This is a genomic window from Sorangium sp. So ce590, assembly GCF_051521365.1.
Taxonomy (GTDB): Bacteria; Myxococcota_A; Polyangia; order Polyangiales; family Polyangiaceae; genus Sorangium.
On sequence record NZ_CP150346.1, the window covers coordinates 4586123 to 4643633 of the forward strand.

Annotated in this window: 48 protein-coding genes and 1 pseudogene (1 of these 49 only partly in view); 17 read left to right on the forward strand and 32 right to left on the reverse strand. The window is 70.5% G+C overall.

Going from position 1 to position 57511, the window contains the following annotated elements:
* Positions 1–46: 46 nt before the first annotated feature.
* The gene (locus tag WMF28_RS17210) at positions 47–1543 is read left to right on the forward strand and encodes a glycoside hydrolase family 44 protein (RefSeq protein WP_437603331.1); all 1497 of its coding nucleotides are present in this window, start codon (positions 47–49) and stop codon (positions 1541–1543) included.
* Positions 1544–1639: 96 nt separating this feature from the next.
* On the opposite strand, the gene WMF28_RS17215 is transcribed toward WMF28_RS17210, so the two are convergent.
* The 6 genes from WMF28_RS17215 to WMF28_RS17240 form a co-directional block, all read right to left on the reverse strand.
* A complete protein-coding gene (locus tag WMF28_RS17215) occupies positions 1640–2347 on the reverse strand; it encodes a glutathione S-transferase N-terminal domain-containing protein (RefSeq protein ID WP_437604270.1) in 708 nt (235 codons plus the stop codon).
* 170 nt (positions 2348–2517) lie between these two features.
* The gene (locus WMF28_RS17220; RefSeq protein WP_437604271.1) at positions 2518–4524 is read right to left on the reverse strand and encodes a sodium-translocating pyrophosphatase; all 2007 of its coding nucleotides are present in this window, start codon (positions 4522–4524) and stop codon (positions 2518–2520) included.
* Positions 4525–4838: 314 nt separating this feature from the next.
* The gene (locus tag WMF28_RS17225; RefSeq protein ID WP_437603332.1) at positions 4839–6002 is read right to left on the reverse strand and encodes a pyridoxal phosphate-dependent aminotransferase; all 1164 of its coding nucleotides are present in this window, start codon (positions 6000–6002) and stop codon (positions 4839–4841) included.
* A 205-nt stretch (positions 6003–6207) separates the two neighbouring features.
* Entirely contained in the window at positions 6208–7344 is a 1137-nt protein-coding gene (locus WMF28_RS17230) for an endo-1,4-beta-xylanase (protein WP_437603333.1), read from the reverse strand.
* A gap of 344 nt (positions 7345–7688) precedes the next feature.
* Positions 7689–8519, reverse strand: coding sequence for a class I SAM-dependent methyltransferase (locus WMF28_RS17235; RefSeq protein WP_437603334.1), 831 nt, complete (start codon positions 8517–8519; stop codon positions 7689–7691).
* Between the two features lie 102 nt (positions 8520–8621).
* Complete coding sequence (locus WMF28_RS17240; protein WP_437603335.1) at positions 8622–10721, reverse strand: SIR2 family protein; 2100 nt, start codon at positions 10719–10721, stop codon at positions 8622–8624.
* Between the two features lie 83 nt (positions 10722–10804).
* Here WMF28_RS17240 and WMF28_RS17245 point away from each other — a divergent pair, with 83 nt between their 5' ends.
* Positions 10805–11704 carry a DNA-formamidopyrimidine glycosylase family protein gene (locus WMF28_RS17245; RefSeq protein WP_437603336.1) on the forward strand — a complete coding sequence of 300 codons (900 nt, stop codon included), beginning with the start codon at positions 10805–10807 and terminating at the stop codon, positions 11702–11704.
* A 415-nt stretch (positions 11705–12119) separates the two neighbouring features.
* Positions 12120–12587: a hypothetical protein gene (locus WMF28_RS17250; RefSeq protein ID WP_437603337.1), complete on the forward strand. Its 468-nt coding sequence runs from the start codon at positions 12120–12122 to the stop codon at positions 12585–12587.
* A gap of 171 nt (positions 12588–12758) precedes the next feature.
* Here WMF28_RS17250 and WMF28_RS17255 read toward each other — a convergent pair whose 3' ends face one another.
* The 5 genes from WMF28_RS17255 to WMF28_RS17275 all read right to left on the reverse strand — a co-directional run bounded on the left by WMF28_RS17255 (position 12759) and on the right by WMF28_RS17275 (position 18201).
* Positions 12759–13859 (reverse strand): AI-2E family transporter, encoded by a 1101-nt coding sequence (locus tag WMF28_RS17255; protein ID WP_437603338.1) that lies wholly within the window; start codon positions 13857–13859, stop codon positions 12759–12761.
* Between the two features lie 438 nt (positions 13860–14297).
* Positions 14298–14828, reverse strand: coding sequence for a pyridoxamine 5'-phosphate oxidase family protein (locus WMF28_RS17260; RefSeq protein WP_437603339.1), 531 nt, complete (start codon positions 14826–14828; stop codon positions 14298–14300).
* A 205-nt stretch (positions 14829–15033) separates the two neighbouring features.
* The gene (locus WMF28_RS17265; RefSeq protein WP_437603340.1) at positions 15034–16038 is read right to left on the reverse strand and encodes a zinc ribbon domain-containing protein; all 1005 of its coding nucleotides are present in this window, start codon (positions 16036–16038) and stop codon (positions 15034–15036) included.
* Positions 16035–17096, reverse strand: coding sequence for a hypothetical protein (locus WMF28_RS17270; protein ID WP_437603341.1), 1062 nt, complete (start codon positions 17094–17096; stop codon positions 16035–16037). Before WMF28_RS17270 ends, WMF28_RS17265 begins: the two co-directional genes overlap by 4 nt.
* A gap of 40 nt (positions 17097–17136) precedes the next feature.
* Positions 17137–18201 carry an alpha/beta fold hydrolase gene (locus tag WMF28_RS17275; protein ID WP_437603342.1) on the reverse strand — a complete coding sequence of 355 codons (1065 nt, stop codon included), beginning with the start codon at positions 18199–18201 and terminating at the stop codon, positions 17137–17139.
* A 352-nt stretch (positions 18202–18553) separates the two neighbouring features.
* Between WMF28_RS17275 and WMF28_RS17280 the strand changes: the two genes are divergently transcribed.
* On the forward strand, positions 18554–20155 hold the full coding sequence (locus WMF28_RS17280; RefSeq protein WP_437603343.1) for a vWA domain-containing protein: 1602 nt from the start codon (positions 18554–18556) through the stop codon (positions 20153–20155).
* Between the two features lie 102 nt (positions 20156–20257).
* On the opposite strand, the gene WMF28_RS17285 is transcribed toward WMF28_RS17280, so the two are convergent.
* The gene (locus WMF28_RS17285; RefSeq protein WP_437603344.1) at positions 20258–21307 is read right to left on the reverse strand and encodes an extensin family protein; all 1050 of its coding nucleotides are present in this window, start codon (positions 21305–21307) and stop codon (positions 20258–20260) included.
* Positions 21308–21540: 233 nt separating this feature from the next.
* Here WMF28_RS17285 and WMF28_RS17290 point away from each other — a divergent pair, with 233 nt between their 5' ends.
* The 3 genes from WMF28_RS17290 to WMF28_RS17300 all read left to right on the forward strand — a co-directional run bounded on the left by WMF28_RS17290 (position 21541) and on the right by WMF28_RS17300 (position 23508).
* Positions 21541–21681, forward strand: a complete 141-nt coding sequence (locus WMF28_RS17290; protein WP_437603345.1) for a hypothetical protein — start codon at positions 21541–21543, stop codon at positions 21679–21681.
* A 260-nt stretch (positions 21682–21941) separates the two neighbouring features.
* Positions 21942–22544 (forward strand): DUF4360 domain-containing protein, encoded by a 603-nt coding sequence (locus tag WMF28_RS17295; RefSeq protein ID WP_437603346.1) that lies wholly within the window; start codon positions 21942–21944, stop codon positions 22542–22544.
* Between the two features lie 94 nt (positions 22545–22638).
* Positions 22639–23508: a hypothetical protein gene (locus WMF28_RS17300; RefSeq protein WP_437603347.1), complete on the forward strand. Its 870-nt coding sequence runs from the start codon at positions 22639–22641 to the stop codon at positions 23506–23508.
* 51 nt (positions 23509–23559) lie between these two features.
* On the opposite strand, the gene WMF28_RS17305 is transcribed toward WMF28_RS17300, so the two are convergent.
* The 6 genes and pseudogenes from WMF28_RS17305 to WMF28_RS17330 form a co-directional block, all read right to left on the reverse strand.
* A complete protein-coding gene (locus tag WMF28_RS17305) occupies positions 23560–23985 on the reverse strand; it encodes a hypothetical protein (protein WP_437603348.1) in 426 nt (141 codons plus the stop codon).
* A gap of 205 nt (positions 23986–24190) precedes the next feature.
* On the reverse strand, positions 24191–24790 hold the full coding sequence (locus WMF28_RS17310; RefSeq protein ID WP_437603349.1) for an RES family NAD+ phosphorylase: 600 nt from the start codon (positions 24788–24790) through the stop codon (positions 24191–24193).
* Between the two features lie 18 nt (positions 24791–24808).
* Positions 24809–25441, reverse strand: coding sequence for a hypothetical protein (locus tag WMF28_RS17315; RefSeq protein ID WP_437603350.1), 633 nt, complete (start codon positions 25439–25441; stop codon positions 24809–24811).
* Between the two features lie 172 nt (positions 25442–25613).
* On the reverse strand, positions 25614–25820 hold the full coding sequence (locus WMF28_RS17320; protein ID WP_437603351.1) for a hypothetical protein: 207 nt from the start codon (positions 25818–25820) through the stop codon (positions 25614–25616).
* Positions 25821–26091: 271 nt separating this feature from the next.
* Positions 26092–26460, reverse strand: a pseudogene (locus tag WMF28_RS17325) (ATP-dependent DNA ligase); the annotation flags it as partial.
* A 79-nt stretch (positions 26461–26539) separates the two neighbouring features.
* Positions 26540–27775 (reverse strand): hypothetical protein, encoded by a 1236-nt coding sequence (locus tag WMF28_RS17330; RefSeq protein ID WP_437604272.1) that lies wholly within the window; start codon positions 27773–27775, stop codon positions 26540–26542.
* Positions 27776–28209: 434 nt separating this feature from the next.
* On the opposite strand from WMF28_RS17330, the gene cysK reads away from it, so the two are divergent.
* Together cysK and WMF28_RS17340 are read left to right on the forward strand one after the other, a co-directional pair.
* The gene (gene cysK / locus WMF28_RS17335; protein ID WP_437603352.1) at positions 28210–29202 is read left to right on the forward strand and encodes a cysteine synthase A; all 993 of its coding nucleotides are present in this window, start codon (positions 28210–28212) and stop codon (positions 29200–29202) included.
* A 7-nt stretch (positions 29203–29209) separates the two neighbouring features.
* Positions 29210–30205, forward strand: coding sequence for a serine O-acetyltransferase (locus tag WMF28_RS17340; RefSeq protein ID WP_437603353.1), 996 nt, complete (start codon positions 29210–29212; stop codon positions 30203–30205).
* A 122-nt stretch (positions 30206–30327) separates the two neighbouring features.
* On the opposite strand, the gene folK is transcribed toward WMF28_RS17340, so the two are convergent.
* From folK to WMF28_RS17390, 10 genes are all read right to left on the reverse strand, one after another.
* Complete coding sequence (gene folK, locus WMF28_RS17345; protein WP_437603354.1) at positions 30328–30864, reverse strand: 2-amino-4-hydroxy-6-hydroxymethyldihydropteridine diphosphokinase; 537 nt, start codon at positions 30862–30864, stop codon at positions 30328–30330.
* Between the two features lie 75 nt (positions 30865–30939).
* Positions 30940–31704 carry a pteridine reductase gene (locus WMF28_RS17350; RefSeq protein ID WP_437603355.1) on the reverse strand — a complete coding sequence of 255 codons (765 nt, stop codon included), beginning with the start codon at positions 31702–31704 and terminating at the stop codon, positions 30940–30942.
* A 29-nt stretch (positions 31705–31733) separates the two neighbouring features.
* Positions 31734–33116: a tetratricopeptide repeat protein gene (locus WMF28_RS17355; RefSeq protein ID WP_437603356.1), complete on the reverse strand. Its 1383-nt coding sequence runs from the start codon at positions 33114–33116 to the stop codon at positions 31734–31736.
* A gap of 89 nt (positions 33117–33205) precedes the next feature.
* Positions 33206–36016, reverse strand: a complete 2811-nt coding sequence (locus WMF28_RS17360) for a condensation domain-containing protein (protein ID WP_437603357.1) — start codon at positions 36014–36016, stop codon at positions 33206–33208.
* Positions 36017–36068: 52 nt separating this feature from the next.
* Positions 36069–38114 (reverse strand): dehydrogenase E1 component subunit alpha/beta, encoded by a 2046-nt coding sequence (locus WMF28_RS17365; RefSeq protein WP_437604273.1) that lies wholly within the window; start codon positions 38112–38114, stop codon positions 36069–36071.
* A 7-nt stretch (positions 38115–38121) separates the two neighbouring features.
* Complete coding sequence (locus tag WMF28_RS17370) at positions 38122–38697, reverse strand: 6-carboxytetrahydropterin synthase (protein ID WP_437603358.1); 576 nt, start codon at positions 38695–38697, stop codon at positions 38122–38124.
* Entirely contained in the window at positions 38694–39389 is a 696-nt protein-coding gene (folE, locus tag WMF28_RS17375) for a GTP cyclohydrolase I (RefSeq protein ID WP_437603359.1), read from the reverse strand. Before folE ends, WMF28_RS17370 begins: the two co-directional genes overlap by 4 nt.
* Before the next feature lie 731 nt (positions 39390–40120).
* On the reverse strand, positions 40121–40411 hold the full coding sequence (locus tag WMF28_RS17380; RefSeq protein WP_437580990.1) for a SelT/SelW/SelH family protein: 291 nt from the start codon (positions 40409–40411) through the stop codon (positions 40121–40123).
* A 39-nt stretch (positions 40412–40450) separates the two neighbouring features.
* Positions 40451–41686, reverse strand: coding sequence for a magnesium transporter (locus tag WMF28_RS17385; RefSeq protein WP_437603360.1), 1236 nt, complete (start codon positions 41684–41686; stop codon positions 40451–40453).
* A 107-nt stretch (positions 41687–41793) separates the two neighbouring features.
* A complete protein-coding gene (locus WMF28_RS17390; RefSeq protein ID WP_437603361.1) occupies positions 41794–42003 on the reverse strand; it encodes a hypothetical protein in 210 nt (69 codons plus the stop codon).
* 166 nt (positions 42004–42169) lie between these two features.
* Here WMF28_RS17390 and WMF28_RS17395 point away from each other — a divergent pair, with 166 nt between their 5' ends.
* Positions 42170–43792, forward strand: coding sequence for an SEL1-like repeat protein (locus WMF28_RS17395; RefSeq protein WP_437603362.1), 1623 nt, complete (start codon positions 42170–42172; stop codon positions 43790–43792).
* Between the two features lie 13 nt (positions 43793–43805).
* Here WMF28_RS17395 and WMF28_RS17400 read toward each other — a convergent pair whose 3' ends face one another.
* Together WMF28_RS17400 and WMF28_RS17405 are read right to left on the reverse strand one after the other, a co-directional pair.
* A complete protein-coding gene (locus tag WMF28_RS17400; RefSeq protein ID WP_437603363.1) occupies positions 43806–47105 on the reverse strand; it encodes a UvrD-helicase domain-containing protein in 3300 nt (1099 codons plus the stop codon).
* Positions 47106–47410: 305 nt separating this feature from the next.
* Positions 47411–48697, reverse strand: a complete 1287-nt coding sequence (locus tag WMF28_RS17405; RefSeq protein WP_437603364.1) for a phosphodiester glycosidase family protein — start codon at positions 48695–48697, stop codon at positions 47411–47413.
* A 436-nt stretch (positions 48698–49133) separates the two neighbouring features.
* On the opposite strand from WMF28_RS17405, the gene WMF28_RS17410 reads away from it, so the two are divergent.
* The 4 genes from WMF28_RS17410 to WMF28_RS17425 all read left to right on the forward strand — a co-directional run bounded on the left by WMF28_RS17410 (position 49134) and on the right by WMF28_RS17425 (position 53123).
* Positions 49134–50525, forward strand: a complete 1392-nt coding sequence (locus WMF28_RS17410) for a DEAD/DEAH box helicase (RefSeq protein ID WP_437603365.1) — start codon at positions 49134–49136, stop codon at positions 50523–50525.
* A 204-nt stretch (positions 50526–50729) separates the two neighbouring features.
* Complete coding sequence (locus tag WMF28_RS17415; RefSeq protein WP_437603366.1) at positions 50730–51743, forward strand: M23 family metallopeptidase; 1014 nt, start codon at positions 50730–50732, stop codon at positions 51741–51743.
* A gap of 439 nt (positions 51744–52182) precedes the next feature.
* Entirely contained in the window at positions 52183–52584 is a 402-nt protein-coding gene (locus WMF28_RS17420; protein WP_437603367.1) for a hypothetical protein, read from the forward strand.
* A 149-nt stretch (positions 52585–52733) separates the two neighbouring features.
* Positions 52734–53123 (forward strand): hypothetical protein, encoded by a 390-nt coding sequence (locus WMF28_RS17425; protein WP_437603368.1) that lies wholly within the window; start codon positions 52734–52736, stop codon positions 53121–53123.
* Here the strand turns inward: WMF28_RS17425 and WMF28_RS17430 are convergent.
* Positions 53041–54294: a dicarboxylate/amino acid:cation symporter gene (locus WMF28_RS17430; RefSeq protein WP_437603369.1), complete on the reverse strand. Its 1254-nt coding sequence runs from the start codon at positions 54292–54294 to the stop codon at positions 53041–53043. The two genes, WMF28_RS17425 and WMF28_RS17430, sit on opposite strands and share 83 nt — an antisense overlap.
* A gap of 214 nt (positions 54295–54508) precedes the next feature.
* Here WMF28_RS17430 and WMF28_RS17435 point away from each other — a divergent pair, with 214 nt between their 5' ends.
* Entirely contained in the window at positions 54509–55003 is a 495-nt protein-coding gene (locus WMF28_RS17435) for a DUF4442 domain-containing protein (RefSeq protein ID WP_437603370.1), read from the forward strand.
* Positions 55004–55065: 62 nt separating this feature from the next.
* On the opposite strand, the gene map is transcribed toward WMF28_RS17435, so the two are convergent.
* Positions 55066–55815, reverse strand: coding sequence for a type I methionyl aminopeptidase (gene map, locus WMF28_RS17440; RefSeq protein ID WP_437603371.1), 750 nt, complete (start codon positions 55813–55815; stop codon positions 55066–55068).
* Positions 55816–55919: 104 nt separating this feature from the next.
* Here map and WMF28_RS17445 point away from each other — a divergent pair, with 104 nt between their 5' ends.
* Together WMF28_RS17445 and WMF28_RS17450 are read left to right on the forward strand one after the other, a co-directional pair.
* Positions 55920–56237 carry a LysR family transcriptional regulator gene (locus tag WMF28_RS17445; protein WP_437603372.1) on the forward strand — a complete coding sequence of 106 codons (318 nt, stop codon included), beginning with the start codon at positions 55920–55922 and terminating at the stop codon, positions 56235–56237.
* Positions 56238–56266: 29 nt separating this feature from the next.
* Positions 56267–57511 carry the 5' portion of an inositol monophosphatase family protein gene (locus WMF28_RS17450; RefSeq protein WP_437603373.1) on the forward strand. The gene runs 654 nt beyond the window's last position, so the window shows 1245 of its 1899 coding nt (coding positions 1–1245); it begins with the start codon at positions 56267–56269; its stop codon lies off the right edge, out of view.

Consider the following 57511-nt stretch of genomic DNA (forward strand, 5'->3'; position numbering starts at 1 on the left):
CCTCGTCGAGCCCGGCGATCCCGGGCCGGGCGATGTCGCCTTCGCGGTGCGCGCCGATCAGGGGGTGCGCCCCATCAGCCCGCTCATTTACGGGGTCAACTGGGCGGAGGACCTGGACGGCGAGCAGCGCGGCACGACCGTCGTGCGCATGGGCGGTAACCGCATGACCGCGTACAACTGGGAGAACAACGCCTCCAACGCAGGCTCGGACTACATGCATCAGAACGATGCCCACCTCGTCGGGAACAGCCAGCGCGGCGATGTGCCTGGCGAGGCGGTGCGCGTGCTGGCCGAGGACGCGCTGGCGCACGGCGCCGCCTTCATCGCGACCGTCCCTGTCTGCGGTCATGTAGCGGCCGACAAGGACGGCGGCGGCGACGTCAACCAGACCCCGGACTACCTCGAGACCCGCTTTCATCCCACGATCGCGCGCAAGGGCGCTCCCTTCTCCTCGTCGCCCGATCTCGACGACAACGCCGTGTACCAGGACGAGTTCGTCGCCTGGATGAAGCAGGCCTTCCCCGACGCCTTCCAGGGCGAGGTCGCGAGCGTCCTGTTCTCGCTCGACAACGAGCCCGACCTCTGGAACCACACCCACGAGCGCATCCACCCGGAGCCGGTGACCTATGCCGAGCTCGTCGACAAGAACATCGAGTTTGCGTCCGCGATCAAGGACGTCGCGCCGAACGCGCTCGTCACCGGCTTCGTCTCGTATGGATACTCCGGCTATGTCAGCTTGCAGGGCGCGCCCGACGCGGACGGCAACTTCATCGAGCATTACCTCGACGCCATGAAGGCCGCCGAGGCGAGCGAGGGGCGCCGGCTTGTCGACGTGCTCGACCTGCACTGGTACACCGAGATCTACGCGAACGGCGAGCGCATCACGGGCGAGGATGCCTCCCCGGCGTCCGTCGAGGCCCGCGTCCAGGCGCCGCGCTCGCTCTGGGATCCCACCTTCGTGGAGGACAGCTGGATCGCGAACGACGTCGTGAACGGCCCGATCCTGCTCATCCCGTGGCTCCGCGGCCTGATCGACGCCCATTACCCGGGCACCGCCCTCGGCTTCACCGAGTACAATTTCGGGGGCGGCAACCACATCTCCGGCGCGATCGCCCAGGCCGACGCCCTCGGCGTCTTCGGCCGAGAGGGCGTGCTCGTCGCGACGATCTGGGACCCCGGCGACGAGGTCGCCATGCTCCGGGCCGGCGTGCGCGCCTTCACGAGCTACGACGGGCAAGGCGCGCGCTTCGGCGACACGTCCATCCACGCCGAGACGAGCGACGTCGCCAGGGCCACCGTGTACGCGAGCATCGACGAGGCCGATCCGAGCCGCATGGTCCTCGTCGCCATCAACAAGACAACGGCCCCGCTCACGGCCGCGGTGACCCTCGCCGCCTACGGGAGCTACACGGCCGTCGACGTGTGGCAGCTGACGGGCGACGAGGCGGAGCTCGTGCCTGCGGATCCGGTCGCCCCGGGCGCCACGAACGCCTTCACGTACGCGATGCCGGCCCACAGCGTCTCGGTGCTGGCGCCCCGGTAGCAGCTCGTCGCTTCGGTCCGTCGCGAGGGTTTGCCGCGCTGCCCGGCCCGGGGCCCACGGACGTACCCGGCCCCGGCGCCTCCCCCAGGCTGGCGGTCAGGCGTTGCTCGCCGGAATGTCCAGCCCGCGCACAACCGCCGGCCGCGCGACGAAGGCGTCGAGCACGCGCTTCACCTCCTTGAAGTCGTCGAACCCCACCAGCTCGCCCGCGCCGTAGAAGCCCACGAGGCTGCGCACCCACGGAAAGATCGCGATGTCGGCAATGGTGTAGTCATCGCCCATCATCCACGCGCGGCCGCGCAGGTGGCCGTCGAGGACGCCCAGCAGCCGCTTCGATTCCGCCACATAACGGTCGCGCGGCCGCTTGTCCTCGTAGTCCTTGCCGGCGAACTTGTGGAAGAAGCCGAGCTGGCCGAACATGGGGCCGATGCCGCCCATCTGGAACATCACCCACTGGATCGTCTCGTAGCGGCGCGCCGCCTCCTGCGGCAGCAGCCGCCCGCTCTTTTCCGCCAGGTACAGCAGGATCGCGCCGGACTCGAACAGCGCGAGCGGCTTGCCGCCCGGGCCCTGCGGGTCGAGGATCGCCGGGATCTTGTTGTTCGGGTTGAGCGAGAGGAACTCGGGCGAGAGCTGGTCGTTTGTGTCGAAGGCGACACGGTGCGCCTCGTAGGGCAGGCCCATCTCCTCGAGCGCGATCGACACCTTCACGCCGTTGGGCGTGGGCAGCGAGTAGAGCTGGATGCGGTCGGGATGCAGCGCGGGCCACTTGCGCGCGACGGGGAAAGAAGACAGATCGGTCATGCGGTCTCTCCTGCTGTTGGAACCGCGAGTGTAAACCACCCCGGGAAGCGCGGGGCGGGGACGCAAGGCGTTCTCACTCCCGGGGGAGCAGGGAATCCAGAGGTTTTGGAGAAAATCGAGAACGCGGCCGGCAGGGGCCGCGTTCTCGGTCGTCGCGACGACGCGCTCGCTCAGGCGATGAGCGGGGCGATGAGGAGCGACACGACGCCCATCACCTTGATGAGGATCGAGATGCCGGGGCCCGACGTGTCCTTGAAGGGATCGCCGACGGTGTCGCCGACGACGGCGGCCTTGTGGGCGTCGGAGCCCTTCGCGTGGCCGTCGAGGCCGCCCTTCTCGATGTGCTTCTTGGCGTTGTCCCAGGCGCCGCCGCCGTTCGCCATCATCAGCGAGAGCACCGCGCCGACGACGAGCGCGCCGGCCAGCGTGCCCGCGAGGACCTCGGGGCCGGCCACGAAGCCGACGACGACCGGCGCGAGCACCGCGATGGCGCCGGGCGCGATCATCTCGCGGATGGCGGCCGTCGTGGCGATGTCGACGATGACCTTCGGCTGCGGCTCGACGCCCGGCTTGCCCTCGAGCAGGCCCGGGATCTCGCGGAACTGACGGCGGATCTCCTCGACGATCGCGCCGGCCGCGCGGCCGACGGCGGTCATCGTGAGCGAGCCGACGAGGCAGGGGAGGAGGGCGCCGAAGAGGAGCCCCATGAGGACCTTCGCGTCGGTCAGGTAGAGAACGAGCTCCGGAAGGCCCTTCGCGCGGCGGACCGCGTCGACCTCCATGTTGAAGGCGGCGAACAGCGCGACGACGGTGAGCACCGCCGAGCCGATCGCGAAGCCCTTGCCGACGGCCGCGGTGGTGTTGCCGACCGCGTCGAGCTCGTCGGTGATCGCGCGGACCTCCTTGCCGAGGCCGGCCATCTCGGAGATGCCGCCGCCGTTGTCGGCGATCGGGCCGTACGCGTCGACGGTCATGACGATCGCGGTGCCCGCGAGCATGCCGACCGCGGCGAGCGCGATGCCGTAGAGGCCGAGGTAGTGGTTCGAGATCCAGCCCACGGCGCAGAGGGTCGCGAGGGGGATGGCGACGCTCTCGAGGCCGACCGCGATGCCGCGGATGACGTTGGTGCCGGGGCCGGTGAGCGAGCTCTGGGCCACCTTGTGGATGGGGCCCATCGACGTGTAGTAGTCGGTCACGAGGCCGACGATGCCGCCGCCCGCCGCGCCGGCCGCGAGGGTGATGACGGCGCCGGAGCTGTAGCCGAGATCCGGGAGGATGACGGCCGCCGCGAGCACGACGAGGAACGGCGGGACGATGAGCGCGAGGCGCAGCACCCGGGCCGGCGGCATGTTCTTGAGCGCGCGCGTGATGAAGATGCCGACGACCGAGACCGCGAGGCCGATCGTCGCGAGGAGCAGCGGCAGCGACACGGCCATCGCGCGGAGCTCCTGCTCGCTCGCCGACGGAGCGAGCTGCTGCAGCCTGGCGATCGGCAGCGTGAGGCCGAGCGCGATCGCGGCGACGACCGCGGCCACGTAGCTCTCGTAGATGTCGGCGCCCATGCCCGCGATGTCGCCGACGTTGTCGCCGACGTTGTCGGCGATGACGCCCGGGTTGCGGGGGTCGTCCTCGGGGATGTTCGCCTCGACCTTGCCGACGATGTCGGCGCCGACGTCGGCGGCCTTCGTGTAGATGCCGCCGCCGATGCGGGCGAACAGCGCGATCGAGCTCGCCCCGACGGCGAACGAGTGGACGACCGTCGCGAGGTGCTCGTCGTTGCGGAACAGGGCGTAGATGCCGCCCAGCCCGATGAGGCCGAGCCCCGCGACGCAGAGGCCCATGACGGCGCCGCCGTCGAGCGCGGTGACGAGCGCGGTGGGCTTGCCGTGCGCGCGAGCGGCCTCGGCCGTGCGCACGTTGGCGTAGGTCGCGGCCTTCATGCCGAAGAAGCCGGCGATGAGCGACAGGAACGCGCCGGCAGCGAAGGCGCCCGCGGCGAGGAGCCCGAGCGTGGCGGCCAGGAGCGCGAAGACGACGGCCGCGTAGACGGCGAGCACCTTGTACTCGCGCGCGAGGAAGGCCATCGCCCCCTCGCGGACGTAGCGCGCGATGCGCGCCATCGTCTCGTTGCCTTCAGGGGCCTTCTTGACACGCACGTAGAAGGTGCGTGCGACCATGAGCGCGACGGCGCCCGTTACGAGCGACTGATAAGACAATGCATCCACGGGTGATGGTCCTCTCGCTCGCCCCCGGCCGGAGCGAGCGCCGGCTCACTTGTCCGTCCATGACGGCGAATCAAGTCGGAAATCGCGGCGCCGCGGTTCTCTGGGCCGTCCTGGGCGAAATCTGGAGCTGGCGTCAGGGGAACATGGCGTCCGCAACGTCGGTCCTGCTGGGTCCCGCGCGTGCCGGCTTCGACCGTGACATTAAAATATTACAGGCAGGGACGACGTGAGCGACGCGTACCGGCTCGATGGTCACCGCGCGTCGGTCACCGCGCGCGCTGCCAGGCGACGATCCGCGTCACCGCCTCGTCGACCTGCTCGACCGGGGCCGCGAAGGACAGCCGGACGTGCCGCGCGCCGCGTTCGCCGTCGAAGTCGGTGCCCGGCGTGAGCGCGACGCCCGTGTCGGCGAGCAGCCGCTCGCACCACGCGACAGAGTCGTCCGTACCGACGTCGGCATACAGGTAGAAGGCGCCGTCGGGCGGGGCGACCTCCCAGCCGAGCTCGGGCAGCCGCCGCAGCAGCAGGTCGCGCGCGGCCGCGTAGCCCTCCACCAGCCGGTCCGCCTCGGCGTACGCCTCCGGGGTCAGGGCCGCGAGCGCCGCGTGCTGCGCCAGGGCGGGCGGGCACAGCGCGAGGTTCCCCGCCAGCGCGTCGACCGGCGGGACGAGCTCCGGCGGCAGCACGAGCCACCCCAGGCGCCAGCCCGTCATGGCCCAGTACTTCGAGAAGCTCGAGACGACGACGGCGCCCGCGTCGCCGTAGCGCGCCGCCGTCGCCTGGCGCCCGGCCCACGCGCCGTACGTGAGGCCGTGATAGATCTCGTCGCTCACCAGCCGGACGTCATGCCCCGCGCACCAGCGCGCGATCGCCTCGAGCTCCGCGGCGTCGACCATCGTGCCCGTCGGGTTCGCCGGGCTCGCCAGGACCAGGCCGTCGAGCTTTCCGCCGTCGTAGGCGGCCATGAGCTGCGACGTGGTCGGCTGGAAGCGGCTCCCCGGGCCGCACGGCAGCTCGACCACCTCCACCCCGAGGGAGCGAAGGATGTTCCGGTACGCCGGGTAGCCCGGGCGAGCGAGCGCCACGCGGTCACCCGGCTCGAACGCCGCGAGGAACGCGAGCAGGAACCCGCCCGACGACCCGGTGGTGAGGGCGACGCGCGACGGGTCGAGGTCCACGTCGTACCAGCGGCCGTAGTGCTCCGCGAGCGCAAGCCGCAGCGCCGGGATGCCCAGCGCCTCGGTGTACCCGAGGTCGCCGTCGGCGAGGAGCGCGGCCGCCCGCGCGCGCACGACGGCGGGCGCCCCTGAACCCGGCTGGCCCGCGCACAGGCTGATGACCGGCTCGCCCGCCGCGCGCCGCGCGTTGGCGGCGGCGAGCACCTCCATGACCGCGAAGGGCGGCACCTGCGAGCGGCGGCTGCTCCTCACCCGGCCATCCTCCCGCCACGCATCAGGTCGAGCCCATGAGGGTGATTGCGGAGAAGCGCTGGGAAGTTCGCATCGAATCTTGTGGTGATGAGGTGAACGCCATCATCCTGAACGGCTCATCGGCCATTTGCAACACCGAAGCTTTGTTGTCGGCAGAGGAAGCTCGACGCCGGTCGCCGCGCCGTCCGGGCCGCGGGGCGAGGGATCACCCGTCGCGATCGAGGAAGTCCATCAGCCAGGCCATGGCCGGCCGCAGGGTGCCGTCCGGGTGCAGGAGGCCCGTGTTGTCCAGCCAGGTGGAGCCGACGACGTAGCCCCACAGGGTGATGCCTTTGACGGCGCTGTGGTCGTAGAACATCGTGAACTGCTCCTCCATCACCTGGCGCTGCGCGTCGTCGTCCGAGAGGCCGATGTCGTACTCGGTGATGTACACGGGCAGGCCCGTCGCGGCGAGCCCGTCGATGTAGCCCTTCACGGTGCTGGTCTCGAACTTGTACGCGTCGTGGGCCTCCGCGCCGAGGGCGTCGATGGGAGCGCCTGCGTCCAGCAGCGTCTTCACGAGCTCGACGAAGCGCTCGTGCTCGCTCTCGTACTCGATGTTGTTGTAGTCATTGAGGATCAAGGTCGAGCCCGGGCAGAGCTCGCGAGCCCACTTGAAGGAGTTGACGATCCAGTCATGGCCGCTCTCGCCGTCGCCCCCGATGGCGTTCTTGAAGACAGGCGTGGTGTGGGGCGGCGGCTCGTTCACGACGATGATGTACTCCGTGTCGGGGTACCGCTCGCAGAACGCCTGCATCCAGTCCCGCACGGCCTGCCGCTGCTCCTCCGCGGTGAGCCTCCCGAGCCAGCTTGGCGGCGTGGCACCCCACACGAAGTTGTACTGCGTGAAGGGGATGTCGTTGTCCTGCGCGTACCTGTAGACCGCGTCGAGCCTGCTCCAGTCGCGAACGCCGCGGGACCTCTCGATGGATGTCCACCTGCCCTCGAGCTCGGGCGTGATCTGGTCCCAGTACTGGATGAAGTCGTCGCGCACGGCGCCGTTCGTCGTGATGTTGCCGACGAACTTGCGGGGGCTCGAGCCGCCCGAACCCCCCGACCCGTCGCCGGAGCCGCCCGCACCGGAGCCCAGCGTACCCGTGCTGTCCGTGCCGGCTCCGCCTGCGCCGGTTGCGCCGGCGCTGCCGCCATGGCCCCCCGCTCCCGTCGCGCCGCCCGCGCTCGACGAGCCGCCCGGGCCAGCGTCCGCCGTGTCCACCCTGCCAGAGCAGCCGGAGAGGGCCGCGATCCCGAGCGCGATCGAGACCGTGCCGTACAGCCATCGAGAAGAAGGGTCCTTGTTCATGCCAACCCCCGCAAGCAGGAAGATCTTGAACTGTGACTCTTGGAGCGGGAAAGCCGAGCGGCATCCGCGCGGTCCGGAGAGCACGCGCCCCGCGCCACGTCGCGCGTCGGGTGGCGCGCTCTCCCTCAGGGAGGAGGCGGGGTGCAGAGGAAGCACCCGCCGCACTCGTGGTGCGGGGTCTTGGTGCCCCACGCGATCGGGTAGCAGGGCCGAACCGACGCATGAAAGCTCCTCGAGCGAAGGAGGCCTGTTCCGGCCTCCGGTTCTCTGCGGGACACCTTAAACCGATTGTCCGGCCAGAGCAAGCGCTCCGGCCGGAGCGCCCTGTGCGGCTATCTGCCAATTCAACCCTTGATGGCCTGCAAGGTGTAACTCGCCGCCAGCCGCTCCGGCTTTTCGCGGAGCCGCCACTCGCCGCGCCCGTCGTCCACCATGGCCGCTCCGAGCGGATTCCAGGGGACCGAATCGTGCTCGGTGAGCTCGGTCAGCCTCAGGTTCGCCGCGAAGAGCGCGGAGATGATCTCGCCGAGGCCGTGATTGAAAGCGATGGTGTCGGGCGCGGCGAGCTCTCCCTCGTGGGACACGTAGGTCTGCTTCTCGTGGAACAGCGTGCCGCCCTCGACCTCGAAGTAAGGATACTCCACGACCACGAGGCCGTCCGGGCGCGGATCGGCGAGCGACCACAGCATCGGATGTCCCTCGCGCATGAACAGGCGCCCCCCCGGCTTCAGCAGCGCCGCCACCGTGGTGGCCCAGCGCTGGATGCTGTCAAGCCAGCACAGCGCGCCGACGCCCGTGTACACAACGTCGAAGCGCTCGGCCCCCAGCGCCGCGACCGCGTCGTAAACATTGCTGCACACGTACTCGATCTCGGCGCCGCAACCCGCGGCCAGCCGCCGCGCCACGGCCAGCGCCGGCTCGGAGAAATCGAGGCCGGTCGTACGCGCTCCGAGGCGAGCGAGCGACAGCGTGTCCGTGCCGATGTGGCACTGCAAATGGACGACGTCGAGGCCGCGCACGTCGCCGAGCCGGGCGCGATCGAAGTCGACAACACCGGAGAGATGCCGCGGGTCCTCGAGGAACCTGTGAAGCTCATAGCCTTTCTCGTGAAACGGAACACGACTGTTCCAGTTCGCGAGGTTGATCGCCACGTAGTCGCGTTCGTGAGAGCTCATGGCGCAAGTATGCCATGGATCGCTCCACGCGGCGCAGCGCGGTCTCGAGGTGCTCGCCCCGCAGGCTGCGGAGCGAAGACGGCTCCCTCGAGCCGTGGGCGTCTAGCGCCGGGGCGAGAGGACGACGATCGACGTCGGCGTCACCAGCAGGTCGTCCGCGCTCGACGGGTCGACCTTGCTCGGCCGGGGGAGGATCTCGGCATTCCATCGCGCCGGGGGGAGCCCGCAGAGCGCCTTGATGTCGCCCACGCGCGTCGGGCCGCGGGCGGTCACCGCGAAGATCTCCGAGCTGCCGCTCGCGTCCCGGATGTCGACCCAGATCTTCATCATGGTGGACGACAGCATCTGCGCGACAGGAACCTTGCCGGCGACCACGGGGAACCAGACCGCCGACGAGAGCACATGGAGCTCGACGAGCTCGATGCCTGTTCCGGGATGCTCGGCAAAGAACCTGCGGAAGCCGGCGAGCGTCTGGACGAACGGGTGGAGCGGGTGCCACAGGCGGTGCTTCCCCGAGGCCACCGGGCCGATATGCACGTGGCGGAACCCCGCCGCGTCCGCGGCGCGCAAGGTCTCGCAGACGGCATCCGCGATGACGCCGAGATCCCGGCTGTCCTCCGGATCCTCGCTACCTCGGTCTCGAGGCACATCCAGCCTCCGGTCGCGGGCGGCGACGCCGAAGATGGGCGCGCCATCGAACCGGTAAGCGGTGGACGGCGCAGCGTCGAGCGGGCGCCAGCGCTCGGGCGCCGTGTCCGCGACGAGCCCTGCTCCCTGCGCCTTGACCAGAAAGCCGTTCGCCTGGGTCCCCGGGATGGCGCGGTTGTCCGAGGGCGTCCGGCCGACGCTGACGAGCACGCACTCGCGGCCGTCCCCGGCGGCGGGCACGGGGAGCGGCGCGTACCGGAGACGGAGCTTCCTCGCCCCGCCGGAGGGGTGCTTCGAGCCATCGGAGAGGCTGAACCCCAGCTCGTCCGGCATCCATGCGACCGGCGGCCGCTCGGCGCCTGACGGCGCAGGCGCCCGGCGCTCCCAGACGGCATCGGTCAGCCGGCCGATCAGCTCCGTCAGCTCCGCGTAGTGCCCGTAGAACACAGGGGCGATGCCCAGCCGCGTCTGCAGGAAGCGGACGTCGAGGGTGTCCCGCTTCTCGCTGGAGAACAGCGCGAAGTGCGGGTGAGGCCCGGGCCCGTGGTGGTGGGCGATCTCTCCGAAGAGGTTGATGAGGTAGTCCTCCAGGATGCCCGAGCCGAGGAACAGCAGCGAGCGCCGGGAGAGCACCTCGGCGAACGCGCGCCGGAAGTGCGGCTGCGCGTTGACGGCGTGCTGGTACTGCTGGTAGCCCGCCACCACCTGGCCCGCGAGCTCGGCGCGGCGCCGCTCGTCGAGGACGAGCTCCTCGACAAGCGCATCGAGCCGCGCGGCCTGCCCGCCCAGAAAGCCCTGCAGCGCCCACAGGAGGGGCCGCGTCGGCGACTCCAGGGAGCGAACGACCTTGTGGCAGTCCTCGATGCTCCGCCCGAGCACCTCGGGGACGTCGGTCTCGTCCCGCTTCGCCTCCCGGGAGGGCTTGCCCGTGCGGCTCACGCCGGCCATCTCGCCGGCGCGCGACTGCCGCATCCGGCTCACGACGTAGAGATCATCGTAGTTGGTGGTCAGCACGAGCGGCCAGTAGCAGCGCGCGAGCGCCGCCGTCTGCGCCGGCACGTCGCACTCGCCCGCGGCCCTGCCGCCCTCGTTGAGGGCCCTGCGGTACGCCTCCGCGCGCGCCTCCACGCCCAGCGCGGCCAGCCCGAGCACCGCCTTGTCGGCGAGGCGGTAGAGCTCCGAGGGGTCCAGCCGGTCCTCGGGCCTCGCCCGCCGGAGAGGCTCGGGGACGTCCACCCCGGCCTCGCCGGCGAGCCTCACCAGCAGATCCAGCCAGCCTGCGCAGGCGGGTCTGCTCATCCCCGAGCCGATGAACGGCGCCAGCACGCCCCGCCGGTACGCGCTGGCGAGGTAGGGCAGGATGTCGTCGAATCCGAGCTCCATCAGGTCCTCCGCCGCCCCCCGGCCGCCTTCGACGCGGCCTTCGTTCCGGCCATGAAAACCGACGGCGCGCCGATCTGCAAACCCCTCGATCGCGCCGGGGTGCGCGGCGAGCTCGGCCCCTGTCTCCGGCGCGGCGACATCGAGCGACGCGCCCACAGCGCGCATGCGCATCCGGCGGTGGAACACCTGACCTTCTCCGCGCTCGTGCCCCTTGCGATCCGGCCGGTCTGCACAAGAGCCTCCGGGAGCCGCTCATGCCTGAAGGCGACACCCTCTTCCGGATCGCCGCTGCCCTGGGCCCCGTGCTGGAGGGCGCGCGCGTCATCGCCCTGGAGCTGCCCCGGAGCGACCGGCGGTGCGACCAGCTCGTCGGCCGCCGGGTCGAGCGCGTGGAGGCGCGCGGCAAGAACCTCTTGATCTTCTTCGACGACGGCACCGTCCTCCACACGCACCTGCGCATGAGCGGCGCCTGGCACCTCTACCGCGAGGGGGAGCGCTGGAGGCGGTCCGAGGCGACGGCCTCGGCCATCCTCGCGGTCCCGGGCTACGTCGCCGTCTGCTTCCGTGCGCCGATCGTGCGCCTGCTCCGCGCGAGCGCCGTGCGCGGCGACCGTCTGCTCGGCGGCCTCGGCCCGGACCTGCTCGGCGACGGCTTCGACGCCGCGGAGGCGCTCCGCCGCCTCCGCGCGCTCGACGACGTGCCCCTCGGGGTCGCGATCATGGACCAGCGCGTCGTCGCCGGCATCGGCAACGTCTACAAGAGCGAGCTCCTCTTCCGGAGGCGGCTCGACCCGTTCGCGCCGGTCCGGGCGTACTCGGACGAGGAGCTCTCCGCGATGCTCGACCTCGGCCGCCGCCTCCTGCAGGCCAACGTCGAGCCGCGGGACGCCTCCGGCGCGTACCGCGGCCCCACCGCGCACTACCTCCACACGCGCACGACGCGCACCGGCTTCGATCGCGGCAGGCGGCCTGTCGGCGTCTACGGCCGCGAGGGGCGCGCCTGTTACGACTGCGGCGCCGCGGTCCAGATGCGCCGGCAGGGCACCATGATGCGATCGACGTACTTCTGTCCCCGTTGTCAGCCGACCCGCGCCGCGGCAGAGCCTGCGGACGGATCTGCGCCGCCGGCCGGATCTGCGCCTCCCGCGCCGTGACCTCCGCCGCCGGAGGACAGCGCCAGCGCTCCCGGGGAGCACACAGCGCGCCTTGTTTACCGGCAGACCTTTCCGGCGGATCGATCGTACGATCGGCCTCATGTGCACAACCCGCTTCTCCCTGCTCCTTCTCCTCGTGTTTGCCCCTGCATGCAGCCATCCCCTGGATGAGCCCATCTCTCCGGATGCCGAGGGCGAGAGGGCCTCTCCCTCCGGCGGCGCGTCTATCTCTCCGTCCACTGCGCCCCCCACTGCGCCCCCGGCGGCGCCTGCTGATGGGGCCGCCGAGATTGACGCCCGTTTCGCCCCGCTCGTCGCGTCGGCCTTTCGCGACTACAAGGCCTGGGGCCGCGTCGACGACGAGCTCCGCTGGGCGCCCTGGCTCTGCCGCCTACCGCTGCCCGGCCGTGCCCGCATGAGCGCCGCCGAGGACGGCGGCCACGCCCGCAAGCTCTACTCGGTGTTCGCCAGGCACCGCGATCGCTATCCACTGGTGCAGGACGAGGCGCCCGTATCCCAGCCGGTCGGGCAGGTGCTCGTCAAGGAGAGCTACCACCCCGAGCTCGTCGAGGAGGGGGCTCCCGAGCTCCCGTCGCATCCGCCCTCGGCGCCGGACGGCGCCGAGGGCGCACCGGATCATTTCGATCCTTACGTGCGCGACGGCGATCGCGTCTACCGCGCGTCGCGCTTCGCCGGCGCCTACGTGGTGCTCAAGGTCGCGCCGGATACGCCCGGCACCGACGCCGGCTGGGTCTATGGCACGGTCACGCCCGATGGCGAGGTGACCTCCGCCGGCCAGGTCGCGTCGTGCATGGGATGTCATGTGAGCGCCCGCCACGAGCGCGTCTTCGGGATCGCGCCGGCGCCGTCCGCGGCGCCCTGACGGGCTCGGGGGCGGCGCTGCCAGCTCGCGACGCTCGCGATCCATCAGCGCAACTACGCGGAGGCGCGAGAGCGGATGCGCGAGGCGCTGAAGCTCAGCGAGGAGATGGGAAATGCAAGGTATCGTTCGGTGGCCGCGGACGCGCCACGGTAGGCCGCCGGCAGAACCTCGCTACCCCGATCTCCGCGCCCCCGCGACGCTCGGCCGCAGCAGCGATGGCGGCGGCTCCTCGCTCGCCTGCGCCGCCTCGCGCTCATGCTCCTCGGGCGCCGGCTCCATGATGCGCGCGATCCACGACAGTCCCTCCACGTTCTCCAGCGTGATCTTCGCGACCATCATGATCGGGACCGACAGCAGCGCCCCCGACGGCCCCCAGAGCCAGCCCCAGAAGAGCATCCCGAGGAGGACGGCGAGCGGGGACAACCCCAGCGTCCGCCCGAGGACCCGCGGCTCCAGGACGTTGCCCACCAGCAGGTTGATCAGGAGGTATCCGATCGCCACGATCGCCGCGGTGCCGGGTCCCTGGCTCGCCAGCGCGGCGAGCACGGCCGGGATCGTCGCGACCGCCGCGCCGATGTTGGGGATGAAGTGCAAGACGAACAGGCTCGACGCCAGGAGGAGCGCCAGATCCACGTCCAGCAGGACCAGCATCACGTAGGCGAGCACGGCGACGAGCAGGCTCGTCATCGTCTTCACGACAAGGTACTTCTTGACCTCTCGCACGATGCGCTCGACGTGATCGAGCCCGCGCCCCGGGTCCGAGATGATCGCCCGGATCTTCGCGCCGGCCCCCGCGAACTCGCAGAGGGCGAAGAAGACGACGAGGAGCACCACCCCCAGGTTCGACGCCGCGCTGGCGACCGTCACCGCGGCCCCGCCGAGCAGCGGCACAAGGGACGCCGTGTGCAGCGTCCGCGACAGGAACTCCGGGTTCACCGGCAGCCCGCGCTCGGTGAGCGTCGCCGCGAGCGCCACGGTCATGCTGGAGGCGCGGGCCAGGTAGGCCGGCACCTTCTCCTCCAGCTCCACCCCGGCGATGGTGACCACCGCCCCCACGAAGGCCAGGATCGCGAGGTCGACGACGAGCGCGGCCAGCGCCCCGAGGGCCGGGGGGAGCCCCCGCCGGGTGACCCAGCTCGCGATCGGCGAGGAGATGGCCGCGAGCGCGATCCCGAAGAGCACCGGCACGAGGAACGGCTCCGCGTAGCGCAACCCCACGATGACAACGACCGTCGCCGCCGCGACCATGATCATCTGAGCTCGACGAGACATCGTGAAGATCCCCATGCCTGACCTCGTTGCTGCCGGGTTCCCGCGTCACGTCCATCCCAGAGGAGGGAGCACGGCGTAACGTGATTCCACGAATAGCAAGGGGTGCGCCACGCTCCATCCCGCTGGATCCGCGGCGCGCGGCGCGTGTTGCCGCCCGGCATCGGCGGTATTCGCGAGCTCGCCGCGCTGCGCGAGGCGCTCGGTCATCGTGGGGGAGCATGGATGTGGGGCCAGCGTGCGCGCAGCGGTGCGATCTGCGACGCGCTGGCCTGGACGCTGAAGGGAAGGGGACAGCCTCAGGAGCACCGCAAAGGGCGGTGGGGCGCGATGTCGCATGCGGCGCCGCGCCACGTCGGCCGCGCGGGCAGCGTCGGCCCGCATGGACCGCATCGCCGCGATGCGCCGCGCCGATCTGGCGCCGCGCCCCGGCGGAGATCGCTACCGCGCTGACACCCGGCCATCGCCGGTTGGCCCGCCGTTCAGCGGCACCGCGGCGTGCTGGGCGGCGTCGGTCTTCGGGGTCGTCCCGGTGACGTAGGCCTTGACCGCCTCGACAAGGAACCTGAGCCCGGCGGCGCCCTGGTCGTCCCAGTACTCGCCCTCGCGCGGGCTCACGTGGATGAGCGCGAGGTGGGGATCGTCCTTGCCCTTCGGGAAGAAGACCTTCGCCTCTTCCGACCACAGCTCCTCGATCTTCGCCCGGCTCCGCACGATCGTGGCGCGCCCCGAGAGCGACAGGAAGCGGTGCTCCTCCTGGAGGGTGACGTTCACCTCCGGGTGCGACGCGATCTCGTCGACCTTGCCCGAGTCGAGGCTCGTCATGAACCAGATGTCCCCGGTGCCGTCGTCGACCTTCGTGAGCGCCATCGGACGCGCTCGCAGCTCCCCGTGGCTCGCCTGCGTGACGAGCATGGCATTCCGGAACTTCTTGAGGATCTCCAGCAGCTTTTCTCGTGACCCGGTTTCCATGGTGTCCTCCGTTGAGTCCCGGCGGCAGTTGCGAGATCTGGACCATGGCCGGCTCACGCGCGAGATCGCGAGAGGAGCGGCTCTGACGTGCCGCACCGGGCGTGCGTTCGAGGCATTCCGCCACAGCCTCTGGCGCGGATCCTCGCGCGTGCGAGCGGCCGGCCGGAGGAGCGGAGGAGGGGGTTCGCGCGGCGCCCGCGAGGAGCTACCCTGTGCGGGTGAGCGCGAGCACCGCGACGACGATCGCGACAAGCGCGAGCGCGCCGGCGACCACCAGCGCCACCTTGCCCCACGCGATCGGCGCCGTGCCCGTGACGCGGCTCGCGTCCTGGCCGTGCACGATGGCGCGGTAGCTGCGCCCCTTGTAGCGGTAGGCGAGCACGTACGACGGCAGCGCCACCCGGCGCGCCTCGAGCGCGCGCAGGAGCACCGCCACGTGCACGTTCCGGAAGGTCGACCCGGGGATCACGCCCTGCCTCAGGGTGTCCTCCGCGGTCGCGGCGATCCGCTCGCTCAGGATCTTCCGCGCCGCCGAGCGCTGCGCGTCGAACTGCTCCAGCACCGCGTCCGCCGGGCCGAGCTGCTGCTGTGTCCGGTGCGCGGCCGGCACCGCCTGATCGAACCGGAAGTACGGCGCGAGCTCCCGGGCCTCATCGAGCGACAGCCCGCGCGACGCGGACACGAGCAGGCTGCGGAACGGCAGCTGCGTCTGTCCGGCGTGCGGGGCCCAGGCGCTCCGCAGGGCGCCCGCGTTCGAGTCCGCCGTCCAGCTCACCACCGCGTCCGCGTTGACGAGCCAGCCCGCCCACCAGAGCGGGCGCAGCCCCTCCACGGTCGCCGCCTGCGAGAGGTCCGACGGCCGGAAGAAGCCGAGGGTCGACATCCACTGCCGCAGCGCCTTGTCGGCCTGCGCGGGGGGCACCCCGAACGGGAGCAGCCAGTCGGCCTGCTCGATCGGATCGACCGGCTGCTCCAGCCGCGTGACCGCGCCGCAAAAGCGGCACTTCGGCGCCTGCGCCTCGGCCGAGTACGCGACCGCCGCGCCGCACTCGGTGCACCGCAGCACCTGCACCGGCGGCGGGGCCGGGCCGCTCCCCTGCGGCGCGGCGAGCCCGCAGACGGCGCAGCGCAGGTCGCCCGGCTCCAGCGGCCCCTGGCAGCGGGCGCAGCACCGCGCCACGGTCGTCGAGACGCCCATGCTCATGCTCATCGCGTCCCTCCGGTCGGGGTGGGCCTGCTCCCGCCGGGGCGGACGCGCTCGGTCGGCGCGGGCGCGGGCGCGGTGACGAGCGCCGGCGGCCTCGCCACGCCGCGCCGCTCGGCCGGGTCGCGGGCCGCGGCCAGGACGAACGGCGCCGCGATGAGCAGGATCACGAGCAGCACGGCGAGGACGATCTTGACCCAGGAGAGGGGCGCCTTGCCGTGGATCGCGCCGGTCTGGCCGTTGATGAGGACCCGGAACGGCGGCTCGCGCGGGTCGTGCCGGATCGCGAGCACCCAGAGGGGTACGTAGAGGAGCTCGAGCGTCTCGTGGTCGAGGCGCGTCTCGTGCGTGAGGCCGTGGTGGCTGTCCCCGGGCATGAAGCCCGCGAGGTCGCGGCCGATCTTCTCGAGCGCCTCCCGCCGCGCCAGGGCGTAGCACTCCGGCTGCGTCATGGTCGGCTCCTCGGCGATCCAGCCGCTGAGCACCGCGGGCGTGTAGCGCCGCATCGTGCGGAGGTCGAACGGCTCGATCGCCTCGAGCTCGGCGTTCTGGACGGCGCGGGACGCCACGACGAGCACATCCATGACGTAGGTGGCGTGCTGGCCTTCGAGGTGCCGGTGCTCGGTCCTCGTGACGACGCGGGTGCGGGTGACGCTGTTTCCCTTGTCGTCGGTCGTCGTGTACGTCTCGGTCTCCTGGTAGTTCTCGCCGATCTGCGCCGCGTAGCGCGTCTGCGCCATCGCCGAGTACAGGTACGCGGGCGTGTAGACGCCGCGGATCGCGTCGATCGTCCCCCTCTTGACGCTCGACTGCACGAAGAGGCTCCGCTTCCCGAGCCACGCCGTGACGGCGCCCTGCGCGCTCTCCCGGGTCATGGTGAACCCGAGGACGAAGTGCGGCAACGGCCGGTCGTTCGACGGCGCGCGCTCCACCACCGCCGGCGAGGCGCAGTAAGGGCACGCCGCGGTCCGCTGGTCCGCTTCGATGCGCAGCGAGGCGCCGCAGGTTTCACATTCGAGTTGCACCGGCGCCCGAGAGAACCGCACCGGAGGGCGGGGCGTCAACAGGGAAGGGACGTCGCCGCGTCGGCAGGGTCGCGCGGCGTCAGCAGGGGACGGGCGGCGGGCGGCTCCCGAGGTCGGCGGGAGACGCCGAGTGGTCGGCGTCCTGCTGCGCTGTTTGCCGGAGCAGCGGGGAGAGCGTCCGCGTCGCCCATTGCCGGACCGGGGCGTCCGCCCACGGCTGCCACCGCGGGCTGGCCTGCGGCGCGGCCGCCGCGCGGGGCGCGCGTGCCCCGGCGCGCAGGCGCGGCGCAGGCCGAGGCTCGTCGAGGAAGCGCAGGAGATCGGGGGTGAGGTCGGCCACCGCTTCCCGGTGCGGATAGTGTCCCGCCTTCGCGTAGCGACGCACCGCCACGCCCTCCAGGTAGCGGTCGATGTCGGCCGCGTGGCGCACCGGGAGCACGGGGTCGCGGTCGCCCCAGTAGACGGCGAGAGGCGGTATCTCCGGGATGCGGTGCGCGATGTCCATGAGGTGCTCGCGCTGGCCGCGCAGATCGATCGCGTGGCGGAGCGTGCGCGACAGAGCACGCGCCGTGCCGGGCCGCGCGTTCACCCCGGCGAGGTGCCTGCGCTCGTCCGCGTTGAAGTTGCCGCCGAGCACAAGCATCCCCGCGTGGGTGCCGACGCCCATGAGCACCGGCGCGGCCAGCTCCAGCAGCCCAGTCACCGCGGCGAAGCGCAGCGGCAGCGCGACCTCGCTCCCGATGCCGCCCGCGGCGACCAGCCCGAGGCGGTGCACGCGCCCCGGCCGCTCGGCGGCCACGCACATGGCGATGCTGCCGCCGAACGAGTGCCCGATCAGATCGAAATCGCCGAGCCCGAGGGCGCGGATCCATTCCGCGACCGCGCCCGCATACCAGGCGACGGTGTAGGGAGCGTCCGGGCGGGCCGAGTGTCCGTGGCCTGGCAGGTCGACCGCAAGGACGCGGCGCCCTCCGGCCGCAAGCGCGGGCGCGAGCCGGTTCCAGGTCCGACAGCTGTCGGACAGGCCGTGTACGAGGACCACGGGGCGCGTGCCCGCGCCGCCGTTCCGGGCAGCGCTCCACTCCTCCCAGTGGACCTCGCCTGCGGAAACGACGCGAACATGGTTGCGACACCTGATCGACATGTTCTTCTTCAAGAGTTCGCACGAAGCGCTGCGTCTGTCCAGATTGCACACCCGTCAGCTATTCGTTGTGGGCGGCCGGGCTCCCCGCGAAGCCCATTTCGCGTTCGTGTGGGTCGGATGACGCCAGCGTGCGCCATGCTGGGACGTGAACCGGACAACACTGTCATGGTATTTGTGCCATCGGAGCGCTGGTGACCGTGGTTTGGGCTGCGTGGCCCGAGCGATCCGGCGCGTTGGGGCGGGCGGCGCTCCGGAGCGGGGCGGCGTCGGGACGGCGCCGCGCGTACGGCACCGAGGTTGCTCAGCGGGTCGCCCCGAGCGCGGTGCGGTCGCATCGCGGAGGAGGATGCCTGTGCGAACCGTTCCCGTTGCGATATCTCTCTGTCTTCATGCCGTGTCGGCGGTCCTCCTCGGCGGTGCAGGCCTCGCCGCCTGCAGCGGGGGGGATGCCGCCGACTCGGGGGGGCTCCTGGGCAACCAAGATCCCGCCCCGGAGCCGCCCCGCAGCGACGGCATCGGGAGCACCGGCGCCGGCGTCGGGAGCACCGGCACCGGCTTCGGGAGCGCGGGCGCGGGCGGCGGCTCTTCCGTCGATGGATCCCAGGCCGAGCCGCCCCCGGAGCCATTGCCGGGCGAGGACGCCGGCGCGCCCCCGGCGTTCACCTGCGAGGGGCTCGACTCGAGCCAGCCCGTGGTCCTGTACGTGTCGGCCGACGACTCCAACTCGATGAGCTCGCCGGTGCATGCGCGCGAGCTCCTCCGCGGGGGCCTGGGGCCGGAGCCGTGGCAGGTGCGCACGTACGAGTTCCTCAACTACTACCGCATCGATTACGCGGCGCCGGACGAGGGCGAGCTCCGCGTCGAGCCCCAGCTAGAGCCCGGCGAGGAGGCGGGGACCTACACGCTGCAGATCGGCGTTCGCGCGTTCGACCCGCCGGCCCAGCGCCGTCCCGTCGCGGTCACGTTCGTCCTCGACACCTCCGGCTCGATGGCAGGTGAGCCGATGGCGCGCGAGAAGGCCACGGTGCGCGCCGTCGCCGCGAGCCTGTCCGAGGGCGACGTCGTGAACATGGTCACCTGGAACACCGAGAACTCGGTGATCTTGAGCGGTCACGTGGTGAGCGGCCCGGACGACCCGGCGCTGCTCGAGGCGGCCGACGAGCTCTCCGCCAGCGGCGGCACGGATCTCGAGAGTGGCCTCCGGGTGGGGTATGGGCTCGCGCAGGAGCACTACGAGGCTGACCGGATCAACCGGGTGATCCTGGTCAGCGACGGCGGCGCCAACGTGGGGGTCACCTCCGCGGATCTCATCGCGCGGCACGCGGAGGACGCCGACAAGGAGGCGATCTACCTCGTCGGCGTGGGGGCGGGGGCGGCGCCGGGTTACAACGATCGGCTCATGGATACCGTGACCGACAAGGGTCGTGGCGCCTATGTCTACCTCGATGACGTGGACGAGGCGTTCCACATGTTCCGGGATCGGTTCGACGAGGTGATGGAGGTGGCCGCCCGCGGCGTGCAGGTGGAGCTCACCTTGCCGTGGTACTTCAAGATGGAGAAGTTCTACGGCGAGGAGTACTCGACAAACCCCGAGGAGGTCGAGCCGCAGCACCTCGCGCCGGGCGACGCGATGATCTTCAACCAGCTCGTGCGCGGGTGCGATCCCGGCGTGATCAACGACGCCGATGCCCTCACCGTGCGCGCGCGCTGGCAGACGCCGCTCACCCATGAGCCGAAGGAGGCGAGCCGCCAGGCGACGCTCGCGGAGCTCACCGCCGGCAGCAAGGAGCAGCTCGTCAAGGGCAAGGCCATCGTGGCCTACGCCGAGGCGCTCAAGAGCAATTCGAGCGAGGCGCTGCGCGCGGCGCGCGAGCAGGTGCTCGCGGCGAACCCGGGCGGCGATCCGGAGCTCGACGAGATCGCGGAGCTGATCGCGCTCCATCCGCAGTACTGAGGGCTCTCCACGGCCTCTGGAGAGGCAACGGTGTGAACGCCGAGACGGAAGAGACGACGTCCTGGCCCTCCTGGCAGCGGCGCCGCCCCCGCGCAGCGCGGCTCACTCCAGCAGGAAATAGTGGGCGTTGCGCTTGATATCGAAGTGAAAGTGGTCCGCGTGCGCCTCGTTCGCGTTGGGCGTGAGCACGACGTTGAACAGCCCGCTCGTGTGGACGGCGCAGATGACCTCCCGCAGCTCGATGGCATGAGGGCTCGGCTCCTTCGGCTCCGACCCGGGGCCGCACGGCGGCGCGCCGATGGCGCCGTGCCAGTCGGTCTTCACGTCGAGCCGCGCGCCGTCGGCCTTCACGAACGCCGCCACATCGATGGCGAGCCCGAGGGCGTGCTGACTGGGCCGCGCGGGCGCGGCCGCCGGCTTCTCCGGGGCGCGCGCGCCCGGCTTCGCCGCCTTGGCAGCGCCCTTCGGGGCCTTGTTGCCAGCCGGCGACTTCGCGGGCGCCTTCTGCACCTTCTTCGGCTTCGGCTTCGGCGCGGCCGTGCCGGCGGGAGCGGGCCGGTGCATGCTGACGTGCACCACCTCGATGATCCCGCGCGTCGCGAGGAAGGCGGCGAGATCGTCGAGCGCGAGGACCAGCCGGCAATCGGCGATGTCGAAGGGGGAGATCGACCGGGATTTCGCCACCCCGTCGCCGCGGAACGTGACCCCGTGCAGCGCGCCGGTGATCCGAACCGGCCGGTCGACAAGCGGGGCGCCGCGCGCCGCCGGGGCGTGCGGGATCCCGCGGCGCTTCATCTCCCGGTCGCAGGCGTCGCTCGAGAGCCCTCCGTACGTGGCCGCGCGCGACGTCGCGGACCACACGGGCTTCTCGAACGGCGCGCTGCCCGCGTCCGCGCCGCCATCGTCCAGAAGGCCGGCCCCACCGTCTACCGGCGCGCCGGCGTCGCCGTCCAGAGGACCGGCCCCGCCGTCCGCGAGCGCCGTCGCCGCGCCCGCGGGCCCGGGCGCCGCGGCTGCCGGGCCCGCCGCGGCCTCGGCCGGCCCCGCCGGCTCGCTGCGCAGCGAGGCGATGCCGAGCGGTGTGAGGAGCGCCGCGCCGCCGATCAGGGCCGCTCCGACGGCCAGCGCACGGCGGGAAGGGAGCGCGCTCATCCGCGGCGCAGCTTAGCCCGGCCCGGCCCCAGAGAGCACGCCTTGCCGTTCTGCACGGAATTTAGAGCGCCGAACAAAACCGGACCGAGCCAGGCAGCCGAGGGTGGGTGCAGCGCTAGGCGCGACGAGGAGCCCTACTGAAGTAGGGCGACGAGGAGCAACGACGCGATGCGCCCGCTCTCGGCTGCCTGGCGACGGGAGGTTTTGAGAGGCGCTCTTAGTCGACTCCCGCGATGTTTCGCCTCCGCGCCGCGCTCCTCCCCGAGCTGCTCGACGGCGCCATGGCGCACGGTGCCCTCGCCGCGACCACGGCGCTCTTCGTCCCGGTGTTCGACGTCGTTGCCTCGCCACTCCTGGGCTTCGAAATACAGTGAGTCGCCTATCCACCTTTCGCCTGCGCTCCGGGTTCTCATCGAATGTCCTCGGGTCCCGCGGACCTCACGGCGCTCGATGGATTCCGGTCAATCCGCGGCGCGGGTGCCGCGGCGAGGGCGCCCCGCGCAGGTTGCGCGGAGCGCGCCCTCATCGCATGCTCGTCAACACATGTCGGCCGGCCTGCGACAGCGGTGATGCGCGCGCGGGCGCCGACGGACGGCGACGCGATGTCGTCTGAAGATGAAAAGGGGGGGCAAGCATGTTGCTGCGATGGGCGTTCGGCTTTTCTTCGGCGTTTCTCTTCGCCTTTCCTGCGCTGGCGCAGAATGCGCGGATCGAGTCGTTCACATATGCCGGCAGCGGATGTCCCGTCGGCTCCGCCGCGGGGGTGATCTCGCCTGATCAGAGGGCGTTGACCGTCATCTTCGACCAGTTCGAGGCGCAGGCCGGCCCGGGCACCGCCCGCGCCGCGAACCGCGCGTTCTGCCAGCTGGCCGTGGATCTGCGGTTCGATCCGGGATGGCAGGTGGCGCTCTTCGACGCCACGTACCGGGGCTTTGCCGACCTGGAGCCGGGGGTCCATGGGCTCCACGAGACATCGTATTATTTCTCGGGCTCGCGGCTCACCTCGGGGCCGCTCACGTGGAGCATGGTCGGGCCGTTCACGAACGATTTCTCGCGCACGGACACGTTCGCGACCACGGTCTGGTCCGACTGCGGCACCGTGCGGCCGCTCAACATCAAGACGAGCCTGTACGTCACGAACCGCCTGGCGCAGGCGGGCTCCGGGGTGCTGACGAACGACACCACAGACGTCCAGGTCCGGATCGACTATGCCCTCACGTACCGCCGCTGCATCTGAGCTCCGCGGGACGCCCCGCCGCGCGTCGTGCGACCCGCGGTGACGGGCGTCGACGCCCTGGTGCGGAAGGGCGCCGGCCTGGTACGCTGACCCGATGACGTCCACCCTGCTGATCATTGTGCTCAGCGTCGTTGTGCCGCTCGGGATCACTGCGGTGGTCCTCTGGGGGGTCTGGAAGAAGGTCCTCGGCCCGCTCCGGGCCCAGCAGCAGGAGCAGCAGCAGCTGCTTCGAATCGGCGTCTCGTGCGCGGCGCGGGTGCTGCAGTACCAGGAGACCGGCATGAAGGTGTCGATGGGCGCCCAGGACTCCTACAGCCTCAAGCTGCTCCTCGAGGTGATGCCGCCGGGCATGCCGCCCTATCAGGTGGAGACGGTCGCGCTCGTATCGGTGCTGGCGGCTCCCCGTATCCAGCCGGGGTGCATCGTCACGGTGCGCTACGACCCGGCCAATCCCCGCCGTGTCGCGATGGAGGCGGCGTACCCGCCCGGACAGGGGCCGGCCGCCGCTGCGGCGCTCGGGGGCTATCCCCCGCCGGGGGCTCACGGGGGGCCAGGGGCTCACGGGGGGCCAGGGGCTCAGCCTGGCGCTTACGGCGCGCCTCCCGGTGCTTACGGCGCTCCCCCCGGCGCTTACGGCGCTCCTCCCGGCGCCTACGGCGCGCCTCCCGGCGCCTACGGCGCACCGCCCGGGGCTCCCCACGGCGCTTACGGCGCTCCCGCTGGACCCTACGGCGCGCCGCCCGGGGCTCCCCACGGCGCCTACGGCGCTCCCGCGGGCGCTTACGGCGCCTTCCCTGGAGCTCAGCCCGGCGCCCACGGCGCGCCACCCGGCGCCCACGGCGCCCCCGCGGGCGCCCACGGCGCACCGCCGGGCGCCCACGGCCCGTACGGCGCTGGTCCCGACGGCATTCCCGGAGGGCCGGCGGGGCCTTTCGGGCCCGGCGGCGGCCGGCGCGGCTCCTGAACGGCGTCCTCCCCCGGGCGCTGGCCGCGCCGCATGGCCCCGCGCTCGCGCTCAGACCACCACGCAGCCCGCCGACGATCCTTGCATCGGCAGGATGGCCTTGATCTCGCCGGTCTCCCCGAAGACCAGGAGCCGCGCGACGATCGCCTGCTTGCCCGCACTGCAGAGGGGCAGGAGCGCGAGCCGGAGCGCCGGCCCGTTGCCTCCATCGAACTTGAGGGCGAGCAGCTGCTTCTCATCGCACTCCTCGAGGAGCTCCACGTCCGCCTCCAGGTGGATCGGCGCCACCCGCACGCACGCCTTGGCCTCGCCGAAGCTGTCGATCGTGCAGCGGTTGGAATCGAGCGAGAGCTGGACCCGGCACGACCCCTCTCCGCCAATCGTCGCGATCTGGATCTGGTGAATCGCCATCCCCTTCTGGAGTGGAATGGGCTCCACGAGATAGCTTGTTTCCAGCCGCAGATTCTTGATTTTCATCGGACCCCCCGCCGCTCGGCCGCGCGCGCCGTGGCCACCGCCCGCCGCGACGCCGCCGCAGCGCGCCTGCCTTCATGGGAAGCACCGGCTGTGCCGGCGCGAGCGCGCGCTCGGTTCGCACGCGCGCGGGGCCCCCGCGCCCGGCGCCGCCATCGCGCTCGGCAGCGCGCCCCGGGACCCCACGCCGCCGTCCGCTCGTCGAGCCTCAGACGAGCCCGAATTTGTACGCACCCAGGATCCTGGCGAGGAGCGCCGCGTGCGCCGGATCCGCGAGGGAGCCGAGCCCGGTCACCTCCAGATCCGCGCTGGCGCGCTCGAAGAGGGCGGCGCAGACGCGGCTCGGGTCGTGGCGCGCGGCGTAGGCGATGCCGTCGGGTCTCCTCGGGTGGTCGTGGATCGCGAGCGCCCACCGGTGAGCGGCCCCGTAGGACTCGCCCGAGGTCAGGCGGGCGTCGGCCCCGAGGCGCGCGAGCCCCTCTCCGGTGAGGTTCACGAGCCGCAGCGGACGCCTCGGCGAGATGCACGCGAGCCCGCGCGCGGCGAGCTCGCCTTGCTCCACGAAGCGCACGCCGGTCGCGTGGCCGAACACCTCGATGAAGGAGCAATGCTCGTCTTTCCCGGCGTACAGCACCCCGAACTCGCCGGCTGGGGCGTCGAAGCGGTTGTCGCCCGAGCGGCCGAAGTACAGCGGATCGCGCGCGAGCCAGTGAATCCGGAACCAGCACCGCCGGAAGCTCGTGACGGGAAGCGGCCTTGCCGCGAAGTCGAGGGGCGGGTCCGGATGCGGCCCGAGCGTCGTCGTCATGTCGGCACGGCGGCGCTCTCAGGCCGCGCCTTGCTCTCCGAACGTGCGCGCGGCGAGCCGCACCGGCTCCACGTCGCCGCGGCGGAGCCGGTCGAGCGGCCGATCGCCGTCGAGGCGGTGGTTGCCGGAGAGGAAGAACCGGACCTTCGCCAGCGGGGGGTGCTCGTCGAGGAGGGTCAGGATCTCCTCCAGCCCCGGCAGCACGCCCTCGTCCGCGAATTGCCATGCGGGGTAGAGGTGCCCACGACGGCCGATGTCCACGGCCAGCAGCCTTCCGGCTGCGCGGCGCGCCTCGATGGCCTGCGGCGAGAGGTGGAGCCCTTCGCCGACCTCCTCCGCGATGAGCGTGCCCCCTTCGGCGGCGAGGAGCGCGTCCCTCGCCTGGAGGCCGCGGAGGCGGGCCGGCATGAGCGGATCCGCACCGGAAAACAGGCCGACGGCGCTCGGCTGCGTGAGCGCCGTCACCAGCGCGTCCGCGTTGCTGGGCGACGCGACGACCTCGCCAAGCTCGCGCTGATCGAGCCGCTCGGCCACCTGGGTGAGCGCATCGATGCCGCGCGCCAGGAACGCCATCCGCAGCGGCTCACCGTCGAACTGGTGGAGTCGCTCGGCAATTTCCGCCAGAGCGCTGGAGTTCCGATTCTTGGTCATGGCAGACCCAGGGACGATGCTGCGCGCTCGCGGCCCCGTCAACCAAGCGCACGCCGCCCTGCTGCGATATGACGACCCTGCTGAACGGAACATCAGTGAATGTACATTCCCTGTGTCTTTCTTCTTCGCGTGCTCACCGCCTCCTGGGTTTGTCGGGGACGTCGGGAGGAGGTCAGAGACCGACCTTCTTCATCATGGCGCCGGTGATGGACTGGCGCGCGGTCGGGAGCTCTGCCCATGGATCTGCGATGGACGCGAGCCGCCGCGGCACGGTCTCGATGGTGAACGAGGCAGGATCGAGCGGCGCGTCGAGCTCGTCCCACGCGAGCGGGGTCGCGACGGCTGCGCCGGGGCGCGCCCGGGTCGAGTACGGCGTCACGGCGGTCGCGCCGCGCTCGCCGCCCTGCCGCCCGCCGTGCGCGTCCCGTGGCTCTCGGCCGCGCTCGTCGCCTTGCGCGAGGCGCCGGCCGCCTTGCCGGGCGGCGGTTGCGCGCGCTCGACGGTGACCGACTCCGGCGCGCGGTCCTCGCGGAGGCCCTCGAACGACGGGTGCCGGAGCCGCCCGTCGCTTGCCGCATTTCACCTTGAGCCAGCTCGCGCTTGCGGGCGACCTGCGTGCAGCCGCGGAGATCGCGGCCGTCGAGGTAGAGCAGGTCGAACACGAAGTACATCAGGCGCCCATCGCGCCCGTCGTTCCCGTCGCCGAGCGCGTTCTGCAGGGCCTGGAAGTCGGTCACGCCGTCTCGCCCGACGACGACGATCTCGCCGTCCAGCACGGCTTCCCGGGCTGGCAGACGGGCGAGCTCATCGCGCACCCCTGCGAACCGCTCGGTCCAGTCCTGGCCGCGGCGGGTCAGGAGCGTTACGCGGCCGCCGCGGAGCTGCGCAAGCATGCGGTAGCCGTCGAGCTTCACCTCGTAGAGCCACCCTTCGCCGGGGGGCGGCCCCGTGACCAGGGTCGCGAGCTGGGGTTCGACCTCGTCCGGGAATGGCCCTCTCCGGGAGCCCTCCAGCCGCATTCTCAAATGAAGACGACTTCGTCTCCGTAATAGACCGTCTCGTCGACGGCGCGCCCCCACGACACGCGCGCTCCGCCCGTCACCGCGCGGGGGACTCGCTCCAGTGGCGGACGAGATCGGGCACGGCCGTCTCCGCCATGCGGGTCAGGTGTTTCACGTGGTCTGGCTTCTGGGTGCCTGGATAGCCGCGCACGTGGAACGCACCCCGGTGCGCCTCGGAGAGCGGGTCGAACCGGGGTTTCGCCTCGCCAGCCGTCCCGGTCAAGTCGTAGACCGCCTGCGCATCGGCGCCGGCGCCCGGAGCGCGATGCGCGCCCGTGAGCTCGAGGAGCGCGTCGGTGCTCTCGTGCGTGCCGGCGTAATCGCCGTTCGGGGTGATCTCCGAATGGGTGATCGACATGAGCTTGTTGCCGGCGACCGCCTGCTCGGCGAAGAGCCCGAACGGCTTGAGACGCTCCATGTCCAGGCTATGGTCGAGCGGCATGTAGCCGGTATGGATGCCGTCGAGGAGGAGAACGGCGTCCACCTTGTCGGCGAACCCGGGCTGGTTCAGGAGCCCGCGGACCGCGGCGTACCCCGCGCTGAACGCCGAGAGCGCGACGCGCCGGAGCCGGGCGTCGCGCAGCCCGCGCGCCTCGAGCGCGGCCTGCGCCTTCGCGAGGAGCGCCGGCAGGTAGGAGCGGATCGAGAACCGGGTCTCGTACGCCCCCGAGCTGATGCCCATGTTGATGATCATCACGACCGCGTTGAGCCCGGCGCGCTCGTACCCCGCCTGGACAACATCGTTGATCCCGTGGAAATGGACCACCAGGTCGTAAGCCCCATCCGCCGAGGAGAAGGACGCGGGGAGGGTGACGATCCCGTCGGGGATCGGGATCACCCCCGCGCGATCCAGCGTCGCGTCGGCGCGAGCGTCGAGATCGATGGTCGGCGCAACCGCCTCCGGCTTCGCCTGGACCGGCGCAGCCGCTTCCGCCCTCGCCTCGACCCGCGCCGCCGCCCCCGTCGAGCGCAGGACGGCCGCCGCGGCCGCGGCGGGCTGGATCGCCGAGCCCGCGCGGAGATCGATGCCCGCCGCGCCGAGCTGCATCGAGACGACCGCGCCGAGCACCGCCGCGAAGCCCAGGCCCGCACCAGCGCTCAGCGCGATCAGGCGCGATGTGGAACGCCGCGCCGGAGCGGCCACGACCGGAGCCGGCGCCCCGATCGGCATCGCCATGCCCGAAAACGATACGGGTGGACGGCGGAAAATTAGAGTGGGTTCATCATCGTCGAGCAGTTGGACCTCCGCGCGGGGGGACTCAGCGGGGAACATGGTCAAGCATGATGCGAGGCCTGTGCCACGGAGGGCAAGTGCCAAATTTGGCAAGATAAGCCCGCATTCGCGCCCGTCAAGAAGGTGGACCTGGTCTGACGTGGTCCCATGGAGATGGCTAACCGAGTCCCCAGGGAAGCACCTTACTTGCTCAGGCGACCACGCCGACGACTCTCGAGCAGCTGGTCACGCGCCGCCCCCGCCGGGCCTCGCGGTCCCTTGGACGTCCAACGGGTCCGTTGCAGGTCCAACGGTCCGCCGAGGGATCGCGCTCAGCGCGGCGCGCCTGACGGGCGAGCTGGCGCTGGGGCGCGCCGGGCGCCGTCGCCTCTTGCTCTGGAAATACGGCGCGACGGAGGCGGGGCGCACGTGGATCTTGACAGCGCGGGGCGCCTCTGGATCTCCTCTTCCTCCCTCTCACCAGCACGGCCCCCATGACCAACTTCCCCCGCGTTTACGAAGACAATACCCAGAGCATCGGCCGCACGCCGCTCGTCCGCGTCCGCCGGGTCACCGACGGCGCCCGCGCCACCGTACTGGCGAAGATCGAGGGGCGGAACCCGGCCTACTCGGTCAAGTGCCGCATCGGCGCGGCCATGGTCTGGGACGCCGAGCAGCGAGGCGTGCTCGGCCCCGGCAAGGCGATCGTCGAGGCGACCAGCGGCAACACCGGCATCGCGCTCGCCTTCGCCGCCGCCTCGCGTGGGATCGAGTGCGTGCTCAGCATGCCCGAGACGATGAGCATGGAGCGGCGCAAGGTGCTCGTGGCCCTCGGGGCCAAGCTCCTCCTGACGCCGGGCCCCCAGGGGATGAACGGCGCCATCGCCAAGGCCGAGGCGCTGGCCGCCTCGGACCCCGGCCGCTACGTCCTGATGCGGCAGTTCGAGAACCCCGCCAACCCATCCATCCACGAGACCACCACCGGCCCGGAGATCTGGGACGACACCGATGGCAACGTCGACGTCTTCGTCTCGGGCGTGGGCACCGGCGGCACCCTGACCGGCGTCAGCCGCTACTTCGAGCGCGTCCGGGGCCGCGCGCTCCACACCGTGGCCGTGGAGCCGGTCAGCTCGCCTGTCATCGCGCAGACGCTCGCCGGCCAGCCGCTCACCCCGTCGGCCCACAAGATCCAGGGCATCGGCGCCGGCTTCGTCCCCAAGAACCTCGACCTCTCCTTCGTGGACCAGGTCGAGGCGGTCTCCAACGAGGAGTCGATCGCCATGTCGCGGCGCCTGGCGCGCGAGGAAGGTATCCTCAGCGGCGTCTCCTGCGGCGCGGCGATGGTCGCGGCGAGCCGCCTCGCGCGGGATCCCAAGTGGGAAGGCAAGACGATCGTGGTCATCCTGCCGGACGCAGGCGAGCGGTACCTCTCGGGGCCCCTCTTCGAAGGTATGTTCACCGATATCGAGACCATGAAGGCCTCGTGAGGTCGACGTGAGCAAGAACAGCGATGCTGCCCCTGCCCAGGCGTCGGGCGACCTGCACGGCATCGTCGATGCGCTGATCGCGAGCTACAGGGAAGACGCGCGCGGGCATCTCATCGACAAGCGCTTCACCCCGTCGCGCCAGGAGATCACGGAGATCATCGATCTCCTGCTCCAGATCTTCTACCCGGGCTACCACGGGCGGCAGGACCTGTCGGACGAGGACTTGCTCTACCACGTGGGCACGCTTGTCTCGACGCTGCGGGACAAGCTCGAGCGGCAGATCGAGCGCTGCCTGTGCTTCCAGGACGAGACCGCGGACGCGGGCCGCCTCGACGTCCCGAAGTGCAGGCAGCGGGGGCACAACGTGGCGCGCGTGTTCGTGAGCAGGCTGCCGGACGTCCGGCGGCGCCTCCTGCTCGACGTGCAGGCGGCTTACGACGGCGACCCGGCGGCGGCCTCGATGCATGAGATCATCCTGGCCTATCCGGGCCTGCTCGCCGTGACGGTGCACCGGGTCGCGCACGAGCTGTACCTGCTCGGCGTCCCGCTCATGCCCCGGATCATGAGCGAGTGGGCGCACACGAGGACGGGCGCCGACATCCACCCGGGCGCCAACATCGGTGACAGCTTCTTCATCGATCACGCCACCGGCGTCGTCATCGGCGAGACCACCGACATCGGCGCGCACGTCAAGCTCTACCAGGGCGTCACGCTCGGCGCCCTGTCCTTGCCCCAGCACTCGCGGGGCGCGCGCGGCCAGAAGCGCCACCCCACGGTGGAGGACGATGTCACCATCTACGCGAACGCCACCGTGCTCGGCGGCAAGACGGTGCTGGGGCAGGGGAGCGTGGTGGGCGGCTCGGTGTTCCTGACGAAGAGCGTCGCCGGCGGCCAGCGCGTGGCGATCGAGGCGCCCAGGCTGCGCGTCGCCTCGCCGCCCCAGGGCTCGCCCGCCGTTGGCGACTCCGAGCTGGAGTCCAGCATCCTCGACTTCGACATCTAGCGCCGGGGGGCGGCCCCGTCGCTCCAACATGCCGACGGCTCAGCAGAACCGTGCCATGGCGCTCGTCGCGCACGTCATCGGACGCTCCACGAGACGTGGCCCAGGGCGGACCGCCGCCCCCCTCACCCGGCGCGATTCGACACGAACATCAGTTCGCACCTGGATACACAGGCGTCTTTCGCGTGCAGCTCTCCCAGACGCCGCTCCAGCGCCCGGATCGAGGTCCCCACGCCGGGATGCATCGCCTCGGGCAGCAGATCACACAGCGGCGTCAAGGCAAAAAAGCGTTCATGCAGCCTCGGGTGCGGGATGACCAGGGAGGGCTCGGAGATGACCTCTTCGCCATACAACAACAGATCCAGATCGAGCGTCCTTGGTGCATTGCGGAACGGGCGCTCCCTGCTATTGCTCGCCTCGATTCCGAGCAGCTCCGACAGCAGCTCGCCCGGCTCCAGCGATGTCTCGAACGCGACCGCCGCGTTCAGATAGTCCGGCGAACCGGCGCTGTCCACGGCGACGGTCCGGTAGATGGGGCTGAACCTGAAGTTCTCGCTGCCTCTCAACGCCAGCAGATGCTTCTCTGCATCCAGCAGGTACCCATACGTGTCGCCGAGATTGCTTCCGATCGCGACGGCCGCCGTTGTCCTTTTGCGCCGCAAGACTTACTCCCTCTGCTCCTACCCGCGCCGCCGTTCTGCCGTGCGCCTACTTGAACCGGACGTCACATGTCACCATCAGGTCAGCAGGGCCCCGCCGTCCACCGTGATGATATGCCCCGTCACGTAGTCCGCCAGCACGAGATACCGCACGGCATCGGCGACAGCCGCGCAAGATCCTATCCGTCCCAGAGGAATCTTCGCAAGAGCCATGCGCTGCTCGATCTCGTTCAAGGCGTTCTGCTTCTCCGGCCACATCATGGTTCCAGGGGCAACGCCGTTTACACGAATTTCAGGGGCCAGCTCGAGGGCCAACGCCTCCGTCAGGCTGACGAGCCCTGCCTTCGCGGCGCAGTAGATCGGATACCCCTTGAGAGGTCTCTTGGCATTGACGTCCACGAGATTGACGATACAGCCTCGCGCCTCGCGCAGCCAAGGCAGAGCCGCCTGCGCCATGAAGAACGGGACCTTCAAGTTGACGTCGACCAAGTCGTCCCACTCTCGCTCCGTAGCCGTCTCGACGCGGGTCGGGTAGTACGTCGAGGCGTTGTTCACCAGCACGTCCAGGCGCCCCCAGTCGCGAGCGGTGGAGCTCACGACGCCCGATATGCTGGAGAGGTCGTCCAGCTTGGCACAAATCAGGCTCGCCGAGCCCCTGCGAGTCGAATTGAGCTCGTCGACGAGCTGCTCGGCTTCGGAACGCGAGGAGTGAAAGTGCACAGCGAGGTTGAAGCCTTCTGCATGCAGCTCCCTCGCGATGACCGCTCCTACCCTGCGGGCCGCGCCTGTGATCAGCGCGACCTTGCCCGTACGTCGCGATGCCGAATCTTCGATACCCATCATGCTGCTCCACGATAGCAAATCAACATGCTTCACCTCGACGCGATCGCGAGCGACGTCGCCTGCGTGCGCTCACGGACTATCGTCTCATTGATCCGAACTCGCCCCAGAAATGATCTCCGACGCGCCTCGTCGTTGATCCTGCTCGCGATGTCGAGGACCGTGTCGTAAGCCGTCCCGAGCCAGCGCGCTGCTTGCTCCAGGTCCCCGTGCCTCGCCTGTACGACGTGGTGATTATAGTAGATCTCCTGGGCCCGCAGGGCCGGTAACCATCCCATGCCCATCAACATCTCGACAGCGGCCTCGCTGGACCGGATCGCCTGCGCGTTGTCCCCTCGAGCCAGGGACAGCTGGCCAAGCAGCGAGAGGGAGAGGATTTGGCTCCGGTAGATACCGGTCCGATGGCACTCCTCGATGTTCTCACGTAAGAGCTCTTCAGCGAGCAAAAGATCCCGTTCAACCTTGGACTTTGCGCGCAGCATCAGAAATTCCGCGTGGTAATTTCGTACGAGCGTGATCAGCGGAAGGCTGCGCACCACATTGCTCTCACGCCACCCGGAGATCAGGTGCTCGTGCGCGGCGTCGATCTTGTCCCATTCGAGGTACAGCTTCCCCAGGAGCGCCCGGTTGTTCGCGTTCCATGCGTGCAGCGCGCCGCCTTGGCGGAAGCGCTCGATCGCGCTGACGAGCACCGACTCTGCCGACTCAAAATCTCCAAGCGCGACGTAGAGCTGGGCGAGGTAATTGCTGGCCACGGCGATATCGCCCCTCAGACCGAGGCTCACGCTCTCTCGGTGAGCTCGATTCAGGTAATCGATGGACGTATCGTAGTAGCCCAAGTCGAACTCGCAGATCCCACGGATGGCATGAATCGTGCTGGCATGGCGTCGGGACTCCATCGACATGACATCCTGGGGCGCGCACGGGCTCACCATATCGCACGCCGCTCGAGCCAGCTCGGCTCCGCGTCGCAGGTTGACCTTCATGGTCTTGTGCCCAAGCTCAGCGGTGGCGAGCGCCAGGACGAGCGGCCCGCAGCCCGTCTGAGTCAGGGCGAGCGCTTCTCCCATCGCCTGGATGGCGTCGATCGCCGACTTCGTGCGTGAGAGCCAATTCCCCTTCAAGATCTTCAGCTTCACGAGCGTATCGATGCGATCCGCTCGCGCCGGTAGAGCGTCGGCCCACGCGAACAGATCTTCCTGCGTGTATTTCCCGTCGAGGATGGGCGTCGAGCCTCCATCCAGGATATCGTGTGCCAGCAGAAGCAGATAGATGAACTCGAGGTGACTGTCGGCGGTCGAGGTGTCTGGCTGCCGTATATGGCCGAGCGCCTGATCGCAAGAATCCACACAGCCATCGAGGTCGAGCCTATCGAGCGCGTTGCGGGCCAGCGCGTACAATTCGTCGAGTCGCATAGGATATCACAGGTACGAGGTTGAACACCCTCCGGCGCACGAGAGGCTACGACGTGCCCATCCATCGAACGCAGCCGGAAAGGCGCCGCTCAGCCGCAGATTTCTTTCAGACGCTCAAGCGTCACGCGAGGCTCGGCGGACACCCGGCGGAGCACCTTCAGGTAGGACTGCGCCATTGCTCGTATCGCATCTCTTCGGAACAGGTCCACGTTGTAAGACAAAGTCATGCGCGCACCCTGCTTCGAGACAGACGCCCAAAGCGTCATATCGAGCACCGAGCCGTCGAAAGGCTCTTTGCCGCTGCTGCTCTCCAGGGCGAGCGGGGACACCTCGACGTCAGGCCAGGTCAACTCTGCGCTGGGCAGCATGATCAACATCGCCTGGAAGACGCGCGGGCGCGCCTTGGGGGCTTCATCGGGAGCCAGCGAGTCGGCGACGCAGCCAAAAGGGACATCCAGGTTGTCGTATGCCTCGAGGGTGCTCGCGCGCACGGAGCTCAGCAAGGATGAGAACGTCAGCTCACCGCGGGTCGACATCCGCAGCGGCCAATTGTTCGCAAAGAAACCGATGACATGTTCCAGGCTCCCTCTGTCTCTGCTCGCCGAGGCAGCGCCAACGACGATGTCATCTTGGCCCGTATACCGCGAGAGCACCACCCCCCACGCCGAGATGAGCACGGTGAACAGCGTGGCTCCCTCACGCTTGCTCAGATCGAAGATACCTGTCTCTCGAGGGATGTCGAAGATCTCCGAGGCCGACACGCCCGTCTGCTTCGCCCCTCGCGGCTCGTCCAGCGGCAGCGTGAGGGCAGGGGGCGCGCCGGCCATCCTCTGCTTCCAGTAACTCAGTTGCCGTTCCATGACGCGCCCCTCCAGGTGCCGACGTTGCCAGCCCGCGAAGTCGTAGTATTGCCTCGGAAGCTCTGGCAGCCTCGCCGTCTGGTCCCCGCGGGCTCGGCGGTACAGGATCGAGAGCTCATCGGCCAGGACGCCAACGGACCATCCGTCCGCGAGCAAATGATGCACGCACAGGGTCAGGACGTGCTCGTCCTCGCCCATCCCGGCCAGGGTCACCCGGACCAGCCGGTCGCCGAACAGGTCCCACGACCAGCGGGACTCTCGTCGCAACACCTTCGCTATGCCCGCGGTTCGATCTCCGGCGGGCAGGCCGGACAGGTCGATCATCTCGATCGGCAGCGCCGCGCTCTCGTCGACGACCACGCTCGGCGCGCCGTCCCCACGTCGGAACCGTGACCGGAGGACCGCGTGGCGCCCCATCAGGGAGCGCACGCTGTCCGCCAGCGCAGCCGTATCGGTCTTCCCCTTCAGGTGAAACGCGCGGAACAGATTGTAGTCGGATGGGTCCCCGTCGACGCACAGCTGGAGGAGGCGCTCCTGCACGAGCGATACGACCGGGGTTCCTGCCGATCGCGCCGGTACGCGCGGAGATGTCTCTCGCCCGAAGGCTCTGCCGCGCTCCGAGACGCAACGAGCGAACCCCTGGAGCGTGGGGTTCTCGAAGAGCGATCTCAAGGGGATCTCCATGGAGAGCAGGCCAGCAACCCGCGATACCGCTCGAACGGCCAACATGGAATCGCCTCCGAGCGCGAAGAAATCGTCGGAGGGGCCGACTGCCGGCAGCCCGAGAACCGCTCGCCATACCTTGGCGACATCCGCGGCGACCGAGCCCATATCTCCGGACGCCGCGGAATCTCGCGCTCCCCGGTCATCGCGCCCCTGGCAGGCCTCGGCAAAGGGCTGCAGGCCACCCGTCAGGACCTTTTGCTTGAACGCGCGGAGAAACTCGGCGACCTCCGCGCCGGTCAGGACGCGGTGGTCAAAGACCAGGGTGAACGACATGGGATGCCCGGGCATATCTCGGTCCCCGCCGATCCCCAGCACAGCGGACTGCCGGCGGTTCAGCATCGGCTGGAAGTGCGAGATGTCATGGCCGGAGAGATCGGTCACCGTCATGGTCGCGCCTCTCACGTCCTCGGGCGTGAGCCGGTCTTCGTCGTACCGGCTCACGCAGTCCGCGACCGCAGCCTCGATCTCGCTCAGGCTCAGCTTGTTTGCATGCCGGACGACGGGGACCCGTAGGCCCCTCCCGAGATCCACGGCCAGCGCGATATTCACCTCGTTGTAATAATAGATCAGCCCCGCGTTATAGTAGGCCGTCAGCTTCGGGTGCTCGTCGAGCAGCCGCGCCAGGACCCACAGGCAATAGGGGAGCACCTGACCGTTGCTGCTGGGATCGCCTTTGAGCCTCTCCCTCAGGGGAGACGACATGAACTGGACCGTCAGCGCGCTGCACAGGGCTCCTCGCTGTGCCTCCGAGAGCACATCGATCTCGCGCCGCTTGGCTGCGCTGGTCACCTCTGACGTCATGGCCCCGAAGAGAGCCCGCTCGTTCGCCGTCGGCCCGGTGAAGGATGCATCATCCGTCGGCGTTTCTGCGCGGCTGCCGCCGTCGGCGAGCACCTTTTTGAGGTCGGCGACGGTCACCAGCCCGGGCAGGCTGAGCCGAGCGGGATCGATGTTGTTCTGCTCCAGGAACCTCCGCGCTGGCCGCGAGAGCCGCGCCACCGCTCCGACGGCTCGTCCCTCGCCCTCGGCCCCGCCCTCGGGCGATGCTTCCGACGCCACGGCAGCGTCGAGCTCGCGGCGCTCGGCGTAGATCTCGGCGATCGGGGCGCCGACCGGTAGCTCGTCCCCGGCTCTGCACCGCGTCCGCAGGTATCCCGAGGCCTCGCTGTGGACATCCACGATCGCCTTGGACGTCTCCACCCGCGCGATGACCTGCTCAGCGGCCACGTGGTCGCCATCCTTGGCCAGCCACTCCGTGATCAGGATGGTCTCGTCGTTGGAGCTCAACTTCGTCAGACGAATGATGCTCTTCATGAGTGGGGCTCGATCCTTCTGGGGGCGCCCTCATCGGCGCCGGGGCGGCGCGTCAGCGGCAGGAGGTCTCCTCTGCCGGCGACGAGGTGCGCGAAATGCTCCTAGCGGGGCCCGTGCTGCTCCTCAACAGCTCCAGGATTCGCTCGACGATGCTGTCTGTTCCAGAGAACATCCGCCCTTCGAGCGGCTTGCTCGCCGGAATCGTCGCGCTAGGCGGGCTGATGCGCGCGACCTTCGGCAGCGATGGTCCCTTGAGCTCCGCGAGCTGCGTCACGACCTCCGCGCCGAAGCCCGCGAACCCTTGCCCTTCCTCGACGGCGACCACCAGCTTGCTCCCCGACACCAGCTCGGCATAGGGGAGCACGCTGAACGGGAACACTTGCACAGGACATATGATTTGCGCCACCACGTCGTGATCCTCGAAGAGCTTGTCCGCGACGTCCACCAGCACGTCGCCCAGCCCGCCATAGCCGAAGATCGTCACGTCGACGTGGGTCGACCTCGGCGCCACAACGACCGTGGGGAAGGGCTCGTCGGACATCCTTCGCTCGAAGCCGGCCGGCGCGTCGCTCCGAACGTGTCTCGTATAGAGGACCTTGTTCTCGACCAACAGAACCGGATCCTCCTGGTGCTCGACGAGCGCCCGATAGACGAGCTTCGGATCGATCAGGTTGTTTATCGCCAGCACCGTGAGCCCGGGGATGCCCATGAAATGCTTCTCCAGCGTCTGGCTGTGCGTCGGACCATACCCTCTGCCCGCTCCCATCGGCGTCCGGATGACCATGGGCACCCTCACTTGCTCGTTGTACATGTACCTGAACTTGGCGGCGTGGTTCAGGATCTGGTCGAACGCCAGCGTGAGGAAGTCGCCGAACATGATCTCGACGAAGGGTCGGTATCCAGCCATCGCGAGCCCGCAGCCGATGCCGACGACCGCGCTCTCGGAGATCGGGGTGTTGAACACGCGACCCGGAAATCGATCCGACAGGCCGTCGGAGATCTTGAACGCCCCGCCATAGGGTGACTTGACGTCTTCTCCAATGAACAAGATCCTCGGGTCCCGCTCCATGAGCTCCAGGAACGCCTCGTTGATCGCGCGTGACATTCGGAGCGGCGCCGCTTGGCTCGCGGGCACCGGCGAGAAGGACGGCGCCCGTGGCGCGGGCGCGACGCTGGCTGGCGACGGATAGGGCGATAACCGTGCGGCCTCTACCGCCTGTTCGACCGTCCCGCGGACCTCCGCCAGATCCGGCGCGAGCTCCGCCTCGCGCTCGCGCAGAGCGACGTTGATCGGGTCGATGCTCCTGAAGTGCTCGATCTCGCGAATGTCCCTGTTGTCATCGCCCTTCGAATGCGCCTTCAGCCGGTAGGTGTCGATCTGCAGCAGCGACGGCCTCGACTGGCGTCTCGTGTATCCCACCAGGTCTTCTGCCGCCGCGAACAAGCCACGCCAGTTCCAGGTGTCGGCCTTGACAGAGCGTACCCCGAAGGCGCGCGCTCGTTCGCAGATGTCGCCCGCCAACGTCTCGGAGTGATGCGTGGACTGCGCGTAGTAGTTGTTCTCGAGCACGATCAGCAGCGGCAGGCTCCACTTGGATGCGATGTTCAAGACCTCGTAGAGCACGCCCTCTCCGAGCGTTCCGTCGCCGATGAACACGACGGAGATACTGCCGCTGTCGAGCAGCTTCCTCGCGAAGGCTAGACCGGCCGCTACCGGGACGATCCCGCCTTGAATCCCGTTCGAGAAGAAGCCGTCCTTGCACAGGTGCTGGCTGCCCCCTCTGCCGCCACACACCCCCAGCTCCTTCCCCAGGATCTCCGCGATGAGCCCCGTCACATCCCCGACGCGCGACAAGAAATGGCCATGGCAGCGGTGGTTCGAGAAGATCGAGTCGTCCGGCTGGAGAAACTCGCACACAATCGCACCGGACAGCTCCTGGCCTATGCAGGTGTGGACGGTCCCATGCAGCTCTCCCTCTGCATACAGGCGCAGCAGCGCCTCCTCCGTCTCTCGTATCAGCAGCGATTTTCGAAGGAGTCGCCGCTCGACGTCCGAGAGCCGGCTGGCAACGGTCACCCTGGTATCTCCGACGCTCATCACGGGACTATCCCTGCTTGGACGAAGCTCTGGACTTCCTGATGTCGTACTCGATCTTGCCTATCGATTTGGCGAAGAACGTCAGCTCGTCGCGCCTCTGCGCGAGAAACATACCTCTCTCATCCGAGTGTATCGCGTCGGCACCACAGTCCGTATAACAGTTTGGAGTCTCGTACAGCCGGATGTGGTGAATCTTCAGGTGGTCCCATTCCTGAAAGAGCAGTTCCATCGCTAGAAATATCTCCTTCGCGATGTTCTCCACGGTCGGGTTGCAGTAAGCGCCGTCGCCGTTCAGGCTCATGAGCCAGAACTTGCTCCGCGTGGCATGGACCGCCGTGATGAGGTCTGCATCTCGAGGGTTGAGGATCGATGCATGATCGAGAAAATCGTCGATCCAGGCCGATCCTACCCGCTTGATCTCCTTGAAATCGATGGCGTACCCGATGTGCTGCATCTGTTTGAACGCGAACGTGAGCTCATACAGGTACGTGTGCCCATGGATGTTGAAGCACTTGAATCCCTCGTCCATGACCCGGTGGGCGGAGTCGAAGGAGCCCTTGCGGGTGATATACTGTACGGTCACTTGATCCCTCGAATGAGCTCGTAGAACTCGGCCCTCGCTGGTCCAGCGGGGTCGTCGAACAGGCCCGAGAACATGTGGGTCTTCATGCGGCTGTCGTGATGCCTTACCCCCCTGCATCGAACGCAGTTGTGCACGGCGTCGACCAGGACAGCGACCCCCTCGTTCTCCTCGCACACCTTGTCGATGCCGTTGTGGATGGACACCGTGAGCCGCTCCTGGATGAGCGCCCGCCTTCCGAAGTGCTCCACGATCCGGTTAAGCTTTGATAAACCGAGAACACGGCCGTGCTTTCCCGGAACATAGGCGACATGGACGTGCCCGACGATCGCCTGATGATGATGGGAGCACATGGAAATGAGGGCGATCCCGCCTTCGAAGATGTGCCCGTTGTAGCTGTCCGCCGGGAAGGTAGTGATCTTCGCCATGGGCTGGTAGCGACCCTTCCAGAGGTCGAAGACGTACGCGTTGGCGACTCTCTTCGGGGTGTCCGCGGAGTTCGGGTCGCTCTTCCAGTCGACCCCCAGCGCCGTCAAGAACTCACCGAACGAGATGGCCGCTCTCTCAACAATCGCTGACAGCTCCTGTTCCGTCAGGCTCGCGTCAGCGCCGTGCGTGGCGCGCTTTTTCGCCAAATGCGTAGAGATGCCGTCGGCGTGGCCGGGCGGCGCGACTTCTAATTCATGGTATCGCATTTGCATTCTCCCGCGTGTACCAGGACTTCGGGGCCCAGCTCAGTCGTCGAGAATCGGACGCGCTGGCATCATGGGCTCACAGTGGCCGCTCGTGGGGTCGATCCCCGCGCCATGGCAAGGCGCTGGAGGGCTCGCGCAAGCGGGCTGAGCATGCGGCATGGCCGGCCCGCAGACGTCATTTCGTAACTCGCTCGTCTCGCTCTCGTGTCCAGCCTCGGGTGAGGCCGTCGCCTCCCCGGACCCGACGCACTGATCCGCTGTGGCCGAGGGCTACAGCCTCCCGGGTCGACCCCGATGCCGGTCTCGACGCCGGGATTGCTGCAGCGGCCCCCTCCGTGACGGATCGCTGTTGCACGCCTACTGCTATGTATCCGGTGCCCGCGCGCGAGCGGCGCGAGACACATGTTCGGATACACAAGTTTCGCGCCGGGAACCCGAACTGCCCCCCCCCCGGCGGTTACACGGATTACATCAGTGCCTTGGTTGTGTCAACTCGGCGCCGGGCATCTCTGCAATCTTCTTCGCACGATTCTGCAATCAGAGGCTGCCGCGCACGAGGAGGTACGCAGGAGCGTCGCCGGAGGAGCCGCCGCTGTCGCCGCGAGCACACGCACCCTTGGCAATCGTCCAGGTAGACAAATGAGTAGCCGCTGGCGACTGTACAATGAGGGCGATTTGTTTCAGTGTCGGCATTTGCGCGGCCGGGCTGAGCTCGCCGGAGCAGCGCCTCCTTATCGGTCGGAGTGGCCGAGAGGGCGGTCCGGGGCGATGCGGTCGCGGATCGCCTGCTTGAGCTCCTTGGGCTCGGGGAAACGCTCGGCGGCGGCGCGCGAGAAGAGCAGGTCGCCGTCGAGCGTGACGTCGAAGAGGCCGCTCGCGCCGGGCGACAGGAGCACGTCGATCTCGTCGGGGAACGTGATGAGCAGCTCCTGTGCAAGCCAGGCGGCGCGCGTCAGCCAGCGGCACTTCGGGCAGTACCGGATGGCGACGAGCGGCCGCTGCGGGCCCGGGGCGGTGTCCATGGCGCGATCGTAGCGCGCTCGGGCGGCGCGAGGGCAGGCTCAGACGAGGAACGCCCGGGCCAGCCCGAGGAAGATGAAGAAGCCCATGCTGTCCGTGGTGAACGTGAGCAGGACGCTCGACCCCTGGGCCGGATCGCGGCCCAGGCGCTGGAGCACGAGCGGCACCGCGCAGCCGACCATGGCCGCTACCACGAGGTTGAGCAGGATGGCCGCGGCCATCACCAGCCCGAGCGGGACGCTGCCGTAAAGGGCGATGGCGGTGAGCCCCACGACCGTGCCCCAGACCGCGCCGTTCATCAGGCCCACGAAGAGCTCTTTCTGCAGGAGATGGCGTACGTTCGCCCGCGTGATCCGGTCGAGCGCGAGGCCCCGGATCATGAGCGCCACCGTCTGATTGCCGGTGTTGCCGCCGATGCTCGCCACGATCGGCATCAGCGCGGCCAGCGCCACGAGATCCCGAATGGTGCTCTCGAAGATGCCGATGACCCGCGAGGCCACGAACGCCGTGATCAGGTTGACCAGGAGCCAGAGCCAGCGGTTCTTCGCGCTCGTCCACGCGGGGGCGAAATAGTCCTCCTCGCCCGCAAGCCCCGCGCGCCGCAGCGGCGGGCGGAGCAGCAGGTCCTTGAGCGAGAGCGTGCCGCGGAGCACGTTGCGCACGTCGACAACGAACAGCGTCTCCGTGTGCGACGGCAGCTCGGCCCGCCGGCGCACGTCCTCCAGCGCGCCCGCGATATCCCAGCTGTCGCGCACCCAGACGAACTCCGGGCTCATCAGGTGACCCGCCGAGTCGTCCGGGTACGCGATCGTCGACCGGAACAGCGACTGCTCGCGTGCGTCCAGCGACTGGTACACCTCCGCCACGATCTCCGGCTCGATCGAGTCGCTGACGTAGGCGAGATCGTCGGGGTCGAGCTGGCCGAGCAGCGCGACGAGGCGACCGCGCTCCGTCTCCGCGACGAGCGAGTCGCGGACCGAGCGCGAAGACTCGAGCAGCACCTGTGCTGCGTGGTACGGATCGAGCTCAGCCCAGACCACAAGCCGATCCGCCTGGGGGAGCACCTCGATGATGTGGGCGAGGTCCGCCGGGTGCAGATCCCTGAGCTTCCTCTGCAGCAGCGCGAGATTTTGACGGTGGACCAGCGACTCGATGAGCTCCTTGTTCTTGCTCTCCTGCTTGTGGGTCAGGGCCTCGATGACGCGTTGCTTTTCGAGCAGGGTAGTTACCAGGCTCAGGCTCTCTTGTAGTCTTTCCTGGGACCTGGACGTGTTCATGGAGGCTCCGGGCGAGGGCGACGCGCGGCGAGCATAGCCCGGCGCGGCAGGCGTGACCGGTGGTCGCGAGCGCGGCCGCGCTCGCCGTATTGACCGGACCCCACGGCTCATGGTTCTGTCGGCTCGATGAAGCGCGCCTTCGATTTGTGCGTGGTTGGGCTCTCGCTCGCAGCGACGGCCTGTGGACCGGGCCTGGAACCCGAGGTGGTGGTGCACCCTCCCCGGCCCACCATCTCGCCGGCGAGCAGCGACAGCGCGAGCAGCGGCGGGTGTCCGGCCATCGGCCACACCGAGCCGCTCATCGTCGACTGGCTCACGACCCGCCGCTCGGATCTCGGACTCGCGATGAAAGAAGGCGTCGCCGTCGTCGCCTACGACTGCACGACGCTGAACCTCCTCGCACACTGCAAGCTCCAAGGGACCTACTCCTACGCCGGCGTGACCCGGAATGAAAAAGTAATACAATTAACAAATCCTGCGGAAATGCAGGCGAATGTCCCGTTCGGCGCCCCGGCGTTGAGCACCGCGATCGAGGGCAGCGGCACGGCGGCGATCGACGTGGCGCTCGTGCCCTCGGGGAAGATGGCGACCACGGTGACCGCGGCCACGGCGCAGGACCTCTCGGGCAGCTGCGAGGGCGCGACGCACTTCGTGCGCACCGCGCTCCTCGGGGCCTTCGCGATGGCGCCGGGCAGCCGGGGCGCGGCGCGGACGGTCGATCAGGTCTTCGCGGCGGTCGGGCCTGCGGCGGCGTCGAGCCAGGGCGGCACCGCGAGCCGGGAAGGGGAGGTCGAGGCGTGCCGGGGCGCGAAGCCCAGCGCGCAGGCGCCCACGGAGCGCTGCCATGCGCCGCTGCGCCTGGAGCTCGTCCCGCTGGCCGCGAAGAAGGCAGCGACGGTCGAGCCGGCGGCGAAGGCGACGGAGGAGGAGCTCCCGAAGCTGTCGAGCCCATGCCTGACCGGGACGGTGCTGAGCGGGGCGAAGTGCTCCTCGCCGGCGCTCGCGCCCGCGCACCTCTGCGAGCCCGCGGACTCGCGCGCGTGCGCGGCGCAGTGCGGGAAGGGCGATGTCGGCAGCTGCTATCACCTCGGGATTCACTACCTGAACGGCAAGGACCTCCCGCGCGACGACGCGAGGGCGGCGGACCTGTTCGAGAAATCCTGCGGCGCCGGCGTCGCGCAGGCCTGCTACGCGCGGGCGAAGCAGCAGCTGCGCGACATCCAGAGCGGCAAGGTGTCCCCCCGGGACGGCGCGGGGCGGGCGAAGGTGCACGAGTTCGCCGACAAGGCGTGCGATCTGGGCGACGGCTGGGCGTGCTTCAGCGTGGCCGAGTGGTACCTCAGCGAGGGCCCGCTGGCGGTGCTGCCGAAGGACCCGACGCGCGCGGTCGCGCTCCTCCGGCGCGGCTGCGATCTCGGGTACGGGCCGAGCTGCAGCGCGCTGGGCAAGATGCTCGTCGAGGGCAAGCTCGCGACGAAGGACGTGGCGGTGGCGGTGGGCGTGCTCCAGCGCGCGTGCGAGGGGGGCGAGACCGAGGACTGCGTCGACCTCGGCGACATCCTCCGCAAGGGGCAGGGCGCGCCGAAGGACGGGGTGAAGGCGATCGCGGCGTACCAGCGCGGCTGCGGCCTCGGGGACATGCGCGCGTGCAACGCCGCGGGCTCGGTCCACGGAGAGGGCGACGGCGTTCCGAGGGACGTCGCGAAGGCGTATTCGTTCTTCGAGAAGGGCTGTCCGGAGAAGGGCTTCGGCGCCGAAGCGTGCATGAGCCTCGCCGGGATGTACGAGAAGGGGACCGGCATCCCGAAGGACATGGCGCGCGCCGCGGCGCTCTACGAGAGGGCGTGCGGCTCGGGCGGCTGCCTGCGGGCCGCGGAGATCTGGCAGCGCGGCGACGGGGTGACGGCCGACCCGGCGCGGGCGTTCTCGCTTTACGAGAAGGCGTGCACGCAGTGGGGAGAAAAGAGGGCGTGCGATGCGTTCGGCCCGCTCCTGGAGCGCAAGGACAAGGAGCGCGCGCGGTCCTTCTACGCGGACCAGTGCACGCGGACCCAGGACAAGGCGGTGTGCGCGAGCCTGAAGCGGCTCGGCGGCGGGACCAAGTAGGCGCGGCGCCAGGCTAGAACAGCTTCATCTGGCGGTCGGCGCCCGCGCGCGGCTTTCTCTGCGCCTCCGGCGACGGACCGACGCGCAGGAGCAGCCGCTCCTCGACCTCGCGAACGAACGGCGAGACCTCGGTCTCCATCACCTTGCCGTGCCGCGCGCGCTGCATGGCGCGGGTGAGGAACAGCCGCTCTCGCGCCCGCGTCATGCCGACATAGAAGAGCCGGCGCTCCTCGGCGACGTCCGTCTCCTCTCTGCCAGGGAACCGCAGCGGGAGCAGGCCGTCCTCGCACCCCACCAGGAAGACCACCCGGAACTCGAGCCCCTTGGCCGCGTGCAGCGTGAGGAGCGAGATGCGATCGGCCCGCGGATCCCACGTATCGATCTCGGCGCACACAGCGAGCTCGATCAAGAAGCGATCGAGGTCGTCTCCGCAGCGCTCCGCGAGCGGCAAGAGCAGCTCCAGCGCCGCATCGACGTCGGCCTCGCCGAGGGGCGCCGCGCCCGCCGCTCCCTCCGCGGCCGCCCCCTCGGGCGGAGCGCCGCCGCCCGGGCCCGGCTGCGCGACCTCCTCCCGGAGCCGCGCCGCGGCCACCCTGAGGCGCGCCGTGAGCGGCCCCGGCGGCGGAGCGCCGGCGAGCGCCCGCGCGAGCGCCTCGGAGCCCGCGCGCTCGGCGACGCGGCGCTCGGACCGCCGCTGGAACGGCATGCCGGAGCGGGCGAACGCCTCGCGGAGCGCCTCGGACTGCGCCTCGGTCCGGTAGAGCACCGCGAAATCCGAGAAGGAATACTCGCCGCCCGGCGCAGACGAGGCCAGGCGCCCGCTATCCATCGAGAAGAACGTGGACCCACCGAGCAATTGCTCGATGGTGTGGACAACGCGCTCGGCCTCGGCCGCCTCCGTGGGCGACTCGTGAACCGCCACGAGCTCCACGCTCCCAGCGCCCGGCGCGCTCGGCAGGAGCTCCCGCGCGCCGAGCGTCGGCGAGGGCGCGATCACCTGGAGCGCCGCCTCGACGATGGGACGCGACGAGCGGTAATTCCGCCTCAGACGCACAATGTGCGCTGCTGGAAAATCCTGCTGAAAGCGGAAAAAGAAGCCCACGTCCGCGCCGCGGAAGCCGTAGATCGCCTGATCCGGATCCCCGATGGCGCAGACGTTCCCCCCGGGAGGGACAAGCGCGCGCACGAGTCGGTACTGGCGCTCGTCGATGTCCTGGTACTCGTCGATGGAGAGATACCGGGCCCGCGCGCGCGCCGGGGCGAGCGCGTCGCCCTGCTCCTCCAGGAGGACGACCGCGTGGCCGATCAGGTCGTCGAGGTCGAGGAGCCCGCGCGCGGCGAGCTCGTCCTCGTACACCTTCCACGCGCGGTCGACGTGGCGGTCGATCCCGCCGCCGGTGGCCGGCGCGCCCTGGGGCCGGTGCGCGTCGGCGTGGCGCGGCGCGCGCCGCTTCAGCGCGGCGATGTCGGCGAGCAGCCGGGCCGCCCGCCGCTCCGGGACGCCGAGCGCCGCGGCGAGCAGCGCCGTCCGCTCGCGCTCGCCGGCGATCCTGGGCGGCGCACCGCCGGCGCGCTGCGCGTCCTCGCGGAGCAGCGAGAGCCCGAGCGCGTGGAAGGTCATGGCGCGCACGCGGCCGCCGGACGCGCCGAGCAGCGCGCCGAGCCGCTCCCGCATCTCGTCGGCAGCCCGGCGGGTGAACGTGATCGCGAGGCACTGCTCCGGCGGCACCCCGAGATCCAGGACGAGATGCGCGATCCGGTGCGTGAGCGTGCGGGTCTTGCCCGTGCCAGGCCCCGCGAGGAGGAGCACCGCGCCCTCGGTGAGCTCCGCCGCTGCCCGCTGCTCCGGGTCGAGCGCGTCGAGCAGCGCCGCGCCGCCCGGCGCAGGTGCCTCGGGCGGCGCGCCGAGGGAGGCCTCGCTGACAGGCCCCCGGCGCGGCTCGGCGTGGGCCCGGCCGCGGCGCGGGCCCGGCCGCGGCGCCTCGGACGCGCGCGCCCCTGCCGGAGGCGGCTCCGGCGCCGCGGGCTCGGGCTGGAAGAGGAGCCCGCCCCCGCGGCGCTGCGTGAGCTCCTCGGGCTGGAAGACCCGGATCGCGCCGTACTCGCCGTCGTAGCCCGCGTCGCGGATCACGCGCCCCTCGCGCATCCGCCCGATCGCCTCGGAGAGGAGCGGCGTCCCGGCGCGCTCGATCTCGTCGAGCGGGGCGTCGCCGAGGAGGAACAGCTCGGGGCCGAGCCGCGACAGCACCCGGTCGTAGCTCCGCTGCACCGCCTTGCTGGAGGCGCCCAGGCCGTGGAGCTCGGCCAGCACCTCGGGCAGCGGCACGAGGTTGCGGAACGCGCTCGCGCCCTCGGGTCGCACCCCCTCCTCGCGGTCGGCGAGCTCCTCGACCCGGTGCAGCACGCCCACCGTGACCGGGTGCCCGCACACGGGGCACGCGAGGGAGAGCGCGCGCGTCTCCGCGGGCGAGAGCACGACATTGCACTTCCGGTGGCCGTCGAGGTGGTATTTGCCCTCCTCCGGGAAGAACTCCACCGTGCCGCCGAAGCCCTGGCCGGTCTCCAGGGCGCGCCGGATCGCGAAGTAATCGAGCGGCGCGTCGAACGCCGTGGCCTCACGGCCGAGCTTCGCGGGCGAGTGCGCGTCCGAGCTGGAGACGAGCCGGTAGCGATCGAGCCCGGAGATGCGCCAGTTCATCGCCGGATCGGACGAGAGCCCGGTCTCGAGCGCGAAGATGTGCGGCGCGAGATCTCCATAGCACTCCTCGACCGCGTCGAAGCCGGCCTTGGAGCCCAGCACCGAGAACCAGGGAGTCCAGATGTGCGCCGGCACGAGGTACGAGCCCTCGCTCGACTCCAGCACGATCTCGAGCAGGTGGCGCGAATCGAGCCCCAGGATCGGCCGCCCATCGGCCGTCAGGTTGCCGATCCTGGAGAGCGCGCGGACGATCCGGTCCGCCGCCTCGAAGTCGGGCGCATAGAGGAGATGATGGATTTTGCGCGTCCGATCTCCCTTCTTGTAGATCGTCGAGATCTCCACCGAGAGGACGAAGCGGGTCGGCCCGCGGCACGCGCCGGGGAGCCGCTCCGAGACCGCGCGCTCGAGGTCGTCCCGCAGGCGAAACAGCCCGGGCTCGGCGGGCACGAGGCGCTCGCGGAGCTCGGCCATCCACACCGGATGCGTGAAATCCCCCGTGCCGATCACCGTGATGCCCTTGCGCTGAGCCCAGTAGCTCAGGTGCGCAAGATCGCAATCGCTGCTCGTCGCGCGGGAATACTTCGAGTGTACATGAAGGTCTGCATAGAAACGCATGGGGTCCGCCTGAGGCGTCGTTACCTATCGAACTCCCTCGCGCTGTCAATCGGCGATACCGCTGCTTTTGTCGAAGTTCGTCCGGAAAATGAGGCATGTTGAACGTAAAGGGTCGCGCTTCGTAAAGAGGCTTTGTCGTGTGGCAAAAATCGAGCGCTCGACGCAATGAGCCTCGAGGAGCTCGCCTGAAAGGAGCTCGGCACAGGCAGGTTGGCCGCTGCGGGGCTGTGCCCCGCGAGCTCCGGCCGGCCGTGTTCGTCAGCGCGAGGCCCGGTCCGGAGGGGACCGCCGCGCGCTGCGAGGGGTCACGGCGTCGCGGCGGGGGGCGCCGGGGCCTTGCGGGTCAGGTAGAAGAAGTCGCGCAGGGAGCGCTTGCGGATGTACTCGTCTTCCGAGAACTCGAAGCCGCTCGCCAGCGCGACCGGCGCGAGGGCCCCGCCCTCGCCGGGCTCGTAGCTCAGGAACTTCGGGTACGACCAGTTCACGTCGAGCTGCGCCACGGCCGAGGCGCCGGCATGGCGCAGCCCGAGCCCGATGGCGGCCGCCGTCGTGTGGTTGCTGATGGCGACGAAGAGCACCTTGCCGTCGCGGTCGAGCCCCACCGCGGAGCGGCGGATCACCGTGTTGCCGTCCAGCGTGGCGCCCCAGTTGCGGACATCGGGCGCGCGGAGCAGCGGGTGGAGCTCGCCCTGGTCGACCATGCAGCTCGGCGTCTGGCGCCACCACCGCATGCCGCCCTCGTCGGCGGCCATCCGGGGCCACGGCGCGATCTGCATCCGCCCGTCGCGGTGGAGCGCGAGGGTGCAGCCCTTGTCCCGGGGGCGCACCAGGGTCACGTCGTCGACCCGCATCCCCCACTGGCCGTGCTCGGTCATGAAGCCGCCGTTGAACGCCGCGAGCAGCCGCTCGTGATGCGCCTCCGGGATCTTCGCGAGCCGCTCGTAGGTCTTGCCCTCCTCGGTCGTCGCCGCCGGCTCCCGCGAGCCGGCCATGAGGTGGACGTCGACCCCCGCGAGATCGACCGCCACGACGAACAGCTCCGCCCAGGAGCGGTGTGGATCCGGGTGGATCAGCGTCTTGTAGAGGCGCGGCGGGTCGCCCGGGCGCGCGCGATCCTCGATGGGCACCCACCGCCCATCGCCGGGAGCCGGCCAGGCCGTGTGCGACGGGCCGACGTCCTTCGGCCGGAACACCGCCGCCACGACCGTCGGGGCGATCGCCTCGGCGACCGCGGCGTCCGCCGAGGCGGCGGGGGCGGCTGGCGCCTGCTCGGGCACCTCCCAGTACGTCTTCGGCGGCTCGTTGCTGCGAAGGAGCCGGTGGACGCGATCCTCGGCGCTGTAGGCCGTCTCCTCGAGCGCGGTCACGTTCTCGGCCCCGATCACGGAGCGCAGGCCGTTCGCGACGAGTGGGCCCATCCACGGGATGCGGTGCACCGCGATCCACATCCCGACGCCGGCGAGCGCCGAGACGGCGACCGAGCCGAGGACCCAGCGCCGCAGCCGCGAGCGGCGCTGCGGAACGCCGGGGTGCTGCGGGGCGGAGTGCCCGGCCTGGGCCGGCGGTTTCGAGGCTTCGGCGGTTTCGGCCATGGAGTGCTGCCGGCGTGGTGCGGTGCTGCGAAAGGGAGGAAAGATGCGAGGCGACGCGGGCGCACGCGAGCTGCCGTCCCCGGCTCGGGCGACGGTGTAGCACGATGCGCCGAGCGCACGGAACCCGCTCCGCGCACGGCGCGACGCCGATCCGCGCGCGGGGTCCGGTCGTCGCGTCGGTCGCGCTGGTCGCGGGCGCAACGACCCGCCGCCGGGTTCGTGGTCGCCCTCGACTTCCTCACCACACCGTACTAGAGTCGCGGCCTCGGACTGACCTGGCACGGGTCGCGGTGCTCGGTCGCTGTCATGTGGGCCTCGCAGCCTCCTTTCATGGAGGCGCAAGGCGGCAGCTCTCCGTGATCGAACCCTCTGCAAAGGAGGGCGCGGTGCCGCGGCGCTCTCAGCCCTTGCTCAGGAGGGGCTCTCCACGAGCCCGATGTCCATGCAATTTCTCGATCTCAAGCTCATCGAACCGCTGCTCCGCGCCGTCGAGGCCGAGGGGTACAGCACCCCGACCCCCATCCAGCAGCAGGCCATCCCGCCCATCCTCGAGGGCAACGACGTCCTCGGGTGCGCGCAGACCGGGACGGGCAAGACCGCCGCGTTCGCCCTGCCGATCTTGCAGCGCCTCGCGCAGGGCGGCACGCCGACCCAGCGCGGGCTCCGCGTGCTCGTGCTCACCCCGACGCGGGAGCTCGCCGCGCAGATCGCCGAGAGCTTCACCACGTACGGCAAGCACCTCGGCCTGCGGACCGCGGTCATCTTCGGCGGGGTGGGGCAGCGCCCCCAGATGGAGGCGCTGCGCCGCGGCGTCGACGTCGTCGTGGCGACGCCGGGGCGGCTGCTCGACCTCTGCTCGCAGGGCGTCGCCCCGTTCGGGCGGCTCGAGATGCTCGTGCTCGACGAGGCCGATCGGATGCTCGACATGGGGTTCATCCACGACATCCGGCGCGTGCTCGCGATGCTGCCCGCGCGCCGGCAGACGCTGCTGTTCTCGGCCACGATGCCGCCGGACATCCAGAAGCTCGCCGACAGCATCCTGACCCGCCCGGTGCGGGTCGAGGTCGCGCGGATCGCCACGACGGCCGAGAACATCGACCAGCGGGTGGTCTTCGTCGAGCGGTCCGACAAGCGGGCGATGCTGGAGCACGTGCTCAAGGATCCCGAGCTCCGCCGCGCGATCGTGTTCACCCGCACCAAGCACGGCGCCAACCGCGTGGTCCAGCAGCTCAGCCGCGCGCGCATCGAGGCCGTCGCCATCCACGGGAACAAGTCGCAGGGGGCCCGCGAGCGGGCGCTCGCGAGCTTCAAGCAGGGGACGACGAGCGTGCTCGTCGCGACCGACATCGCGGCGCGGGGCATCGACATCGACGACATCTCGCACGTGATCAACTACGACCTCCCGAACATCCCGGAGAGCTACGTGCACCGCATCGGCCGCACGGCGCGCGCCGGGGCGTCGGGGGTGGCGCTCTCGTTCTGCGACAGCGAGGAGCGCCCGTTCCTCGCCGACATCGAGCGCCTCATCCAGAAGCGCCTCCCGCTCCTTTCGATCCCCGGACTCCCCGGCTTCCAGCCCGATCCCAGGCCCGCGTCGCAGCCCCTGGGGCAGGGGCGGCCGCAGGGACAGGGCCGGCCCCAGGGACAGGGCCGGCCCCAGGGGCAGGGCCGGCCTCAAGGGCAGGGCCGGCCGCAGGCGCGACCGCAGGGGCAGGGCCGGCCGCAGCCGCAGGGGCATGCCCGTCCCCAGGCGCAGGGGCAGCCGCAGGCGCGCCCCCAGGCGCGACCGCAGCCGCGCCACGATACCACCCCTCGCGTGGACAACTGATCCCCGCCGCCCACATCCGATCCGCCGCGGCACGCTCGCCCTGAGCGGCCTCGCGAGGCCGCCGCTGGCCGCGCTCCTCACGCTCGCCGACGCGGGCGAGGGCGCCCAGGCGGCGGCCCTCCGGCCGTTCGCACCGGCGCATGCCGGCATGGCCAACATCCACATTTTTCGTCGAGGTACGCAAAATCTGGCACGATCGCGGCCATGCGCGTCCCTGTCCTCGTCGTAAGCTTGCTCACCATCGCCGCCTGTGATCGCGGCGCTTCATCGAGCTCGCCCGCCGCGGGGGCCCAGGCTTCCGCCGACCCGGCGCCGGATGCCGCCGCCGCCCCGGTCGCCTCGGCCAGCGCGCCGGCCCCGACGGACGCGACGGCCGGGGCCGCGCCCGCCGCGGTCGATGGCGGCACGGGAGCGGCGGCGAGCGCGGACGTGGCCGACGCCGGGCCAGCCGCGGCCGACGAAACCCGGCTCGCGGTCGAGGGGCGCGCCGTCCAGGGAGGGCTCCTCCGCGCCAAGCTGAACGGCAAGCTGCGCCGGATGGCGTTCCCCGGCCATCGCGTGACCGTCAGCGACGAGGGGGAGTTTCTGATCGCCTTCTCGCGCAACGCGCCGGCGCAGGAGAAGCTGACCATCACGTTCGACGACGGGCAGGTGCTCGAGAAGATCTTCGACGTGGAGCAGCGCACGTTCGAGGTCGACAAGGTCGACAACCTGCCGGAGAACACGGTCAAGCTCGACATGGCGACCCGCGTGAAGCTCACGCAGACCGAGAAGAAGCTCGACGCCGTCCGGAACAAGTACACGAAGAAGAACTGCTACAAGAGCGGCTTCATCTGGCCGTCGAAGGGGTCGATCACCTCGCGGTACGGCCAGCCGCGCTTGCTCAACGGCACCGACGGCGGGATCCACTGGGGCGTGGACATCGCGGCTCCCGTCGGAACGCCGGTGCGCGCGCCCGCCTGCGGCAAGGTCGTGTTCGTCGAGAAGAACCTTCCGCTGAGCGGTCACACCCTGATCATCGATCACGGCCACGGACTGACCTCCACGTTCATCCATCTCCACGGCTTCGCCGCGAAGGTGAACGACGAGGTCAAGCAGGGTCAGGTCGTCGCGACCGTCGGCATGACCGGCCGCACGAATGGAGCGCACCTCGACTGGCGCATGAACCTCTTCGGGACGCGCGTCGATCCCGAGCTCCTGCTCGCGCCGGCGAAGTGACGGCCGGCAAGCTCCTTAAGGGCTTCCCTTACGCCGGCGTTCCCGGGGATCGAGGTTCGGGACGCCGGGCGAGCACGCTGGACAGTCGGGACAACACGCCTTCTCCGCCGACGACACGAAGCGCCCAGAGACACCGTGTCATGTGGCGGGTGGGCGCATGTCGGGGCAATGTGCCACACGAAGAGATCTCATGGTGACGGGCCATGTGGCGGCGGCGGCGTCCGGGTGCCCCGGAGCGCGTTGTGCCCAGCGCCGCCTCAGCGCACAAAGACAGGTCGGCCGACAATCCGTCTCCGTGATCTCTGCGCGATGGAATGATGGAATGGCCGCTGAGCTCGCTGGCGACCCTCTGCGCCGGGCCGCTCTGCGGCATGCGCCTTGCAACTCCACAGACCGACGAAGGCACTCACAACAACGTGTGGTTTGCAAGGAGTCGGTCATGAAGATCCTGTCGCCTCGAGTTCATGGGTACATCGATTACGCTGTTGCGGCCCTGTTCCTGCTGGCCCCTTCGCTGTTCGGCTTCGGCGGGCTCCCCGAGACGCTCTGCTACATCCTGGGTGCCGTGCACGTCGGCATGACGCTGCTCACCGCATTTCCGCTGGGCGCCGCCAAGATCATCCCGTTCCCGGTCCACGGAGCGCTCGAGGCCGCGGTCGCCGTGTTCCTCGTCGCGGCGCCCTGGCTGTTCAGCTTCGATGCCGCGTCCGCGGCGAGGAACTTCTATCTCGTGTCGGGCGTGGCCATCGGCCTGGTCTGGCTCGTGACCGACTACCGTTCGGCCTACGCCACGACAGCGACAAGCGGTCGTTACCGGTCGGAACACGGGTCGTTCTCCTGATGATCGCGTGAGCGTTCCTCGCGAAGCGGCGCGTCGGCCGGGGCAGAGCCTCGGCCGCGCGCGTTTCTGTTTCCCGAACGGCGGACGTGACGGGGTGGTGGCTCGAGCGAGTTTGCGGCAAGCTCATGCATGGCGGGAGGGAGGACGCGATGAGCGACCTGAAGAAGACGGGCCTGGCGGGCCTGCAGGTGGGCGACTACCGCGTGGGGGCGGTGCCCGTCGGCGGGACGAGCGACGCGCTCGACACGGAGGCCAACCGCGAGCGGGCCCGGCGGGCCGAGGAGGACAGGCGGGCGGCCCAGTTCGGCGGCACGCCCGAGGGGGCAGGGGAGGCCGCGCTGGAGGCCGCCGAGGCCGCCGTGGACGAGGCGATCCAGGAGGCCCGCGCGCGCTTGAGGAGCGGCGAGGACGAGGAGGTGCCGATCCTGCTGCGCGATCCCGTGACGGGGACCACGCTCACGCACGCGCCTCTTCCTGCGGCTTGGGGTGCTGATCCCGCGACACGTACACCGCCGCTGCCAGGTCGCCCACGACGTTGATCACGGTCCGGCACATGTCGAGGAAACGGTCCACCCCGAGGACCAGGCCGAGCCCCTCGGGCGGGATGCCGAGCAGACCCAGGATCATCGCGATGACGGGGAGCGAGCCGGCAGGGATGCCCGCGGTGCCAATCCCCCCGAGCACCGAGATGAGCATCACGATCGCCTGCTGCCCCAAGGTCAGCGAGACGCCGTAGACCTGCGCAAGGAACAGCACGGTCACCCCCTCGAAGAGCGCCGTCCCGTTCTGGTTCATCGCGGCGCCGGCGGTCAGCACGAAGCGCGCCACGGACGACGGCAGCTTCAGCTCCTCCTCGGCCACCTTCAGCGAGGTCGGCAGCGTCGCGTTCGACGAGGCCGTCGAGAACGCCGTCACGATCGCCGTCCGGCTCCCGCGGAAGAAGGCGACCGGCGACATCCCGCCGAGGAAGCGCACCGAGAGCGAGTACACGACGAACATGTGCAGCCCGAGGCCGAGCAGCACCGTGAGCACGTACGCCGCCAGCTGCTGCATGATGCCGATGCCCATGCGGGACGTGATCGTGAAGAGCAGCGCGCCCACGCCGATCGCCGCGAACCGGAGCACCCCCTCGATGAGCCGCATCGAGACGTCGAACAGCCCCTGGATGCACTCCCGGAGCCGCGTCGCCCCCTCGGTCGGGGTGAGCGACAGGGCGAGGCCGAAGAGCAGCGAGAACGTGATCACGGCGAGCACGTCGCCCGCGGCCGCCGCCTTGACGACGTTGTCGGGCACCATCGCGATGATCATCCCCACCGGCGAGGTGTCGACCGGGGCGGTCGCCGCCTTGACCCCGCTGTGCGCGAGGCCCCGGACCGCCTCGGGCAGGCCGTCGCCCGGGCGGATCAGGTTCACCAGGACCAGGCCGATCAGCACCGCGATGGTCGAGACGACGGCCGTGTAGCCCAGCGTCCGCAGGCCGAGCCGGCCGACGTGCTTCAGATCGAGCTCGCAGATGCCCATGACGAGCGCCGAGAACAGGATCGGGAGCACGAGCATGAACAGCAGGCGCAGGAAGATCTGGCCCACCGGATAGGTGATATGATCGACGATCCAGGTGAGCGCCGGGGAGCCCGCCGCGACTGCGTTCGCCGTCAGTCCGCCGGCTGCGCCGACCGCGACCCCGAGCAGCATCGTTCGATGCGATGACATGGCGCCACCTTACACAAGGCGCGGCGCCGTGAGCCGCCGAGTTCGCGCCCCCTGCTCGCCCTCGGAGGCCGAGGAGAGCGCCGCACGCCGCGATGTCCGCGCCGCCGGCGCGGGCACGACGGCGGCGGCGCTGCCCCGGGATCCGCGCGCCGCCCGCGCCGCGAGCGAGGCGCCGGCCCGGCATGCGCTAAGCTCGGCGCCCTCAGAGGCCCCCATGTCCACCAAGCCGAACTTCATCGCCCGCTCGCTCGCTCCGCTCCAGGTGCTCCCGTCCTTCCTGCGTTCTCGCGCGCAGACGGTGCTGCTCCAGCGCATGGTGCCGTTCACGGGGACCGCCGGCATCCAGTTCGAGGAGGTGGGCTCGGACCGGGTGGCGCTGCGGCTCGCCAACGGGCGCAAGGTGCGGAACCACATCGGCGGCGTGCACGCGGCGGCGGCGGGGCTCCTGGCCGAGACGGCGACCGGCTTCGTCGTCGCCGTCAACCTGCCCGACGACAAGCTGCCGCTCCTTCGCAGCATGAAGGTCGACTACAAGCGCCGCACCCAGGGCGGGCTGCGCGCGGTCGCGACCCTGTCCCCCGAGCAGCGGCGGTCCTTCCTGGACCAGCCGAAAGGGGACGTGGTCGTCGCCGTCACCGTGACGGACGACAGCGGCGCGACGCCGATGGAGTGCGAGTTCGTGTGGGCCTGGGTGACCAAGGGGGTGTGACGCCGCAGCCGCCGGCGCGAGCCAGCGCGCGGCGCGCCGGTGCCGCGCGCCGCGCGGCCGCCTCAGCGCGTCAGGATCTCGCAGCCGTCCCGCGTGACGAGCACGGTGTGCTCGAACTGCGCCGAGAGGCTGCCGTCCTCCGTGACGATGGTCCACCCGTCGTCGAGCGTGCGGATGTGGTGCGATCCCAGGTTGACCATCGGCTCGATCGTGATGGCCATCCCGGCGCGGAGCCGCATGCCCGCCCCGCGCACGCCGGTGTGCGCGACGTGCGGCGGCAGGTGCATCTTCCGCCCGATGCCGTGCCCGCCGACCTCGCGGACCACGCTGCACCCCTCCGCCCGCGCGAGCTCCTCGATCGCCGCGCCGATGTCGCCGAGCCGCGCCCCGTCGCGCACGACCGCGATCCCCGCGTCCCGGCACCGCCGGGCGACGTCCACCACGTGCCGCGCCTCGGCGCTCGGCTCCCCGAGGAAGAACGTCGCCGAGGTGTCGCCGTGGTAGCCGTCGAGCTCCGTGGTCACGTCGACGTTGACGATGTCGCCCGGCAGGAGCACCTCGTCGCGCCGCGGGATCCCGTGACAGACGACGTGGTTCCGGCTCGTGCACACTGCGGCAGGGAAGCCCTTGTATCCGAGCTGACTCGGGCGGCCGCCTCGCTGCGCTGTGTCCTCGCGCACCCACCGGTCGATGTCCGCGGTCGTCACGAAGGGCTGGAGCCGCGCCCCGACGGCGGCCAGCGTCGCCGCGGCCGCGCGCCCGGCGCGCCGCATCGCCTCGCACGCGTGAGGCCGGAGGATGTCCACGTTCATGCGAGGCGTATGCGCGCGCAGCGCGCGCCCATCCAATACCGTTTTGATCTCGGGCGCCCGCGCGCGGCTCCTCGCCCGGGCGGCGTTCGAGTAGAATCGGCCGCGTGAGCCTGTCGCAGATCCGCTACTTCATCGCCGTCGCCGAGGAAGGCCACGTCGGCCGCGCCGCGCGCCGGCTCCACATCGCGCAGCCGCCCCTCAGCCGGCAGATCCGCGGCCTGGAGGACGAGCTCGGCGCGCAGCTGTTCGAGCGCACCGCGCGCGGCATGCGCCTCCTGCCGGCCGGCGCGGCGTTCCTCGACCACGCCCGCAGCATCGTCGCGCAGGTCGACGCGGCCGTCGCCGACCTGCGCAGCTACGGCGCTCCGCCTCCGGGAGACGCGCTCGACGCCGGCCGGTGCCGGCGCTCCGAGCTGGCCTAGGCTGCCTCGCGTGGAGCCACGGGACCGGCATGGGCTACGACGCTGAGCTCGCGCTAGCCGTCGAGGCGGCGCGCCGCGCGGGCTCGCTCCTCCGCGCGGAGTTCCACCGCCCCGGCGGCCCCCGCGGCGCCGGGACGCACGCCGACGCCGACGTGGAGGTCGAGCTCCTGCTGCGCGACGCGCTCACCCGCGCCACCCCCTACACGTTCCTCGGCGAGGAGACCGGCGCCCTGGACGGCGCGGACCCGTCGCACCGCTGGATCGTGGATCCGAACGACGGCACCGCGTCGTTCCTGCACGGCTACCGCGGCGCCTCGGTCTCCATCGGCCTCCTGCGCGAGGGCACGCCGGTGCTCGGCGTCGTCTTCGCGTACGCCTACCCCGACGACCGCGGCGACCTCATCGCCTGGGCGGAGGGCACCGGGCCGATCCGGCGCAACGGCGCCCCCGTCTCGTCGTCGCTCGCCGGCGCCACGCTCGATCGCTACGCCGTCGTGCTGCTCTCGCAGTCGGCGGACTACCTCCCGGCCCGCAACGCCCGGTGCGTCGCCCCCGCGCGGTTCCTCTCGCTCCCGAGCCTCGCCTACCGGCTCGCGCTGGCGGCCGTCGGCGAGGGGGTCGCCGCGGTCTCGCTCAGCCGGCCTCGCAGCTGGGACTACGCGGCCGGCCACGCGCTCGTGCGCGCCGCGGGCGGCGAGCTCGTCGACGACGACGGCGCGCCCATCGCGTACACGGCGCAGGGCGAGGGCGACATCTGCCGCCTGTTCGGCGGCGCCCCCGCGGTCGTCCGGGAGCTCGCGCGGCGCCCGTGGAACGCCGTCATCCACGGCCGCATCCCGGCGCCGCAGGGGACGTACGGCCTCCTGCGCCCGTCCCGCAGCCTGCTCATCGAGGGCGCCGGCGCGCTCTCCCGGGCCCAGGGCTGCCTGCTCGGCCAGCTCGCGGGCGACGCGCTCGGCGCGCTCGTCGAGCTCCGGACCGCGGAGCAGATCGAGGCGCTCTACCCGGGCGGGGTCCAGGATCTCGCCGACGGCGGGACGTGGAACACCCTCGCCGGGCAGCCGACCGACGACTCCGAGATGGCGCTCATGCTGGCGCGGTCGATCGTGCGCAAGCGCGGCTTCGTCGCCGAGGCCGCGCTCGACGCCTACGTGCACTGGTACGGCTCCCGCCCGTTCGACATCGGCAACACCACCGCGGCCGCCCTCTCGGCCGCCGCGGGCGCGCCCTCGCCCGGCGCGCGCCGCGACCGCGCGAGGGCGGCCGCGAGCCTG

Bases quoted from the DNA above. Each gene is read 5' to 3' on its own strand.
- WMF28_RS17215 (WP_437604270.1), bottom strand. From the start codon at position 2,347: ATGACCGATCTGTCTTCTTTCCCCGTCGCGCGCAAGTGGCCCGCGCTG.
- WMF28_RS17220 (WP_437604271.1), bottom strand. From the start codon at position 4,524: ATGGTCGCACGCACCTTCTACGTGCGTGTCAAGAAGGCCCCTGAAGGC.
- WMF28_RS17230 (WP_437603333.1), bottom strand. From the start codon at position 7,344: ATGAACAAGGACCCTTCTTCTCGATGGCTGTACGGCACGGTCTCGATC.
- WMF28_RS17235 (WP_437603334.1), bottom strand. From the start codon at position 8,519: ATGAGCTCTCACGAACGCGACTACGTGGCGATCAACCTCGCGAACTGG.
- WMF28_RS17240 (WP_437603335.1), bottom strand. From the start codon at position 10,721: ATGCGCATGCGCGCTGTGGGCGCGTCGCTCGATGTCGCCGCGCCGGAG.
- WMF28_RS17245 (WP_437603336.1), top strand. From the start codon at position 10,805: ATGCCTGAAGGCGACACCCTCTTCCGGATCGCCGCTGCCCTGGGCCCC.
- WMF28_RS17250 (WP_437603337.1), top strand. From the start codon at position 12,120: ATGAGCGCCGCCGAGGACGGCGGCCACGCCCGCAAGCTCTACTCGGTG.
- WMF28_RS17255 (WP_437603338.1), bottom strand. From the start codon at position 13,859: ATGTCTCGTCGAGCTCAGATGATCATGGTCGCGGCGGCGACGGTCGTT.
- WMF28_RS17260 (WP_437603339.1), bottom strand. From the start codon at position 14,828: ATGGAAACCGGGTCACGAGAAAAGCTGCTGGAGATCCTCAAGAAGTTC.
- WMF28_RS17265 (WP_437603340.1), bottom strand. From the start codon at position 16,038: ATGAGCATGAGCATGGGCGTCTCGACGACCGTGGCGCGGTGCTGCGCC.
- WMF28_RS17275 (WP_437603342.1), bottom strand. From the start codon at position 18,201: ATGTCGATCAGGTGTCGCAACCATGTTCGCGTCGTTTCCGCAGGCGAG.
- WMF28_RS17285 (WP_437603344.1), bottom strand. From the start codon at position 21,307: ATGAGCGCGCTCCCTTCCCGCCGTGCGCTGGCCGTCGGAGCGGCCCTG.
- WMF28_RS17290 (WP_437603345.1), top strand. From the start codon at position 21,541: ATGTTTCGCCTCCGCGCCGCGCTCCTCCCCGAGCTGCTCGACGGCGCC.
- WMF28_RS17295 (WP_437603346.1), top strand. From the start codon at position 21,942: ATGTTGCTGCGATGGGCGTTCGGCTTTTCTTCGGCGTTTCTCTTCGCC.
- WMF28_RS17300 (WP_437603347.1), top strand. From the start codon at position 22,639: ATGACGTCCACCCTGCTGATCATTGTGCTCAGCGTCGTTGTGCCGCTC.
- WMF28_RS17305 (WP_437603348.1), bottom strand. From the start codon at position 23,985: ATGAAAATCAAGAATCTGCGGCTGGAAACAAGCTATCTCGTGGAGCCC.
- WMF28_RS17310 (WP_437603349.1), bottom strand. From the start codon at position 24,790: ATGACGACGACGCTCGGGCCGCATCCGGACCCGCCCCTCGACTTCGCG.
- WMF28_RS17315 (WP_437603350.1), bottom strand. From the start codon at position 25,441: ATGACCAAGAATCGGAACTCCAGCGCTCTGGCGGAAATTGCCGAGCGA.
- WMF28_RS17330 (WP_437604272.1), bottom strand. From the start codon at position 27,775: ATGTTCCCCGCTGAGTCCCCCCGCGCGGAGGTCCAACTGCTCGACGAT.
- cysK (WP_437603352.1), top strand. From the start codon at position 28,210: ATGACCAACTTCCCCCGCGTTTACGAAGACAATACCCAGAGCATCGGC.
- WMF28_RS17350 (WP_437603355.1), bottom strand. From the start codon at position 31,704: ATGATGGGTATCGAAGATTCGGCATCGCGACGTACGGGCAAGGTCGCG.
- WMF28_RS17355 (WP_437603356.1), bottom strand. From the start codon at position 33,116: ATGCGACTCGACGAATTGTACGCGCTGGCCCGCAACGCGCTCGATAGG.
- WMF28_RS17360 (WP_437603357.1), bottom strand. From the start codon at position 36,016: ATGAAGAGCATCATTCGTCTGACGAAGTTGAGCTCCAACGACGAGACC.
- WMF28_RS17365 (WP_437604273.1), bottom strand. From the start codon at position 38,114: ATGAGCGTCGGAGATACCAGGGTGACCGTTGCCAGCCGGCTCTCGGAC.
- folE (WP_437603359.1), bottom strand. From the start codon at position 39,389: ATGCGATACCATGAATTAGAAGTCGCGCCGCCCGGCCACGCCGACGGC.
- WMF28_RS17380 (WP_437580990.1), bottom strand. From the start codon at position 40,411: ATGGACACCGCCCCGGGCCCGCAGCGGCCGCTCGTCGCCATCCGGTAC.
- WMF28_RS17385 (WP_437603360.1), bottom strand. From the start codon at position 41,686: ATGAACACGTCCAGGTCCCAGGAAAGACTACAAGAGAGCCTGAGCCTG.
- WMF28_RS17395 (WP_437603362.1), top strand. From the start codon at position 42,170: ATGCAGGCGAATGTCCCGTTCGGCGCCCCGGCGTTGAGCACCGCGATC.
- WMF28_RS17400 (WP_437603363.1), bottom strand. From the start codon at position 47,105: ATGCGTTTCTATGCAGACCTTCATGTACACTCGAAGTATTCCCGCGCG.
- WMF28_RS17405 (WP_437603364.1), bottom strand. From the start codon at position 48,697: ATGGCCGAAACCGCCGAAGCCTCGAAACCGCCGGCCCAGGCCGGGCAC.
- WMF28_RS17410 (WP_437603365.1), top strand. From the start codon at position 49,134: ATGTCCATGCAATTTCTCGATCTCAAGCTCATCGAACCGCTGCTCCGC.
- WMF28_RS17415 (WP_437603366.1), top strand. From the start codon at position 50,730: ATGCGCGTCCCTGTCCTCGTCGTAAGCTTGCTCACCATCGCCGCCTGT.
- WMF28_RS17420 (WP_437603367.1), top strand. From the start codon at position 52,183: ATGAAGATCCTGTCGCCTCGAGTTCATGGGTACATCGATTACGCTGTT.
- WMF28_RS17425 (WP_437603368.1), top strand. From the start codon at position 52,734: ATGAGCGACCTGAAGAAGACGGGCCTGGCGGGCCTGCAGGTGGGCGAC.
- WMF28_RS17430 (WP_437603369.1), bottom strand. From the start codon at position 54,294: ATGTCATCGCATCGAACGATGCTGCTCGGGGTCGCGGTCGGCGCAGCC.
- WMF28_RS17435 (WP_437603370.1), top strand. From the start codon at position 54,509: ATGTCCACCAAGCCGAACTTCATCGCCCGCTCGCTCGCTCCGCTCCAG.
- map (WP_437603371.1), bottom strand. From the start codon at position 55,815: ATGAACGTGGACATCCTCCGGCCTCACGCGTGCGAGGCGATGCGGCGC.